Source organism: Streptosporangium sp. NPDC006007, from assembly GCF_040614315.1.
Lineage (GTDB): Bacteria > Actinomycetota > Actinomycetes > Streptosporangiales > Streptosporangiaceae > Streptosporangium.
In genome coordinates this window covers 1-57,671 of sequence record NZ_JBEXUG010000028.1, presented here as the reverse complement: position 1 = coordinate 57,671, position 57,671 = coordinate 1, and the positions used below count along the sequence as shown (strand labels likewise).

General features: G+C 70.0%; 46 protein-coding genes and 1 riboswitch. Of the genes, 19 read left to right on the top strand and 27 right to left on the bottom strand.

Annotated elements, in window-relative coordinates:
- Window positions 1-141 precede the first annotated feature (141 nt).
- Complete coding sequence (locus ABZ194_RS21200) at window positions 142-426, top strand: hypothetical protein (protein ID WP_355598706.1); 285 nt, start codon at window positions 142-144, stop codon at window positions 424-426.
- Window positions 427-595: 169 nt separating this feature from the next.
- Here the strand turns inward: ABZ194_RS21200 and ABZ194_RS21195 are convergent, their stop codons facing one another.
- Window positions 596-1,393 carry a TetR/AcrR family transcriptional regulator C-terminal domain-containing protein gene (locus tag ABZ194_RS21195; RefSeq protein ID WP_355598705.1) on the bottom strand — a complete coding sequence of 266 codons (798 nt, stop codon included), beginning with the start codon at window positions 1,391-1,393 and terminating at the stop codon, window positions 596-598.
- A gap of 103 nt (window positions 1,394-1,496) precedes the next feature.
- Here ABZ194_RS21195 and ABZ194_RS21190 point away from each other — a divergent pair, with 103 nt between their 5' ends.
- Window positions 1,497-2,372, top strand: coding sequence for an alpha/beta hydrolase (locus tag ABZ194_RS21190; RefSeq protein ID WP_355598704.1), 876 nt, complete (start codon window positions 1,497-1,499; stop codon window positions 2,370-2,372).
- Here ABZ194_RS21190 and ABZ194_RS21185 read toward each other — a convergent pair.
- Window positions 2,346-2,480, bottom strand: a complete 135-nt coding sequence (locus ABZ194_RS21185; RefSeq protein WP_355598703.1) for a hypothetical protein — start codon at window positions 2,478-2,480, stop codon at window positions 2,346-2,348. The genes ABZ194_RS21190 and ABZ194_RS21185 overlap by 27 nt on opposite strands.
- Window positions 2,481-2,722: 242 nt before the next feature.
- On the opposite strand from ABZ194_RS21185, the gene ABZ194_RS21180 reads away from it, so the two are divergent.
- The 4 genes from ABZ194_RS21180 to ABZ194_RS21165 all read left to right on the top strand — a co-directional run bounded on the left by ABZ194_RS21180 (window position 2,723) and on the right by ABZ194_RS21165 (window position 8,752).
- Window positions 2,723-2,875: a hypothetical protein gene (locus ABZ194_RS21180; RefSeq protein ID WP_355598702.1), complete on the top strand. Its 153-nt coding sequence runs from the start codon at window positions 2,723-2,725 to the stop codon at window positions 2,873-2,875.
- Window positions 2,872-4,287 carry a VOC family protein gene (locus ABZ194_RS21175; RefSeq protein WP_355598701.1) on the top strand — a complete coding sequence of 472 codons (1,416 nt, stop codon included), beginning with the start codon at window positions 2,872-2,874 and terminating at the stop codon, window positions 4,285-4,287. The genes ABZ194_RS21180 and ABZ194_RS21175 overlap by 4 nt, the downstream gene beginning before the upstream one ends.
- A gap of 404 nt (window positions 4,288-4,691) precedes the next feature.
- Complete coding sequence (locus tag ABZ194_RS21170) at window positions 4,692-7,562, top strand: FAD-linked oxidase C-terminal domain-containing protein (protein ID WP_355598700.1); 2,871 nt, start codon at window positions 4,692-4,694, stop codon at window positions 7,560-7,562.
- 215 nt (window positions 7,563-7,777) lie between these two features.
- Window positions 7,778-8,752, top strand: coding sequence for a LysR family transcriptional regulator (locus ABZ194_RS21165; RefSeq protein ID WP_355598699.1), 975 nt, complete (start codon window positions 7,778-7,780; stop codon window positions 8,750-8,752).
- A gap of 31 nt (window positions 8,753-8,783) precedes the next feature.
- Here ABZ194_RS21165 and ABZ194_RS21160 read toward each other — a convergent pair whose 3' ends face one another.
- From ABZ194_RS21160 to ABZ194_RS21115, 10 genes are all read right to left on the bottom strand, one after another.
- Window positions 8,784-10,319 carry an aldehyde dehydrogenase family protein gene (locus tag ABZ194_RS21160; protein ID WP_355598698.1) on the bottom strand — a complete coding sequence of 512 codons (1,536 nt, stop codon included), beginning with the start codon at window positions 10,317-10,319 and terminating at the stop codon, window positions 8,784-8,786.
- Between the two features lie 112 nt (window positions 10,320-10,431).
- Window positions 10,432-11,598, bottom strand: coding sequence for a Glu/Leu/Phe/Val dehydrogenase dimerization domain-containing protein (locus ABZ194_RS21155; protein ID WP_355598697.1), 1,167 nt, complete (start codon window positions 11,596-11,598; stop codon window positions 10,432-10,434).
- Between the two features lie 109 nt (window positions 11,599-11,707).
- Window positions 11,708-13,072, bottom strand: coding sequence for an FAD-dependent oxidoreductase (locus ABZ194_RS21150; protein ID WP_355598696.1), 1,365 nt, complete (start codon window positions 13,070-13,072; stop codon window positions 11,708-11,710).
- A 279-nt stretch (window positions 13,073-13,351) separates the two neighbouring features.
- Window positions 13,352-13,843: a gamma-glutamylcyclotransferase family protein gene (locus tag ABZ194_RS21145; protein ID WP_355598695.1), complete on the bottom strand. Its 492-nt coding sequence runs from the start codon at window positions 13,841-13,843 to the stop codon at window positions 13,352-13,354.
- 45 nt (window positions 13,844-13,888) lie between these two features.
- Complete coding sequence (locus ABZ194_RS21140) at window positions 13,889-15,067, bottom strand: FAD-binding oxidoreductase (RefSeq protein WP_355598694.1); 1,179 nt, start codon at window positions 15,065-15,067, stop codon at window positions 13,889-13,891.
- Window positions 15,068-15,109: 42 nt separating this feature from the next.
- Window positions 15,110-15,616 (bottom strand): hypothetical protein, encoded by a 507-nt coding sequence (locus tag ABZ194_RS21135; RefSeq protein ID WP_355598693.1) that lies wholly within the window; start codon window positions 15,614-15,616, stop codon window positions 15,110-15,112.
- Between the two features lie 56 nt (window positions 15,617-15,672).
- Window positions 15,673-16,416: an amino acid ABC transporter ATP-binding protein gene (locus ABZ194_RS21130; RefSeq protein WP_355598692.1), complete on the bottom strand. Its 744-nt coding sequence runs from the start codon at window positions 16,414-16,416 to the stop codon at window positions 15,673-15,675.
- Between the two features lie 4 nt (window positions 16,417-16,420).
- Window positions 16,421-17,434 (bottom strand): amino acid ABC transporter permease, encoded by a 1,014-nt coding sequence (locus ABZ194_RS21125; RefSeq protein ID WP_355598691.1) that lies wholly within the window; start codon window positions 17,432-17,434, stop codon window positions 16,421-16,423.
- Between the two features lie 116 nt (window positions 17,435-17,550).
- Complete coding sequence (locus tag ABZ194_RS21120; RefSeq protein ID WP_355598690.1) at window positions 17,551-18,393, bottom strand: transporter substrate-binding domain-containing protein; 843 nt, start codon at window positions 18,391-18,393, stop codon at window positions 17,551-17,553.
- Between the two features lie 450 nt (window positions 18,394-18,843).
- Entirely contained in the window at window positions 18,844-19,332 is a 489-nt protein-coding gene (locus ABZ194_RS21115) for a MarR family winged helix-turn-helix transcriptional regulator (RefSeq protein WP_355598689.1), read from the bottom strand.
- Window positions 19,333-19,603: 271 nt separating this feature from the next.
- Between ABZ194_RS21115 and ABZ194_RS21110 the strand changes: the two genes are divergently transcribed.
- Together ABZ194_RS21110 and ABZ194_RS21105 are read left to right on the top strand one after the other, a co-directional pair.
- Window positions 19,604-19,891, top strand: coding sequence for a DUF3040 domain-containing protein (locus ABZ194_RS21110; RefSeq protein WP_355598688.1), 288 nt, complete (start codon window positions 19,604-19,606; stop codon window positions 19,889-19,891).
- Window positions 19,892-20,065: 174 nt separating this feature from the next.
- Complete coding sequence (locus tag ABZ194_RS21105) at window positions 20,066-20,950, top strand: slipin family protein (protein WP_355598687.1); 885 nt, start codon at window positions 20,066-20,068, stop codon at window positions 20,948-20,950.
- Between the two features lie 115 nt (window positions 20,951-21,065).
- Here ABZ194_RS21105 and ABZ194_RS21100 read toward each other — a convergent pair whose 3' ends face one another.
- Window positions 21,066-21,452: a hypothetical protein gene (locus ABZ194_RS21100; RefSeq protein ID WP_355598686.1), complete on the bottom strand. Its 387-nt coding sequence runs from the start codon at window positions 21,450-21,452 to the stop codon at window positions 21,066-21,068.
- Between the two features lie 175 nt (window positions 21,453-21,627).
- On the opposite strand from ABZ194_RS21100, the gene ABZ194_RS21095 reads away from it, so the two are divergent.
- Both ABZ194_RS21095 and ABZ194_RS21090 read left to right on the top strand, forming a co-directional pair.
- Complete coding sequence (locus ABZ194_RS21095; RefSeq protein ID WP_355598685.1) at window positions 21,628-22,452, top strand: helix-turn-helix transcriptional regulator; 825 nt, start codon at window positions 21,628-21,630, stop codon at window positions 22,450-22,452.
- Window positions 22,443-22,637, top strand: a complete 195-nt coding sequence (locus ABZ194_RS21090) for a DUF397 domain-containing protein (protein WP_355598684.1) — start codon at window positions 22,443-22,445, stop codon at window positions 22,635-22,637. The genes ABZ194_RS21095 and ABZ194_RS21090 overlap by 10 nt, the downstream gene beginning before the upstream one ends.
- A 46-nt stretch (window positions 22,638-22,683) precedes the next feature.
- Here ABZ194_RS21090 and ABZ194_RS21085 read toward each other — a convergent pair whose 3' ends face one another.
- A complete protein-coding gene (locus tag ABZ194_RS21085; RefSeq protein WP_355598683.1) occupies window positions 22,684-23,136 on the bottom strand; it encodes an Lrp/AsnC family transcriptional regulator in 453 nt (150 codons plus the stop codon).
- Between the two features lie 115 nt (window positions 23,137-23,251).
- Here ABZ194_RS21085 and ABZ194_RS21080 point away from each other — a divergent pair, with 115 nt between their 5' ends.
- A complete protein-coding gene (locus ABZ194_RS21080) occupies window positions 23,252-26,737 on the top strand; it encodes an indolepyruvate ferredoxin oxidoreductase family protein (RefSeq protein WP_355598682.1) in 3,486 nt (1,161 codons plus the stop codon).
- A gap of 360 nt (window positions 26,738-27,097) precedes the next feature.
- On the top strand, window positions 27,098-28,387 hold the full coding sequence (locus ABZ194_RS21075; RefSeq protein WP_355598681.1) for an ATP-binding cassette domain-containing protein: 1,290 nt from the start codon (window positions 27,098-27,100) through the stop codon (window positions 28,385-28,387).
- A gap of 12 nt (window positions 28,388-28,399) precedes the next feature.
- Here ABZ194_RS21075 and ABZ194_RS21070 read toward each other — a convergent pair whose 3' ends face one another.
- The 3 genes from ABZ194_RS21070 to ABZ194_RS21060 all read right to left on the bottom strand — a co-directional run bounded on the left by ABZ194_RS21070 (window position 28,400) and on the right by ABZ194_RS21060 (window position 32,225).
- On the bottom strand, window positions 28,400-29,032 hold the full coding sequence (locus tag ABZ194_RS21070; RefSeq protein WP_355598680.1) for an amino acid-binding protein: 633 nt from the start codon (window positions 29,030-29,032) through the stop codon (window positions 28,400-28,402).
- 94 nt (window positions 29,033-29,126) lie between these two features.
- A complete protein-coding gene (locus ABZ194_RS21065) occupies window positions 29,127-30,398 on the bottom strand; it encodes a NosD domain-containing protein (protein WP_355598679.1) in 1,272 nt (423 codons plus the stop codon).
- A 210-nt stretch (window positions 30,399-30,608) separates the two neighbouring features.
- Window positions 30,609-32,225 (bottom strand): glycoside hydrolase family 13 protein, encoded by a 1,617-nt coding sequence (locus tag ABZ194_RS21060; protein ID WP_355598678.1) that lies wholly within the window; start codon window positions 32,223-32,225, stop codon window positions 30,609-30,611.
- Between the two features lie 467 nt (window positions 32,226-32,692).
- On the opposite strand from ABZ194_RS21060, the gene pulA reads away from it, so the two are divergent.
- From pulA to ABZ194_RS21030, 6 genes are all read left to right on the top strand, one after another.
- Complete coding sequence (pulA, locus tag ABZ194_RS21055) at window positions 32,693-35,494, top strand: pullulanase-type alpha-1,6-glucosidase (RefSeq protein WP_355598677.1); 2,802 nt, start codon at window positions 32,693-32,695, stop codon at window positions 35,492-35,494.
- Window positions 35,495-35,574: 80 nt separating this feature from the next.
- Window positions 35,575-36,531, top strand: coding sequence for an alpha/beta hydrolase family protein (locus tag ABZ194_RS21050; protein WP_355598676.1), 957 nt, complete (start codon window positions 35,575-35,577; stop codon window positions 36,529-36,531).
- A gap of 377 nt (window positions 36,532-36,908) precedes the next feature.
- Window positions 36,909-37,048: riboswitch (cyclic di-AMP (ydaO/yuaA leader) on the top strand.
- A gap of 17 nt (window positions 37,049-37,065) precedes the next feature.
- On the top strand, window positions 37,066-37,761 hold the full coding sequence (locus ABZ194_RS21045) for a CHAP domain-containing protein (RefSeq protein ID WP_355598675.1): 696 nt from the start codon (window positions 37,066-37,068) through the stop codon (window positions 37,759-37,761).
- A 157-nt stretch (window positions 37,762-37,918) separates the two neighbouring features.
- Complete coding sequence (locus ABZ194_RS21040) at window positions 37,919-38,815, top strand: aldose 1-epimerase family protein (protein WP_355598674.1); 897 nt, start codon at window positions 37,919-37,921, stop codon at window positions 38,813-38,815.
- 159 nt (window positions 38,816-38,974) lie between these two features.
- Window positions 38,975-40,192: an FAD-dependent oxidoreductase gene (locus tag ABZ194_RS21035; RefSeq protein ID WP_355598673.1), complete on the top strand. Its 1,218-nt coding sequence runs from the start codon at window positions 38,975-38,977 to the stop codon at window positions 40,190-40,192.
- A gap of 65 nt (window positions 40,193-40,257) precedes the next feature.
- Window positions 40,258-41,589 (top strand): class II 3-deoxy-7-phosphoheptulonate synthase, encoded by a 1,332-nt coding sequence (locus ABZ194_RS21030; protein ID WP_355598672.1) that lies wholly within the window; start codon window positions 40,258-40,260, stop codon window positions 41,587-41,589.
- A 66-nt stretch (window positions 41,590-41,655) separates the two neighbouring features.
- Here ABZ194_RS21030 and ABZ194_RS21025 read toward each other — a convergent pair whose 3' ends face one another.
- The 10 genes from ABZ194_RS21025 to ABZ194_RS20980 form a co-directional block, all read right to left on the bottom strand.
- The gene (locus ABZ194_RS21025; protein ID WP_355598671.1) at window positions 41,656-42,027 is read right to left on the bottom strand and encodes a thioredoxin domain-containing protein; all 372 of its coding nucleotides are present in this window, start codon (window positions 42,025-42,027) and stop codon (window positions 41,656-41,658) included.
- A gap of 285 nt (window positions 42,028-42,312) precedes the next feature.
- Window positions 42,313-43,506, bottom strand: a complete 1,194-nt coding sequence (locus ABZ194_RS21020) for a cytochrome P450 (RefSeq protein ID WP_355598670.1) — start codon at window positions 43,504-43,506, stop codon at window positions 42,313-42,315.
- Window positions 43,503-46,592 carry an AMP-binding protein gene (locus ABZ194_RS21015; protein ID WP_355598669.1) on the bottom strand — a complete coding sequence of 1,030 codons (3,090 nt, stop codon included), beginning with the start codon at window positions 46,590-46,592 and terminating at the stop codon, window positions 43,503-43,505. Before ABZ194_RS21015 ends, ABZ194_RS21020 begins: the two co-directional genes overlap by 4 nt.
- Window positions 46,589-47,761: an aminotransferase class V-fold PLP-dependent enzyme gene (locus ABZ194_RS21010; protein ID WP_355598668.1), complete on the bottom strand. Its 1,173-nt coding sequence runs from the start codon at window positions 47,759-47,761 to the stop codon at window positions 46,589-46,591. The genes ABZ194_RS21015 and ABZ194_RS21010 overlap by 4 nt, the downstream gene beginning before the upstream one ends.
- 53 nt (window positions 47,762-47,814) lie before the next feature.
- Window positions 47,815-48,783 carry a proline dehydrogenase family protein gene (locus tag ABZ194_RS21005; protein WP_355598666.1) on the bottom strand — a complete coding sequence of 323 codons (969 nt, stop codon included), beginning with the start codon at window positions 48,781-48,783 and terminating at the stop codon, window positions 47,815-47,817.
- A 4-nt stretch (window positions 48,784-48,787) separates the two neighbouring features.
- Window positions 48,788-49,912, bottom strand: a complete 1,125-nt coding sequence (locus tag ABZ194_RS21000; protein ID WP_355598664.1) for a fatty acid desaturase family protein — start codon at window positions 49,910-49,912, stop codon at window positions 48,788-48,790.
- A 64-nt stretch (window positions 49,913-49,976) separates the two neighbouring features.
- Window positions 49,977-51,920 carry a prolyl oligopeptidase family serine peptidase gene (locus ABZ194_RS20995; RefSeq protein WP_355598662.1) on the bottom strand — a complete coding sequence of 648 codons (1,944 nt, stop codon included), beginning with the start codon at window positions 51,918-51,920 and terminating at the stop codon, window positions 49,977-49,979.
- Entirely contained in the window at window positions 51,917-54,274 is a 2,358-nt protein-coding gene (locus ABZ194_RS20990; RefSeq protein ID WP_355598660.1) for an ATP-grasp domain-containing protein, read from the bottom strand. The genes ABZ194_RS20995 and ABZ194_RS20990 overlap by 4 nt, the downstream gene beginning before the upstream one ends.
- Window positions 54,264-55,544, bottom strand: coding sequence for an ATP-grasp domain-containing protein (locus ABZ194_RS20985; protein WP_355598658.1), 1,281 nt, complete (start codon window positions 55,542-55,544; stop codon window positions 54,264-54,266). The genes ABZ194_RS20990 and ABZ194_RS20985 overlap by 11 nt, the downstream gene beginning before the upstream one ends.
- A 341-nt stretch (window positions 55,545-55,885) precedes the next feature.
- The gene (locus ABZ194_RS20980; protein WP_355598657.1) at window positions 55,886-57,118 is read right to left on the bottom strand and encodes a helix-turn-helix domain-containing protein; all 1,233 of its coding nucleotides are present in this window, start codon (window positions 57,116-57,118) and stop codon (window positions 55,886-55,888) included.
- A gap of 343 nt (window positions 57,119-57,461) precedes the next feature.
- On the opposite strand from ABZ194_RS20980, the gene ABZ194_RS20975 reads away from it, so the two are divergent.
- On the top strand, window positions 57,462-57,623 hold the full coding sequence (locus ABZ194_RS20975; protein WP_355598655.1) for a hypothetical protein: 162 nt from the start codon (window positions 57,462-57,464) through the stop codon (window positions 57,621-57,623).
- Window positions 57,624-57,671: the final 48 nt, after the last annotated feature.

The window sequence follows — 57,671 nt, the reverse complement described above, 5'->3', positions numbered from 1 at the left end:
GACCGCGGCCGCCGAGGCCCCATCCGCGTCTCGCGGCCACGGGCGGCACTCGGCTCCACCGAGACCTTTATTTATACACAAAGTAACGACTTGATGGCGTACTGTGATTGCGGTAAACACTCCCCCACGGAGAGGTATCTCATGATCAAGCCAGCACTGAGGGCCGGGACCGCGGCACTCGCGACGGCCGCCCTGCTCGCCGCGCCGGCGGCCCTCTCGGCCCCCGCCCACGCCGCCACCGCGACCGCGACCGCGACCGCCGGCACGGTCGGCCAGGTGCCCGCCGGCGACAACGTGTATCGCGACTGGTACAGGACCCACTCCAACTGCGTGACGGCCGGCCAGGGCGGAATCGACCGGGGCCACTGGGATCACTACACCTGCTCCGAGGGGGACTGGCTCTGGCACCTGTGGACCAACCGCTGAGCGACACGGCCCCCTTCGGCCGGGGGGCGCACCACGCACGAGGCGGTGACCGGCCCAGCGCTCACCACCCCGGCTGACCACCAGGCGGGAGCCGTAGCGGTACGGCTCCCGCTCCGGGCCGCATCCCGCGCCGCGGCTCTCCGCCGACACCGTGTGGGACGCGGTCAAATCAGTGTGCCCGGCGCCGCGCTCTCGACTCGACGCCGTCGAGCAGGATGTTCACGCCTCCGGTGAACGCCTCCCGGGCCTCTCGCTCCCAGCGCGGCGTCCCCTCAGCCGATGACGGCTGCGGCTCCTCCGCGGAGAGCCGGGTCGACAGCGGGAATCGCCGGTCGAAATCGGGGACGATTTGCCTGAGGAGACTCCCGCGAAGTGCCCACCACTCCGCGTCGGAGGTTCCTGTCGTGCCGGCGGCCGACCCGGCTTCCACCACGGACCGCGCCGCACCGCGGACCAGGCTGAAGAGGGAGCCGACGACCGATCGGACCACCGTCGGCTCCAGTCCCGTCTCCTTGAGGATGCGAAGGATGGACTCAAGGACACCCTGCTCGTGCGGTCCGAGCACCGGCCGCGCGTGGGACACCTGGAGAAGCCACGGGTGACGTAGGTACAGGGCCCGCAGCTCGTTCGCCCAGGACTCCACGCCGACGCGCCAGCCGCCGGACAGGTCGTGATCCGCGGGCATCTCCGCGTGAGCCTGGTCGTACATCAGGTCGATCAGTTCTCGCTTGGTCGGCACGTACGTGTACAGCGACATGGCGGTGCGGCCGAACCTTTCGCCGACCGCCCGCATGGACAGGCCGTCCATCGTGGCGGCGTCGGCCACCGCGATCGCGGCGTCCACGATGGCGTCCACCGTCAGGGCGGGCTTGGGACCGGGGGCCGTACGGGCGCCTTCAGGTGCCGAGGTGCGCCACAGCAGCGCCAGCGTTCTCCGCGCGTCACCCTGGCCGGCGTAGACAACCACCACGCAACTCCTTACGAGATAAGGTATTGTGCTCGGACAGCAATAGCTTACGTCATATAGAGATGCTGGCCGGGGCCCGCCGGGGCTCTTGAGAGGACGCCCAATGCCATCCGCGACACTTCACGACGGACGCACGATCGAGATCGAGATCCACGGCGACGGACCGGCCGTCCTGGTTCCGGTGAACCCCGAGCCGGCGGACGAAGGCCCGAAAGCCGAGGAGATGCGCAAATGGGGCGCCGACCCTTCTCTCGGCCACTCCCTGGTCACCGGGCTGAGGGACGGGTTTCGAACCATCGCCTTCGACTACGAGGGACACATCCTGAGCGTGCCGAAAGCCGACACGCTCACCCCGGACGCCGTCGCCCATGATCTGCTCGCCGTCGCCGACGCGGCCGGCGCCGGCGACTTCGCCTACTACGGATATTCCTGGCTGGCCATGGCCGGCATGCAGCTCGCCATCCGCACCGACCGCCTCACAGCACTCGTCATGGGGGGCTTCCCGCCCGTCGGCGGCCCCTACGAGGCAATGCTCAAAGTCACCGCCGCGACCCACCGGATGGCCGTCGAGGCGCGGACCCCGCCGTCCACCCAGCGAAACCCTCCGTCCACCCAACCGGCGGAGGCGGGCGACTGGTCGAACGTCACCGTGTCCATGTCGCAGGACCAGACCCGCCAGTTCGTCACGCTCTACCAGGCGCTTCAGCGCTTCGACGACCGAGCCGCCCAGAGCCGGATCACCTGCCCCAGGTTGTGCTTCGCCGGATCGGCCGACAGGATCGACTACGGACCGAAGTGGGGAGACGTCCAGGTGAACATCGCCGGACCGATCCTGGAACGGCGCGCGGAGCTCGAACGACTCGGCTGGGACGTGCGGGTCCTCGACGGCCTCGACCACATGCGGGCCATGCAGGCGGACCAGGTTCTTCCGGTCATCCTCCCGTGGCTCACCTCAGAGCTTCCGCCACTCGCGAGCTGACGCCGCCGGGCACCCCACCACCACGGCGAAACGGCCGCCGTGGCCGAACTCCGACCGGTGGACGAGATTGTCGTCCCGTCCGGCGAACCACGGGACGGGACCCGCCATCTCCCTCACCACGATCCGGCCGTCGGCGACCCCCTGGAACCGGTGTGGCTTTAGGGCCGATGACCTCAGCTCAGCGCGCGGAAGGGGAGACGGACGTGACGAGCCCTCGGATCGTCACGCGCAGCACCAGCTTTCCTAGGTCTGGGAACAGCCAGATCGCACGCTCGCGGCCTTGGCCCAGCTCGCAGGGTCAGTGATCCTTGGGATGCGCGGTTGTCCAACACCGCCGCGAAGGAGTTGAAGTGTCCGAGTTCTACCCCTCGATGAACGGCTGGGGTTCCAAGAAGGTGGTCCGCGTCTCCGGCCACAGGTCCGAAAGGCACGGCGTTCCCGTCCTGGACAACAGGACGCGGGGGATGGGGAAGGGTCTCGACGGGCTGGAGCACGCGGCATGACATACCTTGAGACCTGGCGCCTCAGAGCCGAGTTCGCCCGCAGGCTGTCCGGCCTCTACGGCACGGAGGTGCCCGCCTACGCGACGCTTGTCGACGTGTCGCAGCAGGTGAACGGGCAGGTGCTCGCCGAGCGGGGAGCCGGTGCCGAAAGGCTCGGATCGATCGGCAGGGTCACCGCGGAGCGGCACGGGGCGATCCGGGTCGGGACGCCCGCCGAGCTCGCTCAGGTGGCCCGGATCTTCGGCGCGCTGGGGATGAGCCCCACGGGCTTCTACGACCTCCGGGACGCCGCGCCGTCTCCCATCCCCGTCGTCTCGACGGCGTTCCGGCCGATCACCGCGCCGGAACTGGCGAGGAACCCCTTCCGGGTCTTCGTCTCGCTGCTCGTGCCCGAGGACCGGAGATTCTTCGACGCCGACCTCGCGGAGCGTCTGAACACGTTCCTCTCCCGCCGGCGGCTGTTCCCGGACGAGTTGCTGGCCCTGGCGGATTCCGCGGAGGCGGACGGCGGTCTCGACACCGGCCGCGCCGCCCGCTTCCTTGAGCTGGCGGTCGGCGCGTTCGCCCTGTCGGACGCCCCGGTCGACCGCGGCTGGTACCAGGAGCTCGAAGCCGTCTCAAGTGTCGCCGCCGACATCGGTGGAGTCACCACCACGCACATCAACCACCTCACCCCGCGTGTCCTCGACATCGACGAGCTGTACCGGCAGATGACCCGCCGGGGCATCGAGATGATCGACGAGATCCAGGGGCCGCCGCGATGGGACGGACCTGACGTGCTCCTGCGTCAGACGTCCTTCCGCGCCCTGGCCGAGCCCCGCCGGCTCCGTGACGCGGACGGCACCGTCCGCCCCGGCGAACTGCGCGTTCGCTTCGGCGAGGTCGAGGCACGCGGTATCGCGCTGACCACCGCGGGACGGAGTCTGTACAGCGCCCTGGTGGCGGAGGTGGACCGCAGGCACGCCGAATCGACGTCGGCTCGGCGTCAGGACGTGGCGCGGCAGGTCTGGTCGGACCACATGCCCCGCACCGAGCAGGAACTGGCGGCCGGGGACCTGGCCTTCTTCACCTACGAGATCAACAGCACCAGGGCCTTGGACGGCGTGGCCCCCTCCGCCGCCCTATCACAGCTGCTCGCGGACGGCTGGGTCGTACCGCGTCCCGTCGTCTACGAGGACTTCCTGCCTCGTTCCGCGGCCGGCATCTTCTCGTCCAACCTCACCGGCCCCGGGGCTGTGACGGACACCGGCGGCGGTGTCCACCGAGACGCCGAGTGGATGTCCGACGCGATCGGCCGCCAGGTCCAGGAGCCCACCGAGCTGTACGAGGCGCAGCGCGCGGAGTCGTTGCGGCAGGTCGCGGCGGCTCTCGACCTCGACGCGATCGACCTGCCCGGAGGCGTACTCACCTGAGAGCCTAGTACTGTGACCGGAAACGCCCACCGGGTCGCGCGCCGCTTGGCGGCGCGCGACCCGGCCGGCGTCGCCGCTCGCCGCACCGGCGCCGTGGAAGGCACCCGGCCCCGTGAGGGCGGGTGGCCACCGCACTCGTGAGACGGGGAGCCGGCGGATGTCCGCCGACGGCGCCGCCACACCAGGCCCATCGGCGCGGTGCCCGTCGTTCCGAGCCGCGCACCCTTGAGAAGCCACCCATCCACGATCTCTGAGACCAGGAGCCGACCGTGACCACCCTCAGCCTTCCGGCGTCCGAGTCCCCGGGAGAGCAGGTCCCCCTGACGCAATACGGCGTGAGGCCCGGCTCTCCGCGGGGGAACCGCATTGGCTGACGGCGGCACGAGATGACAAGAGAGAATGCTATGAACGTCACAAGTCGCGTCGACGCGGATCTGGTCGCGGCCCTGCGTTCGGCGGGTGCCGGGGACGTGGACGGGTCGCCTCTGCGCAGGTCGTTGTACTCCTCTGACGCGTCGTTGTACCGAATCCCTCCCCGGGCCGTGGTGGTGCCGCGTCACGTGGACGAGCTGGCCGCCGTGCTGCGGGTGTGCCGTGAACTCGCCGTCCCGCTGACGATGCGGGGGGCGGGAACGTCTATCGCGGGTAACGCCGTCGGGCCCGGCGTGGTGGTGGACGTCAGCCGCCACCTGAACCGCGTGCTGGAGATCGACGCCGAGGGCGGGACCGCGCTGGTGGAGCCCGGTGTGGTGCAGGCGAACCTGCAGAGGGCCGCGGCGGGGTACGGCCTGCGGTTCGGGCCCGACCCCTCGACCCACAACCGCGCGACGCTGGGCGGGATGATCGGCAACAACGCGTGCGGATCCCGGGCGCTGGGGTACGGGCGGACCAGTGACAACGTGCTGGGACTCGATGTGCTGGCCGGCACCGGGGAGCGACTGCGGCTGGGGGCGGTGGAGAACCCCACGACCACCTCGCCGCTGCTGAACGAGCTGCGGGGTGTCGTGGGCGCCGGCCTGGCGACGATCCGCACCGAACTGGGCCGGTTCGGACGGCAGGTGTCGGGCTACTCGCTGGAACATCTCCTTCCGGAGAACGGGTTCGACGTCGCGCGGGCGCTGGTGGGCAGCGAGGGGACGCTGGCTCTGACGCTCGCGGCCCGGGTGCGGCTGGTGCGTGACGCCCCCGTGCGGGTTCTGGTGGCGCTGGGGTACCCGTCGATGGCGGAGGCCGCGGACGCCGTCCCCGCCGTCCTGCCGCACGCTCCCGTCGCCTGCGAGGGGCTGGACGCGCGGATCGTGGACGTGGTGCGTGAGCGGCGCGGGCCGGGGGCCGTCCCCGAGCTGCCGCGCGGTTCCGGCTGGCTCTTCGTCGAGCTGGTGGGTGAGGAGATCGGCGCCGTGCGGGCCGCGGCCGCCAGGCTGGTCGCGGACGCCGGGGCGCTGGACTCGCGGATCGTCACCGACACCGTCCACGCGGCGGCGCTGTGGAGGATCAGGGAGGACGGCGCGGGACTGTCCTCGCGTACCCCGGCCGGTGATCCCGCCCACGCCGGATGGGAGGACGCGGCGGTGCCGCCGCAGCGGCTGGGCGCCTACCTGCGCGAGTTCGAGACCCTGATGGGACAGTACCGGCTGACCGGGCTGCCGTACGGGCACTTCGGCGACGGGTGCGTCCACATCCGCATCGACTTTCCGTTCGACACCCCGCGCGGCACCGGCGTCTTCCGTGACTTCCTGCTCGCGGCCGGCGCGCTGGCGGCCGAGCACGGCGGGTCGATGTCCGGTGAGCACGGTGACGGCCGCGCCCGGGGTGAGCTGCTGCCGCTGATGTACTCGCCGCGGGCGATCGGGCTGTTCGAGAGGGTCAAGGGCGTGTTCGACCCCGATGACCTGCTGAATCCCGGCGTCATCGTGCGCCCGTCCCCCCTCGACGCCGATGTGCGGGTCGCGGCGGCGAAGCCGCTACGACGGACCGAACTGACCACCCTGGGCCTGGCGTACCGCCACGATCGCGGTGACCTGTCGATGGCGGTGCACCGCTGCACGGGTGTGGGCAAGTGCCGGGCCGACAACAGCGCCGACGGTGGCGTGATGTGCCCGAGCTTCGTGGCCACGCGGGACGAGAAGGACTCCACACGCGGCCGTGCCAGGGTGCTGCAGGACGTGGTGTCGGGCGACCTCGGCCCGGACGGGTGGAGATCGCCCGCGCTCCACGACGCCCTGGACCTGTGCCTTTCGTGCAAGGGCTGCTCGTCGGACTGCCCGGCCGGTGTGGACATGGCCGCCTACAAGGCCGAGGCGCTGCACCAGAGGTATCGGCGCCGGCCGCGTCCACGGTCGCACTACGCTCTCGGGTGGCTGCCGCGCTGGGCGCGGCTGGTCTCCCGCTCGGTCGCCCTCACGCGGCTGGCCAACGTCGCGATGCGCTCGAAGACGCTGCACCCGCTCGTCGCCTGGAGCGCCGGGGTCGACCGGCGCCGGTCGCTGCCGGCGTTCGCGGAGAACACCTTCCGGCACTGGTTCGCCCGGCGGCCCGTACAGCCCGGCGCCGGAAGGCACGGGGATGTCGTCCTGTTCGTCGACACCTTCACCGACGCCTTCTCCCCCGAGGTCGGGCAGGCGGCCGTCGCCGTCCTTCAGGACGCCGGCTACCGCGTCATCGTCACCGATCGGCCGGTCTGCTGCGGCCTGACCTGGATCTCCACCGGCCAGCTCGACGGCGCCCGCCGACAGGTGCGCGCCACCGTCGACGCGCTGCTGCCGCACGTGCGGGCCGGTGCCGTCGTCGTGGGGCTCGAACCCTCCTGCACCGGGGTGCTGCGGGCTGACGCCGCCGAGCTGCTGGACGGGCAGGACGCCTCGGCCGCGGCCGAGGTCGCCGCCGCGACCCGCACCCTGGCCGAGTTGCTCGGCCGGACACCCGGCTGGACCCCACCGGACCTGACCGGCACCACCGGTGTCGCCCAGCCCCACTGTCACCACCACGCCGTGATGGGCTGGGACGCCGACGCCGCCCTGCTCCGCGACGCCGGCGCCGACGTCGAGCGGCTCGGCGGGTGCTGCGGCCTGGCAGGCAACTTCGGGGTCGAGCGCGGGCACCACGACATCTCCGTCGCCGTCGCCGAGCACCGGCTGCTGCCCGCCGTCAGAGCGGCCGGGCCCGGCACCGTCCTGCTCGCCGACGGATTCAGCTGCCGCACCCAGCTCAACACCCTCACCGACCGCACCGGCCGGCACCTCGCCCAGCTCCTCGCCGAACACCTACCCGAGTGACACCCACTGAGCGCTCCCGCACCGCGGAAGCGGCCCGCCACGGGAGCGGGCCGAGCCGATCGGCCGAGTGCGGGGGACGCCGTGCCCGGAACGGTCCACGATCAGGACGCCGTGACGCCACATCCCCAGTTCAAGATTTATTCTGAGCTAGCGCTAGCGTTGCCTTAGCTCCTTGTCGCCGCCCGGCGTCAACCGAGCTGCAGATAGGATTTCGGATGCTCAACCCCGTTCACCTGCGGACACTTGTGGCTGTGATCCGCGCCGGCTCGTTCGCCGACGCCGCGCGGGATCTGGGATACACGGGCTCCGCGGTGTCGCAGCAGATCGCCACTCTGGAGCGGGTCGTCAAGGTTCCCCTTTTCGAGCGGGCCGCGCACAGTGTACGGCCCACGGCGGCGGCGGAGTTCCTGGCCGCCCGCGCGCACGACACCCTGGCAAGCCTGAAGGCGCTTGAGGACGACATCACCGGCATGGCAGAGGGCACCGTCGGGCTCATCCGGATAGGCAGCTTCCCCACCGCCAGCGAGCAGCTGCTCCCCGAGGCGCTCGCGGCGTTCCTCAGCCGGCATCCGAAGGTCGAGATCCTTCTTGACGAGGGCGAGTCCGAGGATCTGGTGACGAGTCTCCAGGACGGCAGAATCGACCTCGCCCTGGTGTACCACTACGACCTGGTCCCCAAGTCCTGGCCGCGGAGCCTGCAGGCGAAGCCGTTGCTTGACGAGGAGTTGATCCTGCTGCTCCCCGAGGGCCATCACCTCACCACCGCCGACACCGTCGTCCTGCCCGATCTGGCCACCGAGAACTGGGTCTCGACCCGAGAGGGCACTCCGGGGTCCAAATGCATGGTGCGGCTCTGCACCGGCAAGGGTTTCGAACCCTCCGTGGCCGTCCGCAGCAACGACTACGACGTGATCCGCAGTTTCGTACGCTCCAGCCTCGGGATCGCCCTCGTTCCGGCACTCAGCCACGTGACCAGCGACGGGGTCTTCGCGGCCCGTCTCCAGGACGTGACCGCCCGCCGCCACGTCGTCGTACTGCATCGGGCGACGAAGTACAACCGTGCCGTCACCGAGGCGTTGCGCGCTCTTGAACGGGCCGCGGCGACGATCGTCGCCACCCGGCCCGGGGTGTGCCCACCCACGCCTGGATACGTGACACACCCCGATGCCGGCAACGGCGAAGGCCATTGATCCCGCGGCCCCGCGTCCGCCGGACAGGGCCTCAGACGGTGAAGTCAACGCCCTGGGCCAGGGGAAGCTCACCCGAATAGTTGATGGTGTTGGTCGCCCGCCGCATGTAGGCCCGCCACGCGTCCGATCCCGACTCGCGCCCGCCGCCGGTCTCCTTCTCCCCGCCGAAGGCACCGCCGATCTCGGCGCCGGACGTGCCGATGTTCACGTTGACGATGCCGCAGTCCGACCCGACGGCGCTGACGAACCGCTCAGCCTCGGCCTGGTCGGAGGTGAAGATCGCCGATGACAGCCCCTGCGGGACGTCGTTGTTGAGCTCGATGGCGGTGTCCAGATCCCGGTAGCGCATCACGTACAGGAGGGGGGCGAACGTCTCCTCCTTCACGATGTCGCTCTGCGCGGGCATACGGACGATGGCCGGCTCGACGTAGTAGGCGTCCGGGCTCGTGTCCTCCAGGCGGCGCCCTCCGCCGACGAGAAGCTCTCCCCCTTCCTTGTCCGCCCGGCCCAGGGCCTCGGTCAGACTCTGGAAGGCCCTCTCGTTGACAAGCGGGCCCACGAGCGTTCCCTCCGCCGTGGGGTCGCCGATCGGGAGACGCTCGTATGCCGCGACGAGGCGATTCTCCAGGTCGTCGGCGATGTCCTCGTGGACGAAGACGCGGCGCATGCTCGTGCAGCGCTGCCCCGCGGTGCCGACGGCGGCGAACACGATCCCCCGTGTCGCCAGATCGAGGTCGGCCGATCGCGCGACGACCGCCGCGTTGTTCCCGCCGAGTTCGAGGAGGCATCGGCCGAACCGGGCCGCCACACGCGGCCCCACGACCCGCCCCATCCGCGTCGACCCCGTCGCGCTGAGCAGGGCCACGTCGCGATGGTCCACCAGGCGTTCGCCGGCGTCGGCCCCGCCGAGCACGACCTGGCTGACGTGCCGCGGCGCGCCCGTCTCCCCGATCGCCCGCTGGAGGACCGCCTGACAGGCCAGTGCGGTCAGCGGCGTCGTCTCGGACGGCTTCCAGACCACGGCGTCACCGCATACCAGCGCCACCGCCGCGTTCCACGCCCACACGGCCGCCGGGAAGTTGAAGGCGCTGATGACCCCCACGACCCCGAGCGGGTGCCAGGTCTCCATGAGCCGGTGGCCGGGACGCTCGGACGGCATGGTCTTTCCGTAGAGCTGACGTGACAGGCCGACGGCGAACTCGCAGATGTCGATCATCTCCTGCACTTCGCCGAGCGCCTCAGAGGTGATCTTGCCGACTTCGAGGCTGATCAGGGTGGCGATGTCCTCCTTGTGCTCGACAAGCAGTTCGCCCAGCCTGCTCACCAGCGCTCCCCGCACCGGTGCGGGGGTCTCCCGCCAGACGAGGAACGCCTCCCGGGCACGCGCCACCGCCTCGTCAACGGCACCGCCGTCCACCAATGTGACCGGCAGCAGATCCGCACCGTTGATGGGGGACCGTGAGAAGTGCGCACCGTGCAGCAGCGCGGGGTCCACACCACAGCGCTCAAGGGCGCCTTGGGCCTCCCTGCGAAGGTGATCGGCGGCGGGCAGGACGGTGGCGGTCATAACGGCTCTCTCAGTCTGTGGTTACGGTCGGTAGGAGGGATCAGGCTCGGGTGCCGGGCCTGTCAAGATCTTTGGGTTCGGAGCCGGGGCCGTGCCGGGCACCGGGTCCGGCTCACGCCACGGGCTCCTTGATCTGCTCGTCGATCGAGATCTGGCCTCGCAGGCACATCGCCGCCAGCACTCGCTCCTGGGCGATCTGCCGGGCCGCGACGTGAGGTGTGCTACCACGCCTGCCGCTCTCCAGCAGGACCGTCTCGGCGTTGCCGCGGATCTTCGCGGATATGTGGGAGAAGATCTGAGCCGGATCGGTGGCGAACGGGGAGTATCGGTTGTCCATGGAGAACGCGGCGGCTATCACCCCTCCGGCGTTGGCGATGAAGTCCGGAACCACGGAGACGCCGCGCGCGGCCAGCACGTCCAGGGCCGGACCGGTCGTCGGCATGTTGGCTCCCTCGACCACCAGGGAGGCCGTCGTCGACCGGGCCACGTCCACGTCCACCACGTCCTGGGTGGCCGCGGGGACCAGGATGTCGCAGTCGAAGGCCAGCGCGTCGGTGGTCGGCCTGACCCCGCCGTACTCGCGCACGCATCCGTCGCCGGCCTCGCCGCGCAGGTACAGGAGCCGGTCCAGGTCCAGGCCGTCGGGGTCGTGCAGCGAGCCGACGGACGTGGACACCCCGACGAGGGTGGCTCCCAGGGCTCGGAACTGCTCGGCGGCCGCGGAACCCACCGCGCCGAAGCCCTGAACGACGACCCGGGCGCCCTTCATCAGGATGCCGGTGGTCTGGGCCGCGGCGTCGGCCGCCTCCGCGACGCCGAAACCGGTGACCCCCAGTTCGTCGTAGGGCACTCCCCCGAGCGCCCTGGGCAGGCCCACCGAGGCTCCGCGATCACCGAGTTCGTCAATGAAGATCGCGGCGTCCTTCTCCGAGAGCCCCATGTCGAGACCGAAGACGTACTCCTTCGGCACCTCGTTGGCCAGGGCCCGGGCAAAGGCCCGCAAGATTTGCTCCTTGTTCGGCGCGTTGGGATCCCCCAGAATACCGGCTTTGGCACCGCCGTGGTAAAGATCCACAGCCGCCCATTTCCACGTCATGGTGCGCGCCAGCCGGGCCACCTCGTTGACCGAGAGTGTGGGACTCATGCGGGTGCCGCCCTTGCCCATACCACGAGCGGTGTTGTCCAGAACAAGGACGCCTTTCATCCCGGATTTGCGATCCGAGACGCAGACGACCTTCTCCGGCCCCCATTCATCCATAAGTGCAAAGGTGTCCGTCACAGTTCTCCTTAGTCATCGACCCGCCGACTCAGCATCACTGAGCCGGTAACCGTTTGGAAGGTGCTCAGCCCCTAGACTTTGACACCTCAAGCACCAGATCCGCTGGTGGTCACGGACCCTCGGCAGTTCGATCGACTCGCGGTGCGGACGAGGCGGCGGAGTCCGGAACCGCCGGGTGGACGGGCCGGTCCGGAGCCCCGTCCGCCGGCGGGCGGTGCCTCAGCCGGCGTACCAGCCGTCTCGTCCTGGCCATGTCCTTCTCCCAGATGTGCCGAAGGTGATCGATCTGGTCTGTCGCGGCCTGTGCTCCGCCGAAGTGCTCCGCCAGGGGTTCCGTCACCTTCTCCTGGAGGTCCAACAACTCAAGAAGCAACTCCGACTGCGCGGAGTAGACGGGTAGTTGAGGACCTCGGGGGGCGATAAGCCCCACAAAGAAGAGACGCGAGGCATTGAGGGGAAGAATACCGCCCGCGACCCTCAGCGGAACGCCCCCGCTGGTCTCGACGGCGGAGGGTTCCAGGAACGGCAGGGTGACTTTGAATCCCGAGGCCCACAGAATGGAGTCGAAGTCCTCCGTGGTCCCGTCGGCAAACGACACCGCCCTGCCGTCGATGGCGACGACCTCACCGGTTACCCGGATACGACCGTGATCGATCCAATAGGTCAGAAGGCTGTTGACGACGGGAAGGTTCTTGAACAGGTTCCGGCTGGCGGGCCTCGGAAGCCCGCGATGGCTCTCAGGGTTTCCGAGCGCGACTCTCACCAGCTCACGCAGGACGCGCTCCTGAAGCCACACCGGCAGTTTCGCGACGAGCTTCAGCTCGCTGCGCGGTCTGCCGTACAGCGTCTTGGGCTGGTAGACCCGCCCGCCCCTGATCGAGATGCTGGTCGTGAAGCCCGCCTGCGCGGCGTCGACGGCCAGGTCGCATCCGGAATTGCCCGCGCCCACCACCAGGACTCGCCGTCCTTTGAGATCTTCGGTGTTCGTGTACGCGGACGAGTGCAGGGAAACCCCGGTGAATCCGTCGGCGAGAGCCGGGAGATCGGGATCCCACAGGTGCCCGTTGGCCACGATCACCGCGTCGAACCGTCGTGTCGAACCGTCGGACGTCGTGACGAGCCAGCCCTGGCTGGAGTCCCCGTTGACGGGGCGGGTCCGGACCACCTCTGTGGAGAATCGAATGTGGTCGGTCAGTCCATTGCTTATGCCGTAGTCGACGATGTAGTCCCGCATCTGGTCGCGGCTGGGGAACATCGGATAGGTGTCAGGCATCCCGCTGTCCAGGAAGCCGGAGGAATCCCGGGGCGTGATCAGGTGCAGTGCCTCGTAGTCCGTGTGCCAATGCCCGCCGATGCGGTCAGCGCGTTCGAAACACGTAACGTCATGGCCTGCGCTCACCAGCGCCTTAAGCGCGGCCAGGCCGGCTGCCCCCGCGCCGATGATGCAGTACGCGGGTTTGGTGGACTTTGCCACGTTGATACTCCTCCTTAGGAAGGTGGCTCAAGAGCGCGCGGGGGTCGTCACGGGCGCCCCGTCGTGTCGGCCCGATGGAGGCGCGGAGGCCGGGCGGCGCTGCCGTCGCGGTGAACACCCGGGCCGGCGGGGGCGGGCGGGCGAGCCCGCCCGCCGCGGGGCGGGCTCGCAGCGCGTATGACCCCGCCGTCGAACACCGCCGACGGCGACATCCCGAATGGGCGGCGACCGGGTGTGTTCCGTCTCACCGCGAATGCGGGCACGGGGTGACGCCGGCCTTCAGGGGGTCGCGCGCGGGGGCAACGCGTCGAGATAGTCGTTCAGCTGGACGACGAACTCCTCGGGAAGACCGGCTGAACGCGAGCCTTCGCGGACCAGGCCCACGTACGCGTCGTCGGGGGTCTCCGGTCGCAGGGGATCCGTCAGGAAGTACGTCGTGACCGTCATGGGCTCGCCCTGCGCCGTGGTGACGTCGATGGGCAGGCGCCGGAACCAGTCGCGGTCGACACCCGACGCCCGGTCGAGGCCGGCCATCTCCGCATCGGGAACCCGGTAGACGACTCCGTACGCCTTCGTACCCGGAGCCTCGGTCAGGTGGCATCCCACACGACCGGCCTCCGCGTCGTAGGCCCAGAACTCCAGCCGGTGGTCGGGGAAGGAGGCGACGGCGACCTTCTCGGCGCCCGGGCAGTATCTCTGCATCTCCGCGGTGCCCAGCAGGGTGCCGTACCCGAAGTAGTAGGTGGTCAATTCGTCAGACGCCGAGGTCATTGTCAATCCTCTGAGTAGTGAGCTTCAGGGCGAAAGGGAGAACGCTCACCCGATGGTGCGTTTGAGGTATTCCGCTCCGGACACCGGGAAACCGGCGCCCGCGAATCGATTCAGGTTGAACGGCGTCAGGTCGACGGTCTTCGCGCCGTGGCCGAGAATCAGCTCGCTGAGGGACAGCCCCGCGGCCGGTGCCACCTTGTGCCCCTTGCCGGCCCCGGCGACGTTCAGGTACAGCCCGGGCATCTCATCCACCCCGCCGAGGATGGGCTTGCCGTCCGGGGCGTAGGTGTCGGCTCTGGTCCATGACCGCCGGACCTTCGAGCCGCCGAGTACCGGTATCCGGGACGTGACCTTCGCGATCCCCACCTCGTTGGCGGCCGGATCGACGCGCAGGCCGTAGCTGTCGGGATCGACCGGCTTCCCGGTGAACTCGTCGTGGAGCGTGATGACGCCGCGACGACCACCGCGGGGCGTCAGCCAGGAGTCGGTGATCGGATCCATGTATGAGCTGACCGGGCCGAGTCCTTCGGGAAGGTCGATCTCACCCACGGATATCGCACGTGACTCCAGGGGCAGCTCGACACCCGCCGACGCGGCGAGGTGTTTCGCCCAGGCGCCGGCCGCCAGCACGACGGTGCGCGTGGCGATGGTCTGCCCGTCGGCGGTCAGGACGCCCGCCACTCCGTGGTCGTCGACCAGAATCCTGGTGGCGTCCGTGGGGTTCACGGTGGCCCCCAGCCGCTCCACCGCGGCGAGGAGCGTCGTTGTGCACAACCAGTTGTCGGCCGTTCCGGCGTTGGGCTCGTAGACCGCCGCGCCGATCCCGTGGAGGTCGAAGTAAGGGTGGAGCTCGGAGATCTCCCCGGGGGTGAGGACGAGCGCCTCGACCCCGAGCTCATGCTGAATGGCGACATTGGTCTTGAGGCTTTCGACCTCACTCTCGTCGACGAAACGGATGAAGCCCGAGGGGAGCCATCCGTTGGGCGCCCCCACGTGCTCCTGCCAGTGCTCGAAGAACGGCATGCTCGCCGCCGCGAGAGCCGCCTCGGGCCTGTTGTCGTGGTGGGTCCTGAGCAGGCCCACGGCGTCCTGGGAGGCGCCACGGTCATCCATGGTTCCGGTCAGGACGGTGACTCGCCCCGCGCCCAGCCGGGCCAGGTGATACGCGGTCGCGGCACCGTTGAGGCCGCCGCCGATGACGACGACGTCTTGTGTCACGGTCATGGGTTGATTCGCTCTCTTCTGACGTTTGGATACGGTCGTCGGCTATTCGTCGGGGATGAGGACAGGATTGGCGCGTCCCGCGTCGGGGCAGGTCTCGGCCCCGTCGTAGGTCGCCCGCAACTCCGCCGCGTAGGACCGCGGCAGGTCCCAGGCCTCAACGCCGGCCACGATGTGGTCCCATTCGTAGTCCGGGACCCTCATCGGCTCGCCCGGATTGTTCAGGCAGTAGGTCCAGCAGTCGTAGGCGACACCGTCGTCTCCGTGCACGGTGAGGAACCGAGCCTCATTCGCCGCGAAGACCCGTGCGTTCTGAGGTGGGCTCATCGCGATGACCGCGCCGTACGCGACGCGGCCCCAGGCGTCACCGGTGTCCGAGAGGTGGCACCAGCCCTTGTCGCCTGCCAGGTCCGCCGACCGGCGGAACTCGACTCGCCGGTTGTGGGCCCTGCCCAGGGTGACAACCCTCGCATTGGGAGCCCTCGCTTTGAGGAGGCGTGGGTCCAGCCATGTGCAGTAGGCGAAGTAGTAGCCGATATCGTCCGTGCTCATGAGTCGTGATCTCCGATTACGCGGCTAACGCCGCGCGGTTGTTGCCGTTCTGGTGTCTAGAGACGGTGCGATTCGACGAGGCGACGCAAGAATGCCTGCGTTTTCGGCCGGTCCGGGTTCGACAGAATCTTTTCCGCGGGGCCCTCCTCGTATATTCCGCCCTCGGCGACAAAGCACACCCGGGTGGCGACCTCGCGCGCGAAACTCATCTCATGGGTCGCCAGCAGCATCGTCATGCCCTCGTTCGCGAGCTCGCGAACGATCTCCAGGACTTCGCCGACGAGCTCCGGATCGAGCGCGGAGGTGATCTCGTCCAGCAGAAGGGCCTGCGGGGACATGGCAAGCGTGCGGGCGATGGCCACCCGCTGCTGTTCGCCTCCCGAGAGCGCCTCGGGGTACTTGTCGATCTTCTTCGACAGGCCGACACGCGAGAGGAGTTCGAAGGCCATGTCCCGCGCCGCCCGCTTGTCCCTGCCCAGGACACGCAGCTGAGCGACCATGACATTTTCAATGGCCGTCATGTGCGGGAAGAGATTGAAATGCTGGAAGACCATCCCCACGCGGCGGCGCACGGCGTTTATGTCCACGATGGGACTCGACACCTCAAGGTCACCGACGAAGATGCTCCCGGCCTGAATGCTCTCCAGCCCGTTAATGCATCGGAGCATTGTTGATTTGCCGCAGCCGGACGGGCCGATAAGACACACGACCTCGTGCTTGTCGACCCGGAGATTCAGATCCTTAAGAACATTTATGGACCCGTAGGTTTTTCCGACATTCTCAAGTTTGACGAATGACATTCATCTACGCCTTTCCCTGGCGTTTGCGAGCCGAGCGCACAATGATGTAGTCCGTGAGCCGCGACAGCGGCAGTGTGACGATCAGGAAGCACAGGGAGACTCCCACCAGGGGGCTCAGGTTGGACATGAAGGTGACCTGAATTCTCGCTGTCGTGAGACCTTCGACCAGACCGAGCACCGAGAGCAGCGAGGTGTCCTTGAGCACGGAGATGTACCAGTTCAGCAGCGAGGGCAGAGTCGCCCGGATCGCCTGGGGCAGGATGATGTGGCGCATGGCGCCGAAATATCCGAAACCCAGTGAACGCGCCGCGGCGAGCTGTCCGCTCGGAATGGCGTCGATGGCCCCGCGGAAGATCTCGGCGACGTAGGCGCCGTAGACGATGACGAGGGCTATGGCCCCCGTCTGGTACAGCGACATGCCGGCGAAGAATTCAATGCCGGTGGCGGGCAGCCCGAAGCCGATCAGCAGGATCGTCAGAAGACCCGGAAGCGCGCGAAACAGGTCGATATAGCCAACGACGATAAGCCGTATGGGAAGATACGCCCGGCCGGGTATGGAACGACCCACGACAAGAATCAGAGACCAGATCACGATTCCGATCTCGGCGATGATCGAAACATACAGGTTACCGAGAAAGGCGCCGCCGATTTCCGGGATGCTCGTCTTGAGGGCGTCCAGGTCGAAATACGCACGCAGCACGGCGTGATCGTTGAGCAGGAGAAAAGCCGCGAGCGCCCCCACGATCAGGGTGGTGAGGGCTGCGCCGAACGCGTACGTCGCCCAGTCCCGCGCTCTCACGGCCTGCGCGACGGAGGGTCTCCCCTCCCGCACCGACCTGCGATATCCGACCGCGCCCGCGAGCGAGACCAGCCCCAGCGGCGGGAAAACCACCGTCGCCACGATCGATGGAATCATGCTCGGGAACCTGCGCGGTGCGCTGTCGCCATCGGAATCAACCTGGCCGACGGCCAACAGGCCGTCCGGCGACTGCGCTGGATCCCCAATGGTTTGATTCATGGTTCGCTTCCCTGCTCGGCGGGAAAGCCCGATCGCCGTCCCCGTGGACGGCGATCGAGCTCTCTCGCGTGATCACTTCTTTGGTGGCCGACCGGAACCGGCGGCAGACGTCAACGTCAGCTGAACGACGGGCATGTCGGCACGGAGGCCGGGTCCACCCCACCGAGGGTGGGCAGAACGTTCTTGTCCTGCATCGCCTTGAGGGTCCCGTCCGCCTGGTACTTCTTCAGCAGCTCCTGAACCTTCGGGAAGACCGCGGCGCCCTTGTTGAGGATCCAGGCGTACTGGCTTTCCTCGGGCAGCTGGCAGGCGGCCTGCATGCCGGCGTACTTCGGCGTCTGCATCTTGGCGAGGACCGACGGAAGGTTGCCGAGGGCACCGTCGATGCGGCCGTCCATCACCGCGTCGTACTTCTGCTGATCCTCGTCGAAGCCGAGGGGCTTGACATTGGGCTTGATCACCTTGTTGATGTACTGGGCCGTGTCGCACGCGCCACAGGAGCCCAGCTTCAGGTCCCGGATCTTGTCCGCGGTGCTCGCGTCAACGCCCTTTTTGGTGGCGATCGCGATGTGGTCGGACCAGATGGGAATGGTCATGTCGAATTTCTCGACGCGCTCCGGAAGAATGGAGAAGGTGTCCGCGGAAATGTCATAGTTCTTCGCCTGGCCGCCAATCATGGCCGTGAAGTCGATCTTGTTGTACTCAACCTTGAGACCCAGCTCCTTGCCGATCTTCTCGGTCAGGTCGACGAAGTAACCACCCGTCGGGGCCGTGGGGTCGCTGCCGTCGATGAATCCGGCGTAAGGGAAGTCCGCAAAAACCACGGTAAGAACACCGGGCTTGACGGTCTCGATTCCGGACTTATTCTCGGCGACCGGCTCGGAGCTTCCGCACGCTGCCGTCGAGAGGGCAGCCAAGAGCACCGCACTAATGGCCAGAGAAACGCGCTTCTTGATCATCACTTGCCTTTCAATGCTCCCAGACGTGGTATCGTATTTTTGGTGTTCCACCCTGGGCACGGGTCGCGCTTTTCGAGGTGATGCAACAAGTGATAGATCGTCGTCCCGCCGCATTCCCCATCCGATACGGCCGAGGACCAATCACCGTGGTGTGAGTCTCACGGGCGGCGGATGCAGTGTCCAGATGACAAGACCACGCCAATATTGCGCTGAGGATTAGCGATGCTAATCGCGGTCTTTCTCGATCTTGGCGTGGCCGGCGCTGGATCCCGGCTCGGCGTTCCCTGGAGGCTCGCCGCGACCGAGGGATCCTGGCCGCCCGCCAGGATCACGGCGACCTGACATGGGGACAGCCGGTGCCGGGCCGGGTACGTGGTGCCCCGGGTCAGGTCGCGCAGCGTGATCGGGCCAGGCGCGCCGCTCCACCCACCGGGCCGGCGCGCGTCTTTCCTACGGTGTGCGGTTCCAGGTCGGGGGGGCGAGTATCGCGTCCATGCGCCGCAGTTCGTCGCGGTGGAGCGCGCTCAGACGCGTCAGGACCCGCTCCCCCTCCGAGGTCAGCAACACCCGCACCGCCCGGCCGTCGTCCGGGTGCGTGTCCCGCTTCACCAGTCCCTGCCTCTGGGCTCGATTGACCAGTTCGACCACGCTGTGATGACGTAGCTGGAGCCGGTCGGCGAGTTCCCCCACGGTCGCCCACTCCCGGCCGGGAAACCCTTTCAGCGCCAGCAGCAGCTGATACTGCTGGGGAGTGAGGCCGTCCCCGCGCACCGTCTCCTCGCTGAAGCGCAGATAGCGGCGGATCCCAAACCGGAACCGAGCCAACGCCTCGAAATCCTGTTTCGTCAGGGGTTCGGACTCCGCCTCCCCACCCTGTCCTTCACCCTGCGCCGCCACGCCGGCACGACGCCGCGCTTGCTCGATCTCTGGATTCACCACCCCGCAAGTGTATCGTAATACGACATATTTGATCCGCGGCCGTACGTTCACACCCCCGGAGCGCCCCTGGGACACCCGCTCCCCGCGGCGGCCACCGGCCCTCCTGCGGGACATCGGCCTCCTTGCCTGGACGGACCAGGTACGGGCCGCTCGACCCGCACAGCAAATAAGGCTTATGTCGGGTATTTTATATCGTGCTACGATAGAAAAGTTCGGGTAGACGCAGCGACAAGGCGGCACCCGACAGACAGGCACCCCTGGGAGGTGTGTCGTGCTCAGTGACCGCGAACGTGAGGCACTGCGCGAGATCCAATGCCGACTGCTGGTCGAGGATCCGGGCTTCGCGCGGTCCTTCAACGCCGACGTGCGGCGCCTGAACCGCGCGTCACCCGACCTGACCTGGTGGACCTACACGAACCTGCTCGTGCTCAGCCTGACCTTCGGGGTGATCCTGCTGATGGCGGGCACACCGGTCGGCGCCCTGATGTTCACCGTGACGGCCGCGGCGCTCTGGAAGGCGCGGCGCCGACGGGAGCGCTCCGGTCACCCGCGGCCGTGACGGCCCGCGCGCCGCACCGGCTCCGGGCTCGGCGGACCCCACCCCGACCCCCGCTGAGACGGGCCGGCCTCCTTCCCCGAGCGGAGCCCGGCAGAACCGGTTATCGATCCAAAGGTCCTCGAATCGCCGGCGGAGTCACCCTCACCGGCCCGAGGGCGGATGTCGGAGGATGAAATGATCACCATCATCCCTGCCCTGGTCCTGCTACTGGGCCTGTTGTGGCTCGGGACGGGTGTCCGGGTCGTCAAACAGTTCGAGCGGGGCGTCGTGTTCCGGTTCGGGCAGGTCCGCGCCGAGGTCCGCGGCCCCGGGCTGGCCCTGATCATGCCGGTCGCCGACCGGCTGCAGAAGGTCAGCATGCAGATCATCACCATGCCGGTGCCCGCTCAGGACGGCATCACCCGTGACAACGTGACGGTCCGCGTGGACGCCGTGGTCTACTTCCGGGTCGTCGACCCCGTACGCGTGATCGTCGACGTCCAGGACTACGAATCCGCCATTCGCCAGGTCGCGCTGGCCTCGCTGCGGTCGATCATCGGCAAGAGCGAGCTGGACGACCTGCTGTCCAACCGGGAACGACTCAACCAGGGGCTGGAACTGATGATCGACAGCCCGGCCGTGGGCTGGGGCGTGCACATCGACCGCGTCGAGATCAAAGACGTGGCCCTGCCGGAGTCGATGAAGCGATCCATGTCACGGCAGGCCGAAGCGGAACGCGAACGGCGCTCCCGCGTCATCACCGCCGAGGGGGAACTGCAGGCGTCGAAGAAGCTGGCCGAGGCCGCCGAGACGATGACCGGCCACCCCGCCGCGCTGCAGCTGCGCCTGCTCCAAACGGTCGTCGAGGTCGCCGCCGAGAAGAACTCCACCCTCGTGCTGCCCTTCCCCGTCGAACTGCTCCGCTTCCTGGAACGGGCCACGCCTCCCGAGATCGACCGGCCCGCCGACCAGCCCCTCCCGCGCTCCGCCCCGGCGCCGTCCATCGGGCCGCCGATACCGCCCGGCCGTCCCGTCCCCGACACCGGCGTCCTCGACCGGACCATGTCCAACGGCGCCTGAGGGCACCGGCGCCGTCCGGCTCCCGCGCGGGCGGTCAGGCCGGAGCCCCACGCTCCGGCCTGACCGCCCGCGAACCGCTCGCACCCGTGGGGCGGGTGCCGTACCGGGTTCGGGGCTACCGGAGGGGAGCGGCCACCGGGTGGACGCCTTCCGTCCGGTCACGGGGAGGCGCGCCCCTGTGCGGCGGGGGCGCGGTGACGTCCCGGCGATCCCCCCTGAGCTCGGCGTAGCGCAGCATCACGCCGCGCGCCACGGTGGCCGGGTTGTCCACGCCGTAGACCGCGTAGAGCCGCCGCCCCGTCCTCGCCGACACCCGGCCGGTCCACCATCGGTAGACCATACCGTCCGTCCAGACCACCAGATCCTCTCGCACCGACACCAGCGCCAGACCGTAGCCACCGTGAACGTCACCCTCGACGCCCTGTCGCGCCAGCTCGTCACGGAGCAGACCGGCGGCGTGTACGGCGGGCGTCCCGGCGAGCACACCTCGAACGATCACCACCGTCCACCTCCTCTCGGCATTCCATGGAAACGATCCGTCGTTTCCTCTTCCCAGAGTGAACAGGAGTGATTACTTTCTGTAGATGTTCGACTACGAAGAGGTACATGCACCTCGGTTCGGGTCGGCTGTAGGTCCCGCCCCGAACCGTGTAGGACCCAGAAAAACGGGAGCCCCCATGCCCGCACCGAAAGAGCTGGACCCCAGCACGAGCGTCACCGCCTACTGGGGGTCCGAGTTGCGCAGACTACGAGAGGCGATGGGCTGGAGCCAGCAGGAGCTGGCGAGGCGCACCTCCTACTCCACCTCACTGGTCGGCCTGATCGAGACCGCCGCCCGCGCCCCGACCAGGAAGTTCGCACAGCGGTGCGACGAGGTGCTGGAGACCGGCGGAACGCTCATCAAGCTCTGGCCGCTGATCGGCAGGGAGTCCTCACCCGCCTGGGTCCGCTCCCTGTTCGAGCTGGAGTGGGAGGCGCGAACGCTGCGTAACTACCAGCTCTCCGTGGTGCCGGGGCTGCTGCAGACCGAGGACTACGCGCGGGCGCTGACCCGGGCGGGACGGCCGTTCGACACCGAGAAGGAGGTTGAGGAGATGGTGACCGTGCGTATGCAGCGGCAGCGACTGCTCGACCGGCCGGACCCCCCGATCCTCTTCGTCCTGCTGGACGAGGCCGTGCTGACCCGCCCCATCGGTGGTGGCGGTGTCATGCGCGACCAGCTCGAACACCTCCTGAAAGCCACGATGCGACCGAGGGTCACCATCCAGGTGATCCCGTTCGAGGTGGGTGCCTACGCCGGACTGGCCGGGCCCATCCTGGTGCTCTCCTTCAAGGGCGCGCCCGACATCGTGTACATGGAGAACGCGGAATCCGCGCAGCTCATGATCGATCCGGGCCGAGTCGACCCGCTGTCGGCCCAGTTCGACGCGCTGCGCTCCTACGCCCTACCGCAGGCCGCGTCCGCGGCCTTCATCGAGAAAAGGATGAGCACATGGATCTGACCGACGCCCGGTGGCACAAGAGCAGCCGCAGCAACGGCAACGGCGGCGAATGCGTGGAAGTGGCCGTCAACCTCCCCGGCGTCGTCGCGGTACGCGACAGCAAGAACCCCGGGGGCCCCGCCCTGCTGTTCACCCCCCAGGTGTGGGCCGACTTCCTGACCCGGATCAAGACCGGCACGGTCTGAGCCGGACACGGGCGACCCCCCGCCACCCCGGTAGGGGGCCGTCATCTCACAGGGGCAGGACACCGCCCGCCTTGATCGCTTTCATCGCGATCTGCGAGGTCAGCTTGTCGAGGCCGGGCAGACGGCCGAGCTTCTCCAGGCAGAGCTGGCTGTAGGACTCCATATCGGGCACCGCGACCCGTAGCACGTAGTCGGGACGGCCGAACATGCGCAGGCACTCGACCACGTCGTCGATCTCCATGACGGCCGCCTCGAAGGCGGTGACGGTCTCGGCGTCCTGTCCCTCCAGCTCGACATAGGCGAGGACCTGGAATCCACGCCCGACGGCTACCGGGTCGATCACGGCCCGGTAGCCACTGATCACCCCCGACTCCTCCAGGTTACGGACCCGGCGCAGGCACGGCGAGGGGGTCAGCCGCACCCGCTCGGCGAGCTCCAGGTTGCTGAGCCGACCCTCCAACTGCAGAAGGCCGATAATTGCCCGATCAGTGGCATCCATGACAACAGATGCTAACCATACAGCGGATACTCGGTGAATGTTGACACCATATTTCGCCCTGCCTGAAATAATCTTGCGGCAACCGCAACGGCACCGGGAGACGGGAGCAACGATCATGACGATCTCCGCCGAGGCCCGCGGGACGGCTCCCGACGACAGGTACACCCTCGACCAGGGCCAGGTCTTCATGACCGGCACGCAGGCGCTGGTCCGGGTGATCCTCGACCAGATGCGGGCCGACCGCGCCGCCGGTCTCGACACCGGCGCGCTGGTCTCGGGCTACCCCGGCTCCCCACTCGGCGGCTTCGACCTGGAGCTCTCCCGCTCGCGGCGGCACGCCGAGCCGCTGGACGTCGTGCACCGGCCGGGTCAGAACGAGGAACTGGGCGCCACCGCGGTCTGGGGCAGCCAGCTCGTGCCCGTGCTCCCCCGGCCGCGCAAGGCGGGCGTCCTGGGCGTCTGGTACGGCAAGGCCCCCGGCGTCGACCGCGCGGCCGACGCGCTCCGGCACGGCAACTTCGTCGGCGCCCACCCGGAGGGCGGCCTGATCGCCCTCTGCGGCGACGACCCGACCTGCAAGTCCTCCACGCTGCCCTCGGCCACCGAGAGCGCGCTCGCCGCGCTCGGCATGCCGATCGTCCACCCCGGCAGCGTCCAGGAGCTGCTCGACCTGGGCCGCCACGCGATCGCGGCCTCCCGGGCCAGCGGCCTGTGGGTGGCGGTGAAGGCGGTCACCAACGTGGTGGACGCGACCGGCACGGTCACCGTCGGCGCCGGACGCGTCGTCCCCGTCATGCCCGTCGTCGAACACGAGGGCAGGCCGTACCGGCATGTGCCCGACGCCACCCTGCTCGCGCCCTGGTCACTGGAGATGGAGCGGACGCTCGTCGGGCCGCGCCTGGAGCTGGCCCGCGCCTACGCCCGTGAGAACGGCCTGAACCGGATCACCGCCGATCCCCGCGACGCCCGGCTCGGCATCGTCGCCTCCGGCACCGCCTACCACGACGTACGCGAGGCGTTCCGCAGGCTGGGCGTGGACCCCGCCGGGCTCGGCGTCCGCATCCTCAAGATCGGCATGCTCTGGCCGCTGGAGCCGGAGATCGTCCGGGCCTTCGCCGGGGGGCTCGACGAGATCCTCGTCGTGGAGGAGAAGGGCCCGCTGCTGGAGACCCTGGTCAAGGATGTCCTGTACGGCACCGCGAACGCCCCGCGCGTCCTGGGCAAGCTCGACGAGAACGGCGCCCCGCTGGTCCCCGGGACCGGGGGCGTCGACGCCGACCTGGCGGCCCGGGTGGTCGCCTTCCGGCTGCGCCGGGCCGGTCTGGACGACGCGGCGGAGGCACGGGTCGCGAAGGGCCTGGCCGTGATCTCCCGCCCTGCGCCGCTGAGGCTGCTCGGCCCGCGGCGCACCCCGTTCTTCTGCTCCGGCTGCCCGCACAACCGCTCCACAGCGGTCCCCGACGGCGCGCCCGTCGGGGCGGGGATCGGATGCCACACGATGGTGGTGCTCAACCGCGAGGGCAAGGGCACGCTGACGGGACTGACCCAGATGGGCGGCGAGGGCGCCCAGTGGATCGGCCAGGCACCGTTCACCGACACCCCGCACATCTTCCAGAACCTCGGCGACGGCACCTTCCACCACTCCGGTTCGCTCGCGGTGCGCGCGGCCGTCGGCGCGGGCGTCGACATCACCTACAAGCTGCTCTACAACAGCGCGGTCGCGATGACCGGGGGACAGGCGATCACCCCGTCCCTGGCGGTGGCCGACCTGACCCGCTGGCTGGAGGCGGAGGGCGTGCGCCGGGTGATCGTCACCACCGACGAGCCGGCACGCTACCGGAGGGTCGCGCTCGCCCGGATCGCCGAGGTCCGCGACCGCGCCCACCTAAAGGAGGCCCAGCGTGAGCTGGCCTCGGTCCCCGGCGTGACGGTGCTCATCCACGACCAGGGGTGCGCGGCCGAGAAGCGGCGGCTGCGCAAGAGGGGCGACCTGCCCGACCCGGTCAGGCGAGTGGTGATCAACCAGCGGGTGTGCGAGGGGTGCGGCGACTGCGGGCGGAGGTCCGGGTGCCTGTCGGTGCTGCCGGTGGAGACCGAGTTCGGCCGCAAGACCGAGATCCACCAGTCGTCCTGCAACAAGGACTACTCGTGCGTGGAGGGCGACTGCCCGTCCTTCCTGACCGTCGTGCCCGGCGGGAGAGGCGGCGGGCGCGCCGTCGCGTCCGCCCCGCCGGCCCCGCCGCGGAGGATGCCCCCGCCGGCCCCGCGCGGCGGGGAGGCGGCGATCAGGCTGGTCGGCATCGGCGGCACCGGCGTGGTGTCGGTGGCGCAGCTCCTCGGCACCGCGGCGATGCTGGACGGCAGGCGGGCGCGCGGACTCGACCAGACCGGGCTGGCCCAGAAGGGCGGCACGGTCGTCTCCGACATCCTGATCTTCGAGGGCGACGACGACCGGCCGGGACGGGCGGGGACCGGCGGCGTGGACGCCTATCTCGCGCTCGACCTGATCGGCGCCACCGACCCCGGGCACCTGCGCGCCGCGGACCGGGAACGGACCGTCGCGGTGGTCTCCACCAGCATGGTCCCCACCGGCTCCATGGTCGTCGATCCCACCACGCACACCACCGACCTCGGCTCGCCGATCGCCTCGCTGGAGTCGCGCACCCGGCGCGAGATGAACGTCTACCTCGACGCCGAGGGCATGGCCCGGGCACTGTTCGGCGACCACCTGCAGGCCAACACGATCGTGGTCGGCGCTGCCTGGCAGCGAGGTCTCATCCCGCTCAGCCTGGGGGCGATCGAGCGGGCCGTACGGCGGAGCGGCGGCAAGAGCGCCGACCGGACCGTCGCCGCCTTCCACTGGGGCCGGGCGGTCGTCGCCGACCCGGAGGCCGTGGCGCGGGTGACCGCCTCACCCGTCCCCGCCGAGCCGGCACCGGACCCCGGGACAGTGAGGCTGATCGACTCGGCCGCCGCCCCGGGCACCGAGCTGCACCGGATCCTCACGGTCCGGGTGCCCGACCTGGTCGCCTACCAGAACCGGCGCTACGCCGCCGGTTATGTCGACGCGGTCCGCACGGTCCTGGCCGGGGAGCGGAGGACCTCGGCCGGGCCGTGCCCGATCACCGAGGCCTACGCCCGCCGGCTGCACCGCCTGATGGCCTACAAGGACGAGTACGAGGTGGCCAGGCTCCACCTCGACCCGGCCGAGCGTGCCCGCGTCGCCGCCGAGTTCGGCCCCGGCGCGAAGATCTCCTACAACCTGCATCCGCCCGTGCTGCGCGCCATGGGCGTGAACCGCAAGATCCGCCTCGGCGGCTGGTTCGATCCGGCCTTCCGCCTGCTGTACGGCGTGCGCGGGCTGCGCGGCACGTGGCTGGACCCGTTCGGCCTGGCCAGGGTGCGCGGGATCGAGCGTGCCCTCCCGGGCGAGTACACCCGTCACATGCACCTCGCCCTGTCGCGCCTGCGCCCCGGCAACCGGGAGCTGGTCCTGGAGCTGGCCGAGCTGCCGGACCTGGTCCGCGGCTACGAGGACATCAAGCTGCGCAACGTGGCCGCCTACCGGGAGCGGGTCGCCGCGCTGCTGGCCAGGCTCTGACCCGGCGGGGCGGCGCCCCACCGTCTCAGACGCCGGCGTCCGCCGGAGGCGTTCGACCGCCCGGCCGTTCTCGATCACGAAGGCATGTCCGGGCCGGGTGCGGGCCGGACGGCCCCTCTCCGCGCGCCATGAAAATCATTGTCGAAATTTCCGTAAACTGTAACATTTCATAGCTGCGGGCGCGAGCGATCCTCAAATTGTATGGTCGCACGGCTGTTCTGCTCCCGAATAGCCGGAGAAAGAGTCGCTAGATGTGCGGTTTCCACTGACATCTATGGACACACGGGTAAGTAGCGCGATGTACTACCTCATCAATCACACGGCTGGATCCGGATGGCGGACTCTGGGAGGAATGAACGCATGAGTACCGTCGTCCTCGACAACGTGAGCAAGATCTACCCCGGCGGGCACCTCGCGATCGACCGGATGAGCCTGAGTGCCGACAAGGGGGAGTTCCTCGTCCTGCTCGGGCCCTCCGGGTGCGGCAAGTCCACACTGCTCCGGATGATCGCGGGCCTGGAGGAGGTCACCTCCGGGGACCTGTGGCTGGGGGGCGCGCTGGCCAACGACCTCGCGCCACGTGACCGGGACGTCGCCATGGTCTTCCAGAACGGCGCGCTCTACCCGCACCGCACGGTGCGCGGCAACATCTCCTTCCCGCTAGAGGTCGCCAAGATCGCCCCGGAGACGGTCAGGGAGCGGGTGACCCAGCTGTCGAAGGCGCTGCGCATCGGCGAGACCCTGGAGCGCCGCCCGGGAACGCTCTCCGGCGGTCAGCGCCAGCGCGTCGCGATGGGCCGCGCGATCGTCCGCCAGCCCTCGCTCTTCCTGATGGACGAGCCGCTCTCCAACCTGGACGCGGGAATGCGCACCGAGTTGCGCATGGAGATCTCCTCGCTGGTCCGCTCCCTCGGCGTCACCACGGTCTACGTCACGCACGACCAGGTGGAGGCCCTGACCCTGGCCGACCGCATCGCCATCATCAACCGCGGTGTGCTCCAGGACGTCGGCACCCCCACCCAGGTCTACAACGACCCGGCCACCGCCTTCACCGCCGCCTTCCTCAGCTCCCAGCAGCTCAACCTGCTGGCGGCCACCGTGCGCGCCCCGCAGAACCGGTTCATCCTGCTGGACTTCGGCCCGCACCAGATCACGATCCCCTGGAGCGACCCCAGGGCCTACGCCATCTCCCAGTACGTCGGGCACCAGATCATCGTCGGCCTGCGCCCGGACTGTCTCGCCCCGGTGCCCGAGACCTTCGACGGCCCCGTCTTCCTCGGCCGCGTCCGCGCCCTGGAGTATCACGGCCACGAGTGGCTCGCCCACGTCGAGAGCGGGATCCCCACGGTGACCGTGCCCGAGCCGCCGGCCCCCGACCGGCACGCCGGCGACCCGGCGGCCTCCGCGTCCGGCGGCCGGGTCATGACCGCCCTCCGCCGCCTGTTTCCGGGGATCGGACCGGCCCCGGACCCCGAGCCGGAACCCGAACCGGAGCAGGCCGGTGGCACCCACCGCAGAGCCGATCTCATCGTCCGGGTCGGCTCACGGCCCGTCTGGCGCGCCGGCGAGCGCGTCCGTGTGGGGGTCGACGCGGGCCGCCTGATGCTCTTCGCCCCGGACGGCTCCCGCATCGATCCCCCGCAGCGCTGACCGGCGGGGGTCTCAGCGGCCGAGGATGGCCACGATCTCCACGACGCGGATGGCGCGGTCCAGCTCCGCGCGGTGAAACGACGGGCCCTCGGTGCGGGCGAGGATCAGGTGGAGGCTCGCGCCGGGAACGGGAAGGCTCATGAACCGGTGACGGCCCGCGCTGAGGGCGCAGGGGCGCAGGGACCGGAGATCCGCCGCCTTGACTCCGCTCAGGCCCCCCGCCTCGTCGAGGGAGTGCGGGGCCTGCCAGCTGCGGTGGACGAGCTCTCCGGTCTCCGACGACACGGCGACCGCCCACTCCGCGCTCACCAGGGAGGGGGCCGCGTCCACGAGGGTGACGAAGGCCCTGCCGGGGTCGGCGGCGACGTGCTTGAGCAGGTCGTAGTCGGGGGCGGCGCCGGGAATCTCCCGGGTGGGCCAGACGGCTTCGACCTGGATGCCGGGAACGGCCGACATCCGGTCCCGGACGCCGTCGACGTCCGGGGCGCCGGGCCAGGAGACGGTGAAGTCGTCCACGGCCCGGCCGGCCTCGCGCTCCAGGACCGTCACCTGGAGAATGTCCGCGCCCAGCGTGCCGAGCACGCGCGCGACCTGCCCCAGGGCCCCGGGCCGGTCGGGAAAGGACACCCGTAGTCGCAGCATCATCGTCGATCACCTCTCTCCGGACACAGGGTGTCCCAGACAGGTTTCGCGAAGATTCCGGGGAGATGTCCAGGATAAAACCTTAAGTCCGGAAATATTAGTGTTGGTAGGCGCCCGCATCGGAAGGCCCGGACATCGGGGAGCCCGACACGTCACGGGCCGGCGGAGAGCCGCCGTACCAGTCGGGGCCGAGCTTGAGACCCCGGCCGAGTGCCGGAGAACCGGGCCGCAGCCGCAGGTCGTCGCGACCGCGGAAGCGGGGATCGGCCACCACGGACCCCGGGCCGAGCCTGAACCTGCGAGATTCGCCCTGGTAGACGCTGCCGCCCTCGTCGGCGCCCTTGCCGTCCTCGAACCCCATCTGGCCGCCGACCACCACGATGTTGTTGCGCAACCTGAGGATGCCGGGCGAACAGCCGTCGTGACAGGACCAGCCGATGGTGTCGCGGGCGGGCAGGTAGACCGAGTTGTGCACGGCGACGGTGCCGAGCACCGGGCCGACCGCGTGACCGGGGCCACGGGTGATCAGGAAGGAGCCGCGCCTCTGCGAGGAGGTCACCACGTTGCCGGCGAACAGGTTCCCGGTGGCGGTCTTGCCCTTCTCCGCGCCCAGCTCGACGAAGGTCTCGTTGTCCCTGGCGATGTTCTGGACGACCCGGTTACGGTCTCCGTTGAACACCTCCACCGCGGCGCCGTCGGTGCCGTAGTCGTGGCTCGCCGCGTAACTGCCGGTGATCACGTTACGGGCGACGAGGTTGTCGTCCCCGTTGAGCAGCACGCCGAAGGCCCCGGAGTCGTTGTCACCGCCGCTGTCGTTGACACTCATGCGGTTGTTACGGGTCAGGACGCTGTTCCTGATGACGTTGTGGGACCCGATGACATGGACGCCGGCGACGTTACGGTCGGCGAGGACCCCGTTCAGCTCGTTGCGGGATCCGCCCAGCTCGAAGCCCGACCAGCGGCAGTTGCTCGCGCGCACCCCGGCCACCAGCAGGTGGGAGCCGCTGAGCACCACGCAGTCGTCATCGGTGCCGCTGATCCTGGGGGCGGGGCCCTTGCCGTACGGCTCGACGGAGATGGGCCTGGCCGCGGTGCCCCTGGCGCCGAGCCTCAGGGGGCCCTGCCAGCTGCCCCCGCGCCTGAGCAGCACGACGTCACCGGGGCGCAGCTCGGTGGCGTTGACACTCTCCAATGAGCGCCACGCCTTCGCGGGCGAGGTGCCCGGAGCCGAGTCGTCACCTCTGCGGGAGTCCACGTAGTAGACGTTGCGCGCCTTGGCTCCGGCGGGCGGCGTGACCACGACGAGCAGGCCGCCGGCCGTCAACGTCGCCAGCGCGGCCGTGATCCATCGCGGCCTGGTGGACTTCATGCGGGCACGCTCCATTGCTGTCACAATCAGCCGGTCAGCGAAGATCTTGGCACACCGGCCGTCCCCTGAGCCGTCGAGGTGACGGGTCACACAGCGAACCGTTACCACTCTTTCACCAGGATTCACCGCGGCGCCCCCCTCCCCGGCGGATCCGGGGGCCGGGGAGGGGATCTCCGGCTCGGAGCCCGGCGGGCTCCGAGCCGGCCGCCGTCACACGCCTTCGCGCTCCCACCAGACGGCCGAGTCCGGGGCGAGCCGTGCCACGCCGCCCTCGACGGCCGGCGCCGCGCTGGCCAGCAGGACCCGCCCCCGGGCGGGCAGCTCGACCGGCTCGGCGGTCAGGTTGAGCGTGCAGGCGAAGCCGTCGCCCCGGGTGAAGGCCAGCGTGCCCTCGGGGGAGTCCAGCCAGCGCAGCGGGGCGCCGTCGAAGGAACGCCGCTCCCGCCTGGTCCGGAGCGCCTCCCGGTACAGGCGGAGTGTGGAGCGCGGGTCCCGCAGCTGCGCCTGGACGCTGAGCGGCCCCCAGGAGGCGGGCATGGGCAGCCAGGTCTCCCCCACCTCCGGCAGGCCGAAGCCGAAGTGCGGCCCGGCGTCGGTCCACGGGATGGGCACCCGGCAGCCGTCCCGGCCGTCGTCGGGGTTGCGCAGCCGCTGCGGGTCGCGCAGGAACTCCTCCGGCAGGTCGAGAACCTCCGGCAGGCCCAGCTCCTCCCCCTGGTAGAGGTAGGTCGAGCCGGGCAGCGAGAGCATCAGCAGCGCCGCCGCGCGAGACCTGCGGAGGCCGAGTTCGCCGCCGCCGTACCGGGTGACGTGCCGTTTGACATCGTGGTTGGACAGCACCCACGTGCTGGGCGCGCCGACCAGCCCCGCGGTGTCCAGCGACTCCTGGATCACCGCGCGGAACCGGGCGGCGTCCCACGGGGTGGTGAGGAAGTGGAAGTTGAACGCCTGGTGCATCTCGTCCGGGCGGACGTAGTTGGCCAGCCTCTCCGGGGACGGCGCCCACGCCTCGGCGACACCGATCCGCTCACCCGGGTAGGAGTCGAGCAGCCTGCGCCAGGCCCGGTGGATCTCGTGCACTCCATCCTGGTCGAAGAACGGCACCACGGCGGTGCCGATCATCCGTATCTGGTCGGCGTGACCGACGTCGGGCAGGCCGTCGGCCTTGACCATGCCGTGGGCCACGTCGATGCGGAAACCGTCCACGCCCAGGTCGAGCCAGAACCGCAGGACCGCCTCGAACTCCGCGTGGACCTCGGGGTTGTCCCAGTTCAGGTCGGGCTGTTCGGGGGCGAACAGGTGGAGGTACCACTCGCCGTCGGGCAGCCGGGTCCAGGCGGGACCGCCGAAGACCGACTCCCAGTCGTTCGGCGGCAGCCTGCCGTCCTTCCCCCTGCCGTGGCGGAAGACGTAGCGCTCCCGCTCGGGGGCGCCGGGACCGGCCTCCACCGCCCGCCGGAACCACACGTGCCGGTCGGAGGTGTGGTTGGGCACCACGTCGACGATCACCCTCAGGCCGTGCCGGTGCGCGTCCTCGATGAGGGCCTCGGCGTCGGCCAGCGACCCGAAGATCGGGTCCACGGCCCGGTAGTCCGCCACGTCGTAGCCGAAGTCGGCCATCGGCGAGGTGTAGAACGGGGTCAGCCAGACCGCGTCCACCCCCAGGTCCGCCAGGTAACGCAGCCGGTCCCGCGCCCCCGGCAGATCCCCGATCCCGTCGCCGTTGCCGTCGGCGAAGCTGCGCACGTAGACCTGGTAGATCACCGCGTCACGCCACCACCGGGCGGTGGTGGCCCCGGCGTGGTCCATCCGGATGAGTTCGGTCATGTTGGTCCCCCGATCAAATGACGTATCAGGACGTGATGACACCGGCGACGAGGCCGGTGCCGGGTGACGCTGGACGAGACGGACATGGCGAAACCGGCCCACGCGGCGGAAGCCGCCGGGCCGGTTGGAGTACGCCGGACGTTACGCGGACGCGGACGGCACGGGAAGAAGTCTCCGCGAGAGTCTGCAAACTCGTTACATGGTTGCGTAAAGACGCCGGCCACGCGTGCTCCGCGGCGGAGGCGCCGTCCCGGGAATCCGCGGGCAGGGGGCGCTTCGCCGCCTTATCCGGGGTTTCGGGGGGCGCGCACCTCCCCGATTCACGGCCGACCGGCGGGGAACGACGAAGCCGGGGACCGCACCCGCGGGATGACGTGACCGCTCCCGTGGGCGGGCGACCGGGCTCCGGCCCGGCCGGCCGGGGGGCCGGAGCCCGTCGCGTCCCCCCGACCGAGGGGAACGGGAACGTGAGTCAGATCATCCGCGCACGTGACGGCGGCGAGCGGGACCTGCCGGAGGACAGGACGCCGGTCCCGGCCGCCGGAGACTCCGAGGTCTCCGAGGTCTCCGAGGTCGGGGAGGCCGGAAGGGTCGAGGGGTGCGAGGGGTGCCGTCGCGCGCTGCCGCGACCGCCGGGCCGCGCGCTCGACGCCGACCTGAGCAGGTCCTCGGCGCACTGGATCGACCGGAACACCGTCGTCTGGCGGGTCGAGCCGTCTCCCTCGCTCCGGTACTCCCTGGTCTTCTCCCCCGAAGGCGACATCGCCTGCGCGGAGGGAGACCTGACCGGCGGCTTCCGGGTCATCCGGCTGACCCTCGGCGCGCTCACCGAGGCGCAGCGGACCGTCTGGCCACACCTGGCGGAGCACACCGCCCTCACCGTGGATCCCCGCGACGCCGCCCTCGCCGGACGGGCGCTGCGCGGCCAGGTGGTGGCCGTGGCGCGGGACGCCTCCGGCATGCCGCTGACCGCCACCGGCGTGCAGATCCCCGGTGTGCTCGACGACCTCTACGCCGCGGCGACCGGCGCCGAGCTCGGCCCGTCCTGGGACGGGGCGCCCAGCCTGTCGGTCTGGGCGCCGACCGCGCGCACGGTCGGGCTGGCGCTGTACCGCGAGCCCAGGGGCGGCGTCCGCGGCGTCCGCCGGATGCGCAGGGACGACGCGACCGGCGTCTGGTCGGTGCGCGGCCTGCCCTCGTGGAAGGGCCGCTACTACACCTTCCTGGTCACGGTCTACTCCGCCGCCGCCGGCGGGATCGTCACCAACGAGGTCACCGACCCCTACAGCCTGTCGCTGGCCGCCGACTCCGTCCGCAGCCTGCTGGTGGACCTCTCCGACCCCCACCTGCTGCCCGACGGCTGGTCCTCGCAGGTCAAGCCGCCGGCCGTACCCCAGCACCGGGCGTCGATCCACGAGCTGCACGTGCGTGACTTCTCCGCCTCGGACGTCTCCGTACCCGCCGGCCTGCGCGGCACCTACGCCGCGTTCGCCGCCGACTCCGCGGGGATGCGGGAACTGCGCGGGCTCGCCGGCGACGGCCTGACCCACGTGCACCTGCTGCCGGTCTTCGATTTCGCCACCGTGCCGGACAGGAGGGCGGACCGGACCGAGCCGGAGGGCGACCTGGCCGCGATGCCGGCCGACTCCGAGCGGCAGCAGGACCGCGTCGCGGAGACCGCCGCCGGGGACTCCTTCAACTGGGGCTACGACCCGCTGCACCACAGCGCGCCCGAGGGCTCCTACGCCTCCGATCCCGACGGGCCCGCGCGGATCAGGGAGTTCCGGGAGATGGTGGCCGGGCTGAACAGGGCCGGGCTGCGGGTGGTGATGGACGTGGTCTACAACCACACCCACGCCGCTGGCCAGGCCCCCACCTCGGTGCTCGACCGCATCGTGCCCGGCTACTACCACCGGCTGCTCGACGACGGAACGGTGGCCGCCTCCACCTGCTGCGCCAACACCGCGCCCGAGCACGCGATGATGGGCAGGCTCGTCGTCGACTCCGTCCTCATCTGGGCCCGCGAGTACCGGGTGGACGGCTTCCGCTTCGACCTGATGGGACACCATCCCAAGGCGAACATGCTGGCGGTCCGCGAGGCCCTGGACGGGCTCACCCTCGCACAGGACGGCGTGGACGGCGCGTCGGTCATCCTGTACGGCGAGGGCTGGAACTTCGGCGAGGTCGCCGGTGACGCCCGCTTCGAGCAGGCCACCCAGCTCAACCTGGCGGGCACCGGGATCGGCACCTTCAACGACCGGCTGCGCGACGCGGTGCGCGGCGGCGGCCCCTTCGACACCGACCCCCGGGTGCAGGGCTTCGGCTCCGGCCTGGCCGGGGCGCCCAACGGGGCCGAGGCCAACGGCACGGCCGAGCAGCAGCGGGCCCGTCTCCTGGGATACCAGGACCTGATCAAGGTGGGGCTCACCGGCAACCTGCGCGACTACGTCCTCACCGCCTCCGACGGCAGGCGGGTCAGGGGTTCGGAGGTGGACTACCACGGCTCCCCCGCCGGATACGCCGTCTCGCCCGCCGAGACCGTCACCTATGTGGACGCCCACGACAACGAGACGCTGTTCGACGCGCTGGCCTACAAGCTGCCACAGGCGACGACGATGGCCGACCGGGTGCGGATGCAGGTGCTGTCGCTGGCCACGGCGGTGCTGGGGCAGGGCGTCTCGTTCGTGCACGCGGGCAGCGAACGGCTCCGCTCGAAGTCGCTCGATCGCAACTCCTTCGACTCCGGCGACTGGTTCAACCGGCTGCTCTGGGACTGCTCGCGGGGCAACGGCTTCGGCGCCGGGCTGCCTCCCAGGGCGGGCAACGAGGACAGGTGGCCTTACGCGCGTGCGCTTCTCGCCGACCCGGCGCTCCGGCCCGGCCGCGCGGCGATCGGCGCGACACGGGCCCGGTACGGCGAGCTGCTCCGGATCCGCTCCTCCTCCCCCACCTTCGCCCTCGGCTCCCTGGCCGAGGTGCGGCGGCGGCTGACCTTCCCCACCGCCGGCGCCTCGGAGATCCCCGGAGTGGTGACCATGCACCTGGACGCGGCGGGCCTCGACCCGCGCTGGAGGTCGATCACCGTCGTCTTCAACGCCACCCCCGAGACGCAGCCGCAGACCGTGGCCGCGCTGCGGGACGCCCGGGTGACGCTCCACCCCGTCCAGGTGGCCGGCGACGACGCGGTGGTGAGGCGGTCGGCCTTCGATCCCGCCACCGGCACGCTGAACGTCCCGGCCCGCACCGTGGCGGTCTTCGTCCAGCCCTGACGCGCCCCGCCGCCACGGAGCCGCCGCCACGCGGGCTCCGGCGCTTCCCGTGACCGCCGGGAGCCGTCAGGATTGGCCGTGTGAACCGCACAGCCGTACGCCTCGGAGTGTTTCTACTGGCCGGAGCAGCGGTGGTGGCCGTGCTCCTGGCCCTGCTGATGCCCTTCTCCTCCGGAGACTCTCCGCACGACAACCGGCAGGACGTCCAGGTCGACCGCCTGGGCGAGCGCGACCACGTGCTCACCATCGCCTCCCCCTCGCTGGGCCGCGAGGGCACGGCCCGGGTGCTGCTGCCCGAGGGCTGGCGGCCGGGCTCAGGGCCGTGGCCGGTGCTGTACCTGCTCAACGGGTGCTGCCACACCGACTACGACACCTGGGCCACCGAGGGGGACGCGGCCGAGCTCGCCTCGCGTTACCCGGCGATCGTGGTCATGCCGGAGGGTGGCGAGGTCGGTTTCTACTCCGACTGGCGGGACGGACCCGACTGGGAGTCCTTCCATCTCACCGAGGTCCGCCGGATCCTGGAGCGCGACTACGGCGCCGGGGACCGGCGGGCGGTGGCCGGGCTGTCCATGGGCGGGTTCGGCGCGATGTCCTACGCGGCCCGCCACCCGGGCCTGTTCCAGGCCGCGGCCTCCTTCTCCGGTGTGCTGCACACCCGTGACGGCTACGACGGCGTCCAGCGGCTGCTCGGCCGCTACGGCGAGGACTCCGCCGATCTCTGGGGCGACCCGCAGGATCCCGAGTGGGCCGCGCACAACCCGGCGGACCTCACCGCGAGGCTGCGCGGCACGCGGCTCTTCGTCTCCTGCGGGGACGGCTCCCCCGGCCCGCTCGACCCCGCGGGAACCGCGGTGGACCGGGGTGAGACGGCCCTGCTCCGGCAGGCGCAGACCTTCGTCGAGCGGGCCAGGGCCGACGGCGACAGCATCACCGTCGACTTCTACGGCCCCGGCACGCACAGCTGGCCGTACTGGCGGCGCGGCCTGGAGCGCGCGCTCCCCATGCTCATGGGGTCCATCGGCGCCGGGGTCTGACGCCGGGTGAGGCCGGACGTCAACGGCCGGGTAAAACGCGGGTCAGCGAAAAGATTTACCTTCGGCGCCCGGGAGGGTGGCGGCGTGACCGTCCCGTGACCGCCCCCTCTCCGGCCTCGCGCACGGGAGCGCCTCTCCCGCAGGGGTTCCCGGGTCGTGGTCGAAGATTGACACGGGCCGGGGAGCCTCGGAGCGTGGCCGGTCCGCCCGCTCGATCCAGGCGTATTCCCAAGCCATAGCAATGTGTCGGACTTGTAATCGTCTGTCCGGTTCGCGTAGCTTCTACGAATTCATGGCGAACGCCTGGACCTGCGAAGGTCCGCGCATTGCCACCACATTGCCCGACCACGCTTCACCAGGCGGATTCCTCCACCAGGGAAGCGTGGCCGCTGAATCCGCGAACCTCGCGGAACCGGGGAACCACGTTTTTTGGGGTGAATCGGCGCGTACATCCGCCGTAGGGCACTTCCCAGCCCGAACCCGTCAGCTAACCCGGTAAGCGGTATGGAAGCGAAGCAAGGAGTCAAACCCCTCATGGCCAAGCATCTCCTCACCCCCGGGAAGCACCACCTGGCCCGCGTCATCCTTGGAACATCCATCGCCCTCACCGGCGGCGTCCTCGCGGGACCCGCCGCCCTGGCGGACACTCCCGGACACACCCCGTTCGGCCCTTCCCACACCGAGACCTCCAGGGCCGCCATGACCCCGCTCCAGCTTGAGGCCGAGCGACTGCCGAAGGTCAGCGCCCAGCAGGTCCTGGACATCGCCGCCCAGCAGATCGGCGTCAGCGAGAACTCCCGGGGCGGCGGGACCAAGTTCCAGTCCTGGTACATGTCGTCGCCCCGCGCCCAGGAGACGGTCGCCCGCGACGGCGGCGCCCTCCAGGCGTACGCCAACGCCCCCTGGTGCGCGATGTTCGTCTCCTGGGTCGGCGAGAAGGCCGGCATCCGGCCCACCATGGGCTGGGACGCCTACACCGTCACCCACGCCAAGTGGTTCAAGACCAACAACCACTGGGGCACCACTCCCAAGCCCGGCGCGGTCGTCTACTTCGACTGGGCCGGCGGCAAGGACATCAGCGGGATCGACCACGTCGGTTTCGTGAAGAAGGACAACGGCAACGGCACGATCACCACGATCGAGGGCAACACCGGCAACGGCCGGGTCGAGGAGCGGATCCGGCCGATCTCCCAGGTCGTCGGCTACGGCTACCCGGTCTACAGCGACTGACCGGCTCGCATCGGAAAGGGGCGCGGCTGCCGGGCCGCGCCCCTTCGGCGTCCATTTGACGAACGGCGGCCGCCGCCCGACCCTTGAGTCGGTCGCGGGCCCGGCCGGCCCCGGCCACCGCGTCCGCCCCACGGCCTCCTCCGGCGAAAGGACCCCCGTGTCCAGGCAGTTCACCCTCCGCGGCGGCGACATGCACGCTGAGATAAGCGAGCGGGCCGCGGCCCTGCGCGTGCTCCGGCACGGCGGGCGCGACCTGGTGACCGGCTGGCCGGCCGGCGGGCCGATCCCGCACTACAGCGGCACGCTGCTCGCCCCCTGGCCCAACCGGGCGGGCGGCGCCCGCTACGCCTTCGGCGGCCGGACGCACCGGCTGCCGGTGAACGAGGAGAGCCTGGGTCACGCCCTGCACGGGCTGGTCGCCGAGGCCGGCTGGCGGGCGGTGGAGTGGCTGTCGGTGGAGGACGAGCACGGTTTCGTACGGCTGGCCCACACGATCACCCCGTCCCCCGGCTATCCGTTCACCATCGCCCTGCGGGTGCTCTACTCGCTGACCTCCGACGGGCTGACCACCACGCTGACCGCGGAGAACGCCGGCGACGAGGCCGCCCCCTACGGTTGCGGGGCGCACCCGTGGCTGCTGGCGGGCGACAGCGTCGAGGAGTACGAGCTGCGGGTGCCCGCGCGACGGGTGCTGCTGACGGACGATCTGCTGCTGCCACGCTCCCTGGAGGACGTCTCCGGCACGCCGTACGACTTCAGGACCCCGCGGGCGGTCGGCGGCACGGCCGTGGACCACGCCTTCACCGGGCTCGTCGCGGACGCCGACGGGCTGGTCAGGGTGCGGGTGAGCGGTCCGGACGGCGGGGTCGAGCTCCGCTGGGACGCCGCCGCGCTGCCCTGGGTGCAGGTGTGCACCGGCACCGGGCTGGGTCACCGGGGGCTGGCCGTCGAGCCGATGACCTGTCCTCCCGACGCCTTCAACTCCGGCACCGGCCTGATCGTGCTCCAGCCGGGCGGCAAGGTGGAGACCTCCTGGACGATCGCCCCCTGCTGAGGGGCGCCCGGCGAAGGCCGACGGCCCGGGCCCGGTGGAGTCCGGGGAGGCGGCCGGTCCGCCTCATCCGCGTACTCGGCACCGGGTAACGAATGGATCGCCGGGAGGACTGTTCTCCCGGCGGGTTTCCTGTGCCAGAATTTCAATGGGTGATGAATTATGACGCGGAACACATGTGTGATCGCCGGGGGCGGCCCGGCGGGGGCCGTGCTCGCGCTACTGCTGGCCAGGTCCGGTGTCGAGGTGACGCTGCTGGAGAAACACGCCGACTTTCTCCGTGACTTCAGAGGCGACACCATCCACCCCTCCACCCTGGAGGTGCTCGACGAGATCGGGCTGGCCGAGGAGTTTCACCGGATCCCGCACCACAAGGCGCACGCCATGGCGATGGAGACCGACGAGGGCTCGATACGGATCGCCGACCTGTCCAACCTCACCGGCAAGTACCGCTACATCGCGTTCGTCCCGCAGTGGGACTTCCTCAACCTGGTGACGACCGCCGCCGCGCGGTACCCCGGCTTCCGCCTCGTCATGAACGCCGAGGTCCACGACGTGATCCGCGAGGGCAACGCGGTGCGCGGGGTCCGTTACCGGGATCCGGACGGTGAACACGAGCTCCGGGCGACGCTCACCGTGGCCGCCGACGGCCGCCACTCCGACGTGCGCGAGGCCGCCGGGCTCGTCCCGGTGGAGCACGGAGCGCCGATGGACGTGGTCTGGTTCCGGCTGCCACGTGAGGCCGCCGACCCCGAGAAGACCTTCCTGAGGCTCTCCGCCGGCCACATGATGGTGGTGATCAACCGGGAGACCTACTGGCAGCTCGCCTACCTGATCCCCAAGGGCGGCTTCGACGCCCTGCGGTCCCGGGGCATCGAGGCCCTCCGCGAGCCGGTGGCCACGCTCCTGCCCTTCCTGGGGGAACGCGCCGGCCTGCTGCCGGACTTCGACCACGTGAGCGTGCTGTCGGTCGCACTCAACCGGCTGCGCCGCTGGCACCGGCCGGGCCTGCTGGTCATCGGTGACGCCGCGCACGCCATGTCACCGGTCTTCGGCGTCGGCATCAACCTGGCCGTGCAGGACGCGGTGGCCGCGGCCAACCTGCTGGCCGGGCCGCTGGCGGACGGAGCCGAGATCCCCGAGTCCCTGCTCGCCGCGGTCCAGCGCCGCCGTACCCCGCCCACCGTGGTGACCCAGTTCGCCCAGCGCGTGGTGCAGACCATGCTGATCCGCCCGGCCCTGGCCGGGGGTGACAGGCCGGTACGGCTGCCGCGCGACCTTTCCCGCCTCCCGGTGATCGGCGCCCTGGCCCGCCGGTTCATCGGTCTCGGCGTCCTGCCCGAGCACGTCAAAACGCCGGTTCGATCTCACCGGGTATAAAGACGTTCTCAATCCGTGGACATTCGGGTTAGATCGCGTACGCGGTTGCAATAGCCTGGTATGTCGTGAGCAACAACCTCGATTCCTGGCGGCGGCTGCCCGCGGCGCAGCAGCCCGAATGGCCCGACCGTGATGAGCTGGACAGGGTGGTCACCGAACTGGCGGGGCTGCCGCCCCTCGTGTTCGCCGGGGAGTGTGACAACCTCAAGGCCGAGCTCGCGGCCGTGACGCGGGGCGAAGCCTTCGTGCTGCAGGGCGGCGACTGCGCCGAGACGTTCTCCGGGGCCACCGCGGACTGCGTGCGCAACAAGCTGAAGACGCTGCTGCAGATGGCGATCGTGCTCACCTACGCGGCGAAGGTGCCGGTCGTGAAGATCGGCCGGATAGCCGGGCAGTTCGCCAAGCCTCGGTCCAAGGGGACCGAGGTCCGCGACGGCGTGGAGCTCCCCGCCTACCGGGGCGACATGGTCAACGGCTTCGACTTCACCCCCTCCTCCCGCAGGCCCGACCCCGGGCGGCTGCTGCGCGCCTACCACTCCTCGGCGGTGACGCTGAACCTGATCCGCGCGTTCACCAAGGGCGGCTACGCCGATCTGCGCCAGGTGCACGCCTGGAACCAGGACTTCGTGAGCGAGTCGCCGGCCGGCAAGCGCTACGAGCGGCTCGCCAGGGAGATCGACCAGGCGCTGGCGTTCATGCGCGCGTGCGGGGCCGAGCCGGAGGAGTTCCACAGCGTGGAGTTCTACTCCTCGCACGAGGCGCTGATCCTCGACTACGACCAGGCGCTCACCCGGATCGACTCCCGGACCGGCCGGCCGTACGACGTGTCGGCGCACATGGTCTGGATCGGCGAGCGCACCCGCCAGCTGGACAGGGCGCACGTGGAGTTCTTCTCCCGCATCAGCAACCCGATCGGGGTGAAGCTCGGCCCCACCACCACGGCCGAGGAGGCCCTCGCCCTGGTCGAGAAGCTGAACCCGGACAACGAGCCCGGCCGCCTGACCTTCATCACCCGGATGGGCGCGTCGAAGATCCGCGAGCACCTGCCCGCGCTGGTGGAGAAGGTCACCGCGGACGGCGCGCAGGTGGCCTGGATCTGCGACCCGATGCACGGCAACACCTTCGAGGCGCCCAGCGGCCACAAGACCCGCCGCCTGGACGACGTGCTGGACGAGGTGGCGGGCTTCTTCGAGGTGCACCGCGCCCTGGGCACCCACCCCGGCGGTGTCCACATCGAGTTCACCGGTGACGACGTCACCGAGTGCGTGGGCGGCGGCACCGAGATCGTCGAGGACGACCTGGCGCTGCGCTACGAGACGGCCTGCGACCCGCGTCTCAACCGGAGCCAGTCGCTAGACATGGCCTTCCGGGTGGCGGAGCTCTACCGCTCGGCCTGACCCCCGGGAGTCCACGCGCGAAAGCCCCGCGACCGGTGACGGCGCGGGGCTTTTCGCATCCGGACGTCAGTTGTTCTGGGCGCCCAGTTCGCTCGCCAGCTCGGCACGGATCTCGTCCATGTCGAGCGCGCGGACCTGACCGATCAGATCCTCCAGAGCGGGGGCGGGCAGCGCTCCGGGCTGGGCGAAGACCACGATGCCGTCGCGGATCGCCATGATCGTGGGGATCGAGGTGATCTCGAAGCCCTGGGCCAGCCCCTGCTCGGCCTCGGTGTCGATCTTGCCGAACGTGATGTCGGCGTGCTTCTCCGACGACTTCTCGAAAATCGGCCCGAACGTACGGCACGGCCCGCACCAGGCTGCCCAGAAGTCCAGCAGGACGATCCCGTCATCGGCGATCTCGTTGAAGTTCTTCTCGGTTACCTCAATGGTCGCCACCGGTGGCTCCTCTTTGTCGTCACGTCTATTTGGTTGCATAACCATTTCCCGGTTGGGGACATTCCATCCTGTCCTCTCCGGGAAACGCACCGGTATCCGGCCGGATGAGACCTTGGTCACCGTGACCGACGACGATTCCGGCGGCGACGACCGTGACCGGCGCACCGGCACATCACGGATCTTCGGCGGCCGCCGCCCGCGCGCCACCGAAGCGATCTCGGCGTCGATCAACACCGGGGCGTACGGCGTGCGGGCCGGCCGGGGAGGTCGGCGGCGTGGTTTCGCTCACTTCGCCTTGAGCCGGACCGGCAGGTGCTCCACTCCGCTGACCACGATCGACTCGACCGGCACCGCCGGGCCGGTCTGTTCGATGCCCTTCACAGAGTCCAGGAGCTCGGTGAAGAAGATCCGCATCTCGGCTCGGGCCAGCATCCCGCCGAGGCAGAAGTGCTCCCCGGCCCCCAACGCGAGATGGCGGTTGGGGCGGCGGCCGATGTCGAAGCGGTCGGGGTCCTCGAAACGGAGCTCGTCACGGTTGGCGGAGGGGATCCACAGCACAACACGGTCACCCGCGTGGATCTCTCGGCCGTGGAGCACAACGGGTTCGGTTACCGTACGCATGACATGGGTGGCGCTCGATGTCCAGCGCAGAACCTCCTCGACCGCGGTGGGCAGCAGACCCCGGTCCTCTCGCAGCCGCTTCCAGTCGTCCGGGTGGTCGAGGAACGTCCGCATGCCGCCGGACACGGCGAGCCGGACGTTCTCGGTGCCGCCGACGAGGAGGTTGTCGCAGTTGAGGAGGATCTCCTCCTCGGAAAACAGCTCACCGTCGATCTCGCCCATCACCAGTGCGCTCACCAGGTCGTCGGCGGGCTCGTTCATCCGGCGGTACATGAGGTCGGCGAAGTACTGCATGATCTGCTGGTGCGCGGCGCTCCGGACCTCCGGGGCCCCGGCGGCGAACGCCTTGCTGGTGAGCGAGAAGAGCAGTTCCTGCTCGGTCGCCGGCACACCCATGAGGCGGCAGATGACATACAGCGGAAGCCGCGCGGCGATGTCGGTGACAAAGTCGCACTCCTCCAGCTCCATCGCGTGTGCCACGACATCGCGCACCGCACCGCGCATGCCGTCCTCAAGATCGCGAACCGAGCGGGTGGTGAACCAGTCCGCCACGAGCGAGCGCAGCGCCCTGTGCCGGGGCGGGTCGGTGAGAGCCAGGGTACGGCCGCCGCCCGGGTCCACGCCGAGGGCGACGGGACGGAGCAGGATGCCCTGGGCCGAGCTGAAAACCCGGGCGTCACAGGAGGCCGCACGGATGTCGTCGTACCTGGTCAGCGACCAGAAGCCTGGATACTGCGCGGGCTCATGCCAGTGCACCGGGTCGTGCTCCCGCATCCGGCGCCACACGGAGTGCGGACCGCCGGTCCCGTAGAACCCGGGATTGACGAGGCTGGTCGGCTCAGGAACGAGAACGTTCATGATCGGGCTCCTTGCGAGAGGGCGCGCACCAGGTCGGCCAACCTTGTCAACAGGTCGTGGGCCACGCCGTGCGAGATGACGCCGGGGCGGTAGTTGATCGCCAGACGCAGGCCTCCGCCGGCCAACGGCCAGACCTCCGTCTGGACCTCCAACGGGATGCCGAGGTAGGGCGGGCGCAAGAACTCGGTGACGAAACCGTCCAGCGCCAAGGTGGGGACGGCGTTGTCCTGAAGGACGAACAGGGTCTGGAAGAGCGGAGCCCGGGTGCTCCGGGGAGGGTTCACCAGGCGCACGACCTCGTCGAAGGCGACATCCTGGGCGGCGAAGACCCGCTCGACGACGCGGCCTGTCTCGGTGACGGCGCCCGGGCCGTCACCGAGGGCGGCGCCACGCAGCCGGACGCAGACCATGTCGATGTGGCACCCGATGGCACCTTCGAGACGCTCCTCGTAGCGCTGGGCCACGGGGACGCCGATCGCGAAGTCGTCCGCGCCGGTGAGACCGGCCACCAGCCGGCCGTAGCAGGACAGGAGCAGGGTGAACCGGGTGACGCCGGACCGTGCGGCCGCCGCGTCCAGTCCCGCGGCGACCTCGGCCTCCAAGGTCACCTCATGCCGGTCCGGCGGAAGGCGGTGCTCCGTACTCGCCGGGGTACCGGGCCACCTCAACTGCGGCACATCACGCAATTCATCGGCCAGCCAGGCACGTTGGCGGTCGATGTCGGTCTGCGCGAGCCGGGCGGCGCGCAGCCGGTGCGCCTCGGCGGGCGTGGGCGCCGCGGGCCGGACGGGGGCGAGGCCGGTGCGGCGCCGCTCGTTGTACGCCTCGGCGAGATCTTCGGCCAGGACGGATTCGGACCACCCATCGAAGGCGATGTGGTGCACTACGCAGCCCAGTACGGAGCCACCCCCGGATCTCAACGGCACCAGGGCGGTGCGCCACACATCTCCTTCGGAGATTTCCAAAGGCTCGCCGAGCAGGTCGCGCAGCGCGTTGACCGCGGCCTCGGTGTCCCGGGCCTCCGGCAGCACCTCCAGTACCGGGGCGGGGGCCCGGAGAGGACGGGCGACCGGATCGGGGGCCAGCAGGTAGGCGCAGGACAGCACGTCATGCCGCCGGTGCACGTCCTCGGCGGCGGCCTCAAGGGTGTCCAGGTCCGGTTCGCCCTCGATCGACCAGATCATGAGGCAGTGGGCGGACCGGTCATCCGGGTCGAGGAGGTGACGGGTGAGATAGACGCTCTGCATGGGAGTGAGCGGTACGTCGGCCGATACGGTCCTGGATGCCTCCGCGGCGGGCGGCTGGGAACCGCGCAGCCATCGCGCGAGCGCGCGAGCCGTCGGGTGCTCGTACAGCCGCGACACCGGTACAGGCCGGCCGAGCTCCGAGGCCAGCCGGGCACAGACCCGCCCGGCGCCGAGCGAGGTGCCACCGAGTTCGGTGAACGACGTGTCCGCCGGCACGCTGTCCGCGCCGAGCAGGGCGGCGAAGACTCCGGCGACCAGGCGAACGAGCCGATCACCCTCTGCCGGCCCGCTCTCCGTACCCGGGCCGGGCGCCCTGCCCCCCGCCGCCGCGATGATCTCCGACGATGACGACTCCAGCAGTGCGCGTTCGTCCAGCTTGCCGTTGGCGGTCAGAGGGAAGGCCGGGACGCTGATCACGGCGTCCGGCCGCTGATAGCGCACGAGCGCCGAGTTCAGCTCTCCGGCGGCGCCACGCAGCGGATCACCCGGCGTGAGGGGGACGCAGAAGGCCAGCAGCCCCCCGGCGGTTCCCGCCGCGTCACGGCGGGCCACCACCCGGCAGCGCAGAACGGCCGGCAGCAGCCCCTCGATCTGCCGCTCGACCTCGGCCGGCTCGATCCGATGGCCACGGATCTTCACCTGACGGTCGCCTCGGCCCCGGTAGTGGAGCAGCCCCTCATCGTCGAAGTGGCCCAGGTCCCCGGTGCGGTAGACGCGGACCGTCTCCCCCCGCAGTGACACCTCGGGAAATCGCGCCGAGGTGAGCGAGGCGTCGTTGAGATACCGCAGAGCGAGACCTTCGCCCGCGACGCAGATCTCACCGTCGATGACGTGCACCTCCGTACCGGGGACGGGCCGGCCGATCGGGATGCCGCCGGGCCTGTCACAGTCGGCCTCGGTGACACGATGGGTGGTGGCGAACACCGTGCTCTCCACGGGACCGTAGCCGTTGATCAACGTGATGCCGGGGTGCCGCCGGAGGAAGCCGCGTACGTGGGGGACGGAGAGTCGTTCGCCGCCGGTCATGACCTGCCGCAGGCCCTGGAAAGCGCCCGGGGCCTCATCCATGATCATGTTAAACAGGCCGCTGGTGAGCCAGACGGTGTCGACGCCGTGAACCGAGACCCCGTCCCGGAGCGCCTGGGCGGACAGATACGGCTCGTCGACGACGAGCGAGGTGCCGCCGCTGAGCAGCGCACCCCACAGTTCCAGGGAGAAGGCGTCCCAGGGCAGTGCGGCGGCCAGGGGAATCACGGTGTCGGCGGCGAACCGGGCGAAGGTGCCGGGACGTACCAGCCGTGCTGTCGCGACATGCGGCACCAGGACGCCCTTGGGACGGCCGGTGGTCCCGGAGGTGAAGAAGACACAGGCCGGCGCCGTCGAGGCAACCTCGGCGGGGCGGAACCCGCTGACCGGCCCGGCCGGCGCCTCGGCGACGGACCAGATCGGCACCGAGGCGCGTGCCCGGGTGCCGTCCACGCCGCCCACGAGGATCCGCGCCCCGAGTTCCCCGATGACCTCCTGAACGCGACGGTCCGGCCACGCCGGGTCCAGCAGGGTGTAGGCGGCGCCGAGTTTGAGGATGGCCAGGATCGCGGTGACCAGTTCCGCGCCGCGCGGCAGGAGCACCGGCACCAGTTCGCCGGGGCCGACGCCCCCGCAGGCCAGCGACACCGCCCAGGCGTCGGCCGTGCGGTCCAGCTCACCGTAGGTGACGGTCCGCTCACCGTGCACCAGGGCGGTGGCCTCGGGCCGGGTCTCGGCGCACCGGCGCACGGCCGCGTGCAGGGTCTCCATGTCGCCCGAGGAGTGCCGAGGCCGCACACCGCCCGATGTCACCGATCATCTCCCGCGTCGATGACCTCACGGAGGGCCGTGCCGAACACGTCGATCTCCTCCAGGGTGTTGTAGTAATGCACCGATGCGCGTACCGCCGTCTCGACACCGCGCCGCGCCATGTAGAGGGGGGTGTGGTTACCGGTGATCTTCCAGACGTTGATCCGGCGCTCGCCGAGCCGCCGGCGGATCACATCGGCCGGAATCTCCGCGTGCCGGAAGGAGACGATGCCCGACTGCACCTCACCCGGGGCGATCAATTCGATGCCCGGCGTATCCGCCACGGTGGCGTACAGCGCCTGGAAGACGTCTCCGTGGCCGAAGGGCGTGCCCGACTCGTGGAGAGCGAGCGCCGCGTTCAGTCCGGCCACCGCCGCGGTGGTCCGCTCGGCGAGTTCCAGGCCGCGGGCACTGGTGTCGGTGATCCGATAGCGGGTGGGCGAGTCGACGTGCGCCACGTGCAGGTCGTGGAAGTCGGTCGCCAGTACCGCGCGCAGCTCCGGTGCCACATAGGCGAACCCCGTGCCGCGCGGGCCGCGTATGAACTTCCGGCCGGCTCCGGTGAGCAGCTGGCAGCCGACGCGGGACACGTCCAGCGGGACCTGGCCAATCGACTGGCAGGCGTCCACGGCGTAGAAGCACCGGTACGGGGCGAGGATACGTCCGATCTCCTCGACGGGGTTGACGATGCCGCAGCCGGAGGGGATGTGGGTCACCGACACCAGCGCCACGTCGTCCGAGATGTTCGCGGCCATCCACTCCAGATCGAGGTCTCCGCCCGGCAGCGTGGGGACGACCTCGATCCGGCAACCCGTGCGGTCACGCAGAGAGAACAGGGAGATGAGGTTGCCCGCGTACTCGTACGGGGTGACCCAGACGCGGTCGGACGCCCCGAGCCGCAGCCGGGGCACCACCGCGCACCAGGCCCTGGTCGCGCTGTCGAACAGCGCGACATCCTCGACGGGGGCCCCCAGCACCCGCGCGAGGCGCCGATAGACCTCCCCCTGGAGGAGGTCGTCCAGAGACTCCTCCGTCTCGTAGCAGCCGAGCGCGGCCTCACGCTCGACACACGCGATCATCGCCTCGCGGACGGTCTCCGGCATCAGTCCGGCACCGGCCGTGTTCAGATGAACCAGCCGGCCGCCGACGCCGGGTACGCCGTTCTGTGCCATTTCGCTCTCCACAGCTCTCCACCTGCCCGTCACGTTGAGTGGTCTGTCGCGGGCTAGTAGCCGGTCCCGACGGCCCGCTCCCCCCGGTCGGCGATATCCGCCAGCGCGGTGAGCACCATCGGCGGGTGCTCAGCCAGGCGGTGCAGCAGATGAAGCCACCAGTTCTCGCCGTAGGTGGCGTAGATCCGGCATGGGTAGCCGGCCTCGTGGTAGCCGCGCAGCAGGTGGGGCTGCACGCCGTGCAGCATCTCGATCTCGGTGACCCGCTCCAGCAGTCCGCTGCTCTTCGCCGCGGCCAGCACGCCGGAGTCCTGGGTGGCCAGGCTGAGCCGTACGCCCCGGTCGACGAGTTCCTCGGCGAACCGCAGATAGCGGCTGTCGAGCGCCGGGCCATGACTCAGGGCGACGTCGGGCGACTCTTGGAAGGCGCCCTTGACCAGGCGTATCTTTCGGCCGGGCTGGGCCGCCGTACGGATGTCGTCCTCGGTCCTGTGCAGTTTGGCCTGAAGGGTGATCCCGACGTTGCCGTACCGCTCGGCGAGTTCGCGGTACACGCTCAGCACGGCATCGACGGTCGAGGAGCGCTCCATACTCAAGACGACCTCGCAGTCCTTGGCCGCAGCGGCCTCAACGATGCGCGAGGTGTTCCGCACGGCGAGGTCATGGGACACGGTGAGACCCACATTGGACAGGTCGAAGCCGAGTTGCCCCGGCACCGGGCTGTGGTCGAGCACCGACAGGTACTCCTGGACGACCTGCTCGATCCGCGCGGGGTCGGAGTTCTCCTCGCCGACGAACTCGACGGTGACCTGGTAGGACTTCTCGTGCAAGATCGCGAGGTGGCCGAGGAACTCCTGTCGCCCTGCCGCGAGCACGTACCGCCGCGCCGCGGGCGACAGAATGTCCTGGAGCACGGAACCCGGCGCGGTGAAGGCGCTGCGGCACCGCTCGTCCGCGGCCAGGGCGCGCAGGCCCTGGGACGCGGCGCTGTGCAGAACGCTCTGTGACGTCTCAGAGTTCATGACTCTACCTCGAACTTTCCGTCAGTGAGGTGCCCGGCTGCGCCGGTGCCGGGGAAACGGCCCCGAGCAGCATGAGCTGGGCGAAGGTGGGGTCGGCCGCCGAGGGGTCGCCGCCGTCCTTGCGCCATCGCCGGTACTTGGCGGCGTAGCTGATCACCGTCTCCTTCCCCCGCCGGGAGGAGGAGCGGGTGAAGGCGCCGGCCCACAGGCCGTCCCAGACGGCATAGCCGGGATCGCGCAGCAGTACGCGGTGCGCACGCCCGAGATTCCAGTGCGGGATGCCGGCGTTGAGGTGGTGGACCAGGTGGTAGCGGTCGTTGTGGCGGCTGATCAGCAATCGTTCCAGAAAAAAACCATGGCGGTTGCGGGTGAGGAGCACCTGTTTGTTCTCGCTCTCCGGCATCGGATAGTGCTCGGACAGTTCGGCGAGCCAGCCAATCGCCACATTGGTGGTGAACAACGGCACGAACCAGAACAACAGCAGGTGCGGCAGTACCCCGCCCCATGCGCAGAGCCCGAAGACGAGAACCCACTGGGTGAGGAAGATGGCCCGCTCAACCCAGAGCGGCATCGGTACGGACACGGTGATCTGCGAGCTGTCGCATAAAATCCGCTCCCGGACGATGTACCTGATGTAAGCGAAAGTACGCAGGCCCATGATGGAAAGGACCACCTCCTTCAAGAAGAAGTGGCGGTCGGACTGTTCAATGTCGTACAGCCCGCACTCGATGTGGAACCGATAGTCGGGGTCGATGTCGGCGTCGCCCAGGTTGCGGTGGTGACTTCCCACGTGGGAGCTGCGATACGGGCCGTACAGGTGCCACACCGGGTAGCCGGAGAGCACGGACCCGCCGATCAGGTTCAGGATCTTGTTGCGGGCGAAGGTCTTGTGGCTGGACTCGTGGAGGAAATGAGCGAGAAAGCGCTGCGCGGAGCCGATGACGATCAGGGCCACCGGATAGAACCAGTAGGAGACTCCGATGCAGAGGGCCACGGATGCGGCGATCAGCGCGTACTCGAAGAGCACCCCGAGCAGCCCGTGATAGTTGTCAAGGCGGCAGAGTGTCCGAAGGTCCCTTCTCACCCCAGGGTCAAGCCGGTCGAAGTTCAGTTGTTCATTTGCGGACATGACCGTCCTTCTAGTGGTTCGTGGTGTGTTCTCTCGGGTGGGAGGAGCAAGGGGTGAAGGGTGGTCAGGGGGCGGGCGTGAAACCGAGGGCCCGCCCGTAGAGCTCCAGCTCGGCATGGAGCGAGGTGGCGATGGCGGCGGAGCGCCGGAAGCCGTGCCCCTCGCCCTCGAAGGCCAGGTAGCGGTGCTCAACCCCTGATCCGTCGAGCAGTTCGAGCAGCCGCTCGGCCTGGGATGGCGGGCAGACGGTGTCCTCAAGCCCCTGGAACAGGACGAGGGGAGCCCGGATCCGAGCCGCCCCCGCCAGCGGCGAACGTTCCTCGTACCGGTTTCCGGCCTCCGGCCAAGGACCGATCAGCCCGTCGAGATACCGCGACTCGAAGTCATGGGTGCCCCGGGTGCGCCAGCCGACCGGGTCGAGCACCGGGTAGTAGACGCCGGCCGCCCGATAGAGGCCGGGCTCCGCACCGAGCGACGCCACCGCCGTCCAGCCTCCCGCGCTGCCTCCCCGGATCGCGATGCGGTCCGGGGAGGCGAGACCGTCGGCGATCAGGCCACGGACCGCCGTGGCGCAATCGCGCACATCGGTCAGCCCCCAGCTCCCGCGCAGCCGCTCGCGGTAGGCCCGGCCGTAGCCGGTCGATCCGCCGTACTGCACGTCGAGTACTCCGATACCCCGGCTAGTGAAATAGGTGATCTCCTGGTTGAGCACCAGATGGCTGCGGCTCGTCGGACCACCGTGCACGAAGACCAGCCAGGGCGGCAGTTCGCCCTCCGGGCCTGTGCGCCCGGGGTGATACGGCGGATACACGTGGGCGTGCACCTCCGCGCCGTCCGGCCCGTCGTAGGTACGCCGGACCGGTGTGCTCGCCCAGGCCGTGGAGGCGGCGTCCCCGGGGGGCCGCAGCACCTCGACCCCGCCGCCGGCCAGGTCGGCCAGGACCACGGCACGGCGCAGGCCCGGCCCGGCGACCACCGCGGCGACGCGGTACCCGTCGGTCGCGGCGAAGAACCACTCGGTGGCGGCGCCGTCAAAGTCCGTCAGCCGGCCGTCCCGGGTGAGAACGCCGAGCCTGCGCTCACCAACGCCGTGGATGACGGCGAGGCTGCCGTCACGCAGCGGCAGGCACCAGCGCAGACCGATCCGCCACAGCGCCTCACCGAACTCCTCGGCGCGCGGGCACAGGTTACGGGCCCCGCCGTCCGGGAAGATCTCGTGGACGTTCCACCAGCCTTCGGGGTCGGTGACGGCGTACAACGACCCGGAGCCGTCGGCGGCCCACTCGACCTGAGTGATCGACTCCTCGCCGCCGCCCGCGAGCACGGCCGGCTCGGTGAGCGCGCGGTCGGCCGTCACGGACGCGATCATCAGCTCGGTGGTGTCCCACGGCATCGCCGGATGGTCCCAGCCGAGCCAGACCACCCGGTTCCCGCCGGGTTCGATCCGGGGGCCCGTCATGAAGTGGTGGCTGGCTGCCAGCTCCCGCACCCGTGAGGGGTCCTCGGCGGCGCTGCCGTCCAGCGGCAGCGCCACGAGGTGGCGCACCGCGTGGGTGGCCTCCTGGTCGGCGGCGATCTCACGCAGGCACCAGACCTCGTCCTCGCGTACCGCGAAGTCGGCGTAGCGCAGCTGGGCAGGCCAGGCTCCGGCGGGGCTGAGGGGCACCGGCGTGCCGCCCTGCCGCCAGAGGTAGACCCGCTGGTCGGCGGCGTGGGTGAAGACGATGCCGTCCTCAGCCTGCCCGGACAGCGACAGCCAGGGCCGGCCGCCGTACTCGATCATCCGGGTCCGTACGTCCCAGCCGGGCGGCAGTACCTCGCCGACCCCGTCGGGGGCGCACCGCATGAGCGCGCTACGCCCGTTCTCCTCCGGGCACGCCTCGGTCCACCACACCTCGCCGCCGACGAAGCCGACCCATTCGACAAGGGCTTCGCCGCGAGCGACGTCGGTGGCGCTGATGGGCGATGACCAGCTGCCGTACGGAGCCGTCCGCCGTTCCGCGGTCATGACCGGCGGCCTTCCCCCACGGTGGCCGGGGTGCCGTGGCCGTAGGAGATGCGAGGGATGCCCGGGGCGCTGCTGTCGAGCCGGTACGTCTGGACCACCGGGTCGTCGCTGACCCAGAAGTGCCCGTCCAGATCGGTCCAGTCGCACAGGCCCGCGAGCTGTGCGGCGTAGGCGATGGCGCGGGGCGGTTCGAGGAAGCATCCGAGCATCCGGGCCCCGCCCAGCTCGGCGGCGCGGGTGAGCGCGGTCAACGCGGGCAGCAGTCCACCGAAGCGCATCAGTTTGACGTTGACTCCGCCCGCGGTCCCGACGGCGTGCTCGGCGTCCTCCACGGAGGCGACACCCTCGTCGAGGACGACGGTGGTACCGGGTAGCGCCGCGCGTATCTCGGCGATCAGTTCCGGGTCGCGTGCCGGGTCCTCCAGTACGACCGGGGCGAGGGCGGTGACCAGCGGACGCAGTAGCTCCCACGTCGCCCGATCCCAGCCCCGGTTGACGTCCAGGATCAGCGGGCCCGGCGCGCCGGCCAGGGAGCGCAACACGTCCGCGTCGTCCGCCCGGCCCAGCTTGATCTTCAGAGGGCGGCCGTCGGCGGGGACCTCCTCGCCGATGGGAACCGTGTGCAGCAGGTCGATCCGGCCGGCCCCCGGCAGTCCGAGCAGCCGCCACACCGGCAGGCCGGCCAGCCGGGCGGCTCGGTCGAGCGCGGCCATCTCGACAAGCATGCGGGCGGGCGCGCCGACACCGCCGGCGGCGGCCCGTTCCAGGCGGCCGGTGAGCCGGGCCACTTGATCCGGGCCGTCCGCGAGGCCGTCCGCGGCCAGTTCCCGCGCGAGTTCCGCCGCCTGGGCGGCGACGGCGGAACCGTCCTGCCCATAACCGAGATCGGCGGCGATCTCGCCCTCGCCCTGGACCTCCCCGGCTGCGTCCAGAAACCGCAGGCGCACGATGTCGACCGTCTCGATCGTCATGTGGGAGATCCGGAACGAGCTGGTGAGCGGGCGGGACTCACGAGTCACAGCCACCCGGCCGACCGGCTCTGACGGCCCGGTGGTTCCGGCGAGCCCGGCAGGACCGCCGACCTCGACGGGCTCGGTCACGAAGCGTACGGAGCCGACGAGTTCACGGGCCAGGGCGCGCGCCTCCTGCGGAGTCGCGGCGCCCACGACCACCACGCCCACCCGGTCCTCGCCGCTGCGGTACGGGTGGATGACGTCGCCGGGCGAGACCAGAAGCTCGGTGTGCAGCACCGCCGGATGACGACGCACCGCCTCCCATCCGTCAACGCCGACCAGCCGCCCGGGCGGCGGGGCGAAGTAGCGGGAGGCCGCGGCCCGTATCGGGCGTCCGGGGAGGTCGACGACACGACCGAGCGCGTCGTCGTACACCATGCCGTACAGCTCCAGACCAGGCCAGAGGTGCGGCAGCATCCGGTGGATCCAGCCTCCGCCGATCCGGGCGTGCACCTCACCGAGAACGACCCCGTCCCGGGTCAGCCACAGCTCGACGTGGAACAGTCCGAACCGGAGCCCCAGCGCGGTCAGGGCGGCGCGGACCCCCTCCCCGATCTCCTCGCGAGCATCCTCGGTGAGGGGCGCCGGCACCACGTGCCCGATCTCGACGAAGTACGGCGGCGGCAGCTTCTCCTTCGCCGTGACCGCCAGGACACGCGGCCGGCCGCCGATGAAGACACCCTCCACGCTGAACTCGTCCCCCTCGACGAACTCCTCAACGAGGAAGGGAACGTGAGGGTCGGGCAGCTCCGCGAGCGCGGGGCGCAGCCCGTCAGGACCCGTCACCTTGCGGACGCCCTCGCTGTCCGAGCCGTCGCGCGGCTTGACCACCCACGGCCCGGTGGTCCGGGCCAGAAAGGAACGAGCCTCGTCCTCGCCGTCGCACACCGCGGCGGCCGGCTGACGGAAACCGGCCGCGGCGAGCGCCGCCCGGCATTCGTCCTTGGTACGGACCCGGCGCACGGCCTCGGGCGGATTACCCGGCAGCCCCAGGGCGAGGGCGGTTTCGGCCACGGCCTGCTGAGCCATCTCCCGCACTCCGAAAACGACGTCGACGCGCTCGTCCTTCGAGAGACGCAGTGCCCAGCCGGCGGTACCCGCCGGATCCTCGAAGTCGACGGCGGACACGGCGTCGGCGCTCTCCCCGACCGCCCGGGTGGCTTTCAGGGTGTCGGCCTGGTTGGTGACATGTGTGCGCAGACCGCGGCTCCGGGCCTGTTGCAGCGCCTCGACGGCGACGTCGACGCTGAGCGTCATCGCCCCGCCGCCGCCGATCAGCAGCAGGCTCCGCGCGCCCGGCGTGGAGCACTCCGTCGCGGACGTGGTGGACTCAGCGGTCACGGTCGGTCTCCGTGTCGTCGCGCAGCCGGTAGACGCGGTCCTTGAGCTGCTGAATCCGCTCGTAGTCCTGCCGCAGCCGCTCCAGCGACCCATGAACGGTGTAGGCGACGAGGGTGGACGTATAGAGGTCCACAGTGGGGCGGATGAGCCCGCCGGGCCGAAGCTTCGCGCGCAGGAAGTGGACGGACTCCAAGGCTTCGATCTCCTCGAACACCTCCTGGTCGATGCTCTCCACGACGCCTTCGAGCTCGGTGGCCGTGTCGATCACCGCGGCCTCGCGCAACTTCTCGTATGTGCGGCCGGCGTACCGGCCGAGGAACTCCTCTGGCCGGGCGTAGGCGAGGGCTGTCACATCGGCCTGGTTGGCTCCGTGGCACAGGTCGTTGTACGCGGGCAGTACGCTGCCGCTCAGCCGGGCGCCGATCTCGACGAGAGCCGGGCCCTCGGGGGTCATGATGACCTCGGCGTGGACTGGGCCGTACCGCACTCCGAGGGCGTCGAGCACCTCGTGCATATAGGCGACCAGCTCCGGCACGGGGCTCAGCTCGGGTGAGACCAGCGTCTCCTGGTCGTAGACGCGGTGGGTGCCCCGCAGCCGCTTGCGGTATTCCCACACGCCGGTGACATAGCGACGGCCGGCGTACGAGACGGTGTCGACCATGTACTCCTCCCCCGGGAGGAACGACTGGATCAGCACCTCGTCATTGGCCTCAAGGAAGATGTTCCGCGTACCCAGCACCGCCTCCGCGGCCTTGCGGACCTCCTCCGGGCTCCGGCAGACGGCCACCCCCTCGGACGCGGCGGAGGAGAGGGGCTTGACAACCACGGGGTACCGGCCCCGGCTCTCCGCCCACTCGACGAGGGCTTGGGCGTTGTCGCTCTTGAACTGGTCGGCGCAGCGTACCTTGGCGCGGAGGGCCTCGATCATCTCGTACTTGTCACGCCGGGCCGCGGACAGCTCCGTGCCGTTGGTCGGCAGGCCGAGCCGCTCAGAGAGTTCGTCGGCGAGCCGCACGCCGGGCTCCTGGCCGGGTATCACGCAGATCGGCTGGTATTCGGCCAGTCGCGCCGCGGTCTGCTCCGGAGTTCCGTACGGGACCACCGCCCGGTAGAGGGTGAGATCAGGCGGCATCATGGACGTCATCAGCTCGGGCGTGCTCTGGACGTGTATGACGTCCACGCCGAGCTTGTCAAAAGCCGGAGGCAAGTGATTGCCGGTTGTGTATGCATCCACCAGCACTGCGATGGGGCGTACTTCCGCACTCCTCATGTTCTCCACCCTGGGCTCATGAATCGGTAGGCAGTCGGCACTGGCTCCACGGTTTCCAATACAAGGCAAAATAGTGCCATATTATCTTTCAGATTGGCAATATTGTTTTGACCTGCGGGAAATCTAGGCAACACAGAGACCGCCGGCCGGCCGGAGGCAGCCGCCCGCGCCGGGCGCCGCAGCGCGAATCCGGCGGCGTGAAGAGAAAGAGATCCTGAGGCACTGGAGGTCCGGCGATCCGCGGATTCGGGCGGCAACGCCCCGCGTGGAAGGAGCCGGCCGCTGATCCGGAAAAGGCCGGCACACCGGAGCTGGAGGACCGGGAGACGCGCCCCGGCCTGTCAGGCGGGCAGAGTGAAGGACCTGCCCCGGATCTCGACCAGCGTCTCGGCGACGATACGCCAGATCTCCGCGGCCAGGTCGATGTTGGACGTCTCATAGGCCTGCTTCGCGAGTCTCTGCATCCCGCGCACGCCTTCCTCCTCATCGCCCCCGACGATGCGCAGCCGATTGTCGAGGATGTCCACCCGCACACGGTCCCGGTAGGACATGAGCAGACCCGCTCTGTCGAGCTGGCCGAGCAGCGCACGAGCGTCCGCGTACCGGCCCTCACAGAACGCCAGATCCGCCTTGAGGGACACCAGCTCCTGTTCCAGGGCAGGCGTTCCGGCGAACGGCAGGCCCACCTCGATCGCCTTGATGTAGCGTCGAGCGGTGTCCAGCTCAGGCGCCGCCTTCTGCAGGTGAAGCTTGGCCGCCGCGACTCGCAACCGCAGCCACAGAATGAGGTTCTCGCTGCTGCGGAAACCCTCCAGGGCCTGGTCGAGCAGCGCTTGGGCCGAGTCGAAGTCGCCCTGCCGGACCCGCAGCGCCGCCGCCGTCCACATCGCCTCGGCCCACAGTGTGTCGGACCGTCCCTCGACCAGAACGGTCAGCTCGTCCGCGTGCGCCCTGGCGTCCGGCAGCCGTCCCGCCTCCGTCTCCACCGAGACCAAGGTGAGCAGAACCAGCGCGAGGTCGTGCGCCGCGACCTCATACCGCTTCGCCAGCCCGTGCGCGGCGGTGGCGACCTCACCGGCCCGGGTGATCTCGCCCGACGACCGCAGGCAGCGGGCGAGCCGAGTCAGTGCCCTGACCCGCAGCTCAGGCAGGCCCACCTCTTCGCCGAGCGCGACGAGCTCTTCGAGGTACTCCAGCTCCTTGGCGTACTCACCGTGCCGGCGCTTCCACTGGGCGAGCAGCCACAGCGCCTGCCAGCGCAGCAGGGAGTTCCTCCGGTCGTCGACGGCCAGGGCCGCTTCCAGCGCCCCGCCCGTCTCGTCGGACTCCACGGAGGTGGCGATGGTGAGAGCCTGGGCCAGCGAGACGGCCCCGTGCTCCTCGAACTCGGCAGGGCTCACCCCGAGCTGCCTGGTCAGGTACGCCACGGCGCGCGCCGTGGGTTTTCTCGCACCCGACTCCAGGCGTGACAGATAGCCGGTGGACATACCGTTCCCGGCGAGCGCCGCCTGAGACAAGCCGCGCTCCCATCTCAGGCGCTTGAGCCTGTGCCCGAAGTAAGGCTGCTCCAGCATACGGATTGCCCCAGATACTTGATGGAACCGACCGGTTGACGCCCAGCGAGACGAGAGGGGTAGCCAAGTCACCCAGGCTTGAGGATATCCATAGAAACCCCGATTCGACAAGCCCGAACACGACACCTCTGGCCGTAAGTTTGGCACTACATTGTCAAATCCATGGCAATGCATTGCCAGTGTGGAGTGGCTGTATTAGCGTCGAGGCAACGCGGCCGCCCCAGGTGTCGCAGGCCGGACCAGCTCATCCCTTCGGAAGAGGGACCCCCTTTTGCCTTCATCCCCCTTCGCCTCCTCCGGTGACGATCCCGGGGGAGGAGATCGCCACCCCCCCGTCCAGCGGGTGAACGTCCTGGTCATGGCGATCGCCGGCGCCATCACCGTTGCCAACATCTACTTCCCGCAGCCCCTGCTGGAAGCCATCGCGCGCAGCCTGAAGGTGTCCGAGAACACTGCCGGGCTCACTGGTGCACCATCCTCTTGTCGGCAGTTGAGAGACTGCTGATGCACCCGAGGTGCCGCCGGGCTACCGCCCTGCTCGCTCGACCCCGAG

What these genes read in the sequence shown, in the direction of transcription:
- ABZ194_RS21200 (WP_355598706.1), top strand. Translation starts at nt 142, where the DNA reads ATGATCAAGCCAGCACTGAGGGCCGGGACCGCGGCACTCGCGACGGCC.
- ABZ194_RS21190 (WP_355598704.1), top strand. Translation starts at nt 1,497, where the DNA reads ATGCCATCCGCGACACTTCACGACGGACGCACGATCGAGATCGAGATC.
- ABZ194_RS21185 (WP_355598703.1), bottom strand. Translation starts at nt 2,480, where the DNA reads ATGGCGGGTCCCGTCCCGTGGTTCGCCGGACGGGACGACAATCTCGTC.
- ABZ194_RS21175 (WP_355598701.1), top strand. Translation starts at nt 2,872, where the DNA reads ATGACATACCTTGAGACCTGGCGCCTCAGAGCCGAGTTCGCCCGCAGG.
- ABZ194_RS21170 (WP_355598700.1), top strand. Translation starts at nt 4,692, where the DNA reads ATGAACGTCACAAGTCGCGTCGACGCGGATCTGGTCGCGGCCCTGCGT.
- ABZ194_RS21165 (WP_355598699.1), top strand. Translation starts at nt 7,778, where the DNA reads ATGCTCAACCCCGTTCACCTGCGGACACTTGTGGCTGTGATCCGCGCC.
- ABZ194_RS21160 (WP_355598698.1), bottom strand. Translation starts at nt 10,319, where the DNA reads ATGACCGCCACCGTCCTGCCCGCCGCCGATCACCTTCGCAGGGAGGCC.
- ABZ194_RS21145 (WP_355598695.1), bottom strand. Translation starts at nt 13,843, where the DNA reads ATGACCTCGGCGTCTGACGAATTGACCACCTACTACTTCGGGTACGGC.
- ABZ194_RS21140 (WP_355598694.1), bottom strand. Translation starts at nt 15,067, where the DNA reads ATGACCGTGACACAAGACGTCGTCGTCATCGGCGGCGGCCTCAACGGT.
- ABZ194_RS21135 (WP_355598693.1), bottom strand. Translation starts at nt 15,616, where the DNA reads ATGAGCACGGACGATATCGGCTACTACTTCGCCTACTGCACATGGCTG.
- ABZ194_RS21130 (WP_355598692.1), bottom strand. Translation starts at nt 16,416, where the DNA reads ATGTCATTCGTCAAACTTGAGAATGTCGGAAAAACCTACGGGTCCATA.
- ABZ194_RS21125 (WP_355598691.1), bottom strand. Translation starts at nt 17,434, where the DNA reads ATGAATCAAACCATTGGGGATCCAGCGCAGTCGCCGGACGGCCTGTTG.
- ABZ194_RS21120 (WP_355598690.1), bottom strand. Translation starts at nt 18,393, where the DNA reads ATGATCAAGAAGCGCGTTTCTCTGGCCATTAGTGCGGTGCTCTTGGCT.
- ABZ194_RS21105 (WP_355598687.1), top strand. Translation starts at nt 20,066, where the DNA reads ATGATCACCATCATCCCTGCCCTGGTCCTGCTACTGGGCCTGTTGTGG.
- ABZ194_RS21095 (WP_355598685.1), top strand. Translation starts at nt 21,628, where the DNA reads ATGCCCGCACCGAAAGAGCTGGACCCCAGCACGAGCGTCACCGCCTAC.
- ABZ194_RS21090 (WP_355598684.1), top strand. Translation starts at nt 22,443, where the DNA reads ATGGATCTGACCGACGCCCGGTGGCACAAGAGCAGCCGCAGCAACGGC.
- ABZ194_RS21085 (WP_355598683.1), bottom strand. Translation starts at nt 23,136, where the DNA reads ATGGATGCCACTGATCGGGCAATTATCGGCCTTCTGCAGTTGGAGGGT.
- ABZ194_RS21080 (WP_355598682.1), top strand. Translation starts at nt 23,252, where the DNA reads ATGACGATCTCCGCCGAGGCCCGCGGGACGGCTCCCGACGACAGGTAC.
- ABZ194_RS21075 (WP_355598681.1), top strand. Translation starts at nt 27,098, where the DNA reads ATGAGTACCGTCGTCCTCGACAACGTGAGCAAGATCTACCCCGGCGGG.
- ABZ194_RS21070 (WP_355598680.1), bottom strand. Translation starts at nt 29,032, where the DNA reads ATGATGCTGCGACTACGGGTGTCCTTTCCCGACCGGCCCGGGGCCCTG.
- ABZ194_RS21065 (WP_355598679.1), bottom strand. Translation starts at nt 30,398, where the DNA reads ATGAAGTCCACCAGGCCGCGATGGATCACGGCCGCGCTGGCGACGTTG.
- ABZ194_RS21060 (WP_355598678.1), bottom strand. Translation starts at nt 32,225, where the DNA reads ATGACCGAACTCATCCGGATGGACCACGCCGGGGCCACCACCGCCCGG.
- ABZ194_RS21045 (WP_355598675.1), top strand. Translation starts at nt 37,066, where the DNA reads ATGGCCAAGCATCTCCTCACCCCCGGGAAGCACCACCTGGCCCGCGTC.
- ABZ194_RS21035 (WP_355598673.1), top strand. Translation starts at nt 38,975, where the DNA reads ATGACGCGGAACACATGTGTGATCGCCGGGGGCGGCCCGGCGGGGGCC.
- ABZ194_RS21020 (WP_355598670.1), bottom strand. Translation starts at nt 43,506, where the DNA reads ATGAACGTTCTCGTTCCTGAGCCGACCAGCCTCGTCAATCCCGGGTTC.
- ABZ194_RS21010 (WP_355598668.1), bottom strand. Translation starts at nt 47,761, where the DNA reads ATGGCACAGAACGGCGTACCCGGCGTCGGCGGCCGGCTGGTTCATCTG.
- ABZ194_RS21005 (WP_355598666.1), bottom strand. Translation starts at nt 48,783, where the DNA reads ATGAACTCTGAGACGTCACAGAGCGTTCTGCACAGCGCCGCGTCCCAG.
- ABZ194_RS21000 (WP_355598664.1), bottom strand. Translation starts at nt 49,912, where the DNA reads ATGTCCGCAAATGAACAACTGAACTTCGACCGGCTTGACCCTGGGGTG.
- ABZ194_RS20995 (WP_355598662.1), bottom strand. Translation starts at nt 51,920, where the DNA reads ATGACCGCGGAACGGCGGACGGCTCCGTACGGCAGCTGGTCATCGCCC.
- ABZ194_RS20985 (WP_355598658.1), bottom strand. Translation starts at nt 55,544, where the DNA reads ATGAGGAGTGCGGAAGTACGCCCCATCGCAGTGCTGGTGGATGCATAC.
- ABZ194_RS20980 (WP_355598657.1), bottom strand. Translation starts at nt 57,118, where the DNA reads ATGCTGGAGCAGCCTTACTTCGGGCACAGGCTCAAGCGCCTGAGATGG.